The sequence below is a fragment of the Streptomyces sp. NPDC003023 genome (assembly GCF_042888225.1).
In the GTDB taxonomy this organism is placed as follows: Bacteria; Actinomycetota; Actinomycetes; order Streptomycetales; family Streptomycetaceae; genus Streptomyces.
In genome coordinates this window covers 234,101-290,541 of sequence record NZ_JBIAPL010000003.1, presented here as the reverse complement: position 1 = coordinate 290,541, position 56,441 = coordinate 234,101, and the positions used below count along the sequence as shown (strand labels likewise).

General features: G+C 71.7%; 53 protein-coding genes (2 of these 53 running past the window's edge). 29 read left to right on the top strand and 24 right to left on the bottom strand.

What is annotated here, in order from left to right; translation table 11 throughout:
- The 12 genes from ACFYV1_RS13135 to ACFYV1_RS13080 all read left to right on the top strand — a co-directional run.
- A protein-coding gene (locus tag ACFYV1_RS13135) for a DUF6716 putative glycosyltransferase (RefSeq protein ID WP_389395555.1) crosses the window boundary here: on the top strand, positions 1 to 1,234 show its 3' portion. 113 nt of this gene lie to the left of the window's left edge; the window shows 1,234 of its 1,347 coding nt (coding positions 114-1,347); its start codon lies beyond the left edge, outside the window; it ends in the stop codon at positions 1,232 to 1,234.
- A gap of 61 nt (positions 1,235 to 1,295) precedes the next feature.
- Entirely contained in the window at positions 1,296 to 2,576 is a 1,281-nt protein-coding gene (locus tag ACFYV1_RS13130) for a cytidylyltransferase domain-containing protein (RefSeq protein WP_389395554.1), read from the top strand.
- 12 nt (positions 2,577 to 2,588) lie between these two features.
- Positions 2,589 to 3,512 (top strand): N-acetylneuraminate synthase family protein, encoded by a 924-nt coding sequence (locus ACFYV1_RS13125; protein ID WP_389395553.1) that lies wholly within the window; start codon positions 2,589 to 2,591, stop codon positions 3,510 to 3,512.
- A 600-nt stretch (positions 3,513 to 4,112) separates the two neighbouring features.
- The gene (locus ACFYV1_RS13120) at positions 4,113 to 5,147 is read left to right on the top strand and encodes a hypothetical protein (protein ID WP_389395552.1); all 1,035 of its coding nucleotides are present in this window, start codon (positions 4,113 to 4,115) and stop codon (positions 5,145 to 5,147) included.
- A gap of 206 nt (positions 5,148 to 5,353) precedes the next feature.
- Entirely contained in the window at positions 5,354 to 6,589 is a 1,236-nt protein-coding gene (locus tag ACFYV1_RS13115; protein WP_389395878.1) for an amidohydrolase, read from the top strand.
- Between the two features lie 933 nt (positions 6,590 to 7,522).
- Positions 7,523 to 8,575 carry a BMP family protein gene (locus tag ACFYV1_RS13110; protein ID WP_389395551.1) on the top strand — a complete coding sequence of 351 codons (1,053 nt, stop codon included), beginning with the start codon at positions 7,523 to 7,525 and terminating at the stop codon, positions 8,573 to 8,575.
- Between the two features lie 237 nt (positions 8,576 to 8,812).
- Positions 8,813 to 10,342, top strand: a complete 1,530-nt coding sequence (locus ACFYV1_RS13105; RefSeq protein ID WP_389395877.1) for an ABC transporter ATP-binding protein — start codon at positions 8,813 to 8,815, stop codon at positions 10,340 to 10,342.
- Positions 10,339 to 11,448 carry an ABC transporter permease gene (locus ACFYV1_RS13100; RefSeq protein WP_389395550.1) on the top strand — a complete coding sequence of 370 codons (1,110 nt, stop codon included), beginning with the start codon at positions 10,339 to 10,341 and terminating at the stop codon, positions 11,446 to 11,448. Before ACFYV1_RS13105 ends, ACFYV1_RS13100 begins: the two co-directional genes overlap by 4 nt.
- Positions 11,445 to 12,713 (top strand): ABC transporter permease, encoded by a 1,269-nt coding sequence (locus ACFYV1_RS13095; protein ID WP_389395549.1) that lies wholly within the window; start codon positions 11,445 to 11,447, stop codon positions 12,711 to 12,713. Before ACFYV1_RS13100 ends, ACFYV1_RS13095 begins: the two co-directional genes overlap by 4 nt.
- Positions 12,710 to 13,108: a cytidine deaminase gene (locus ACFYV1_RS13090; RefSeq protein WP_389395548.1), complete on the top strand. Its 399-nt coding sequence runs from the start codon at positions 12,710 to 12,712 to the stop codon at positions 13,106 to 13,108. Before ACFYV1_RS13095 ends, ACFYV1_RS13090 begins: the two co-directional genes overlap by 4 nt.
- A gap of 94 nt (positions 13,109 to 13,202) precedes the next feature.
- Positions 13,203 to 14,480, top strand: a complete 1,278-nt coding sequence (locus ACFYV1_RS13085; protein WP_389395547.1) for a thymidine phosphorylase — start codon at positions 13,203 to 13,205, stop codon at positions 14,478 to 14,480.
- A 224-nt stretch (positions 14,481 to 14,704) separates the two neighbouring features.
- Positions 14,705 to 15,112 (top strand): STAS domain-containing protein, encoded by a 408-nt coding sequence (locus ACFYV1_RS13080; RefSeq protein ID WP_389395546.1) that lies wholly within the window; start codon positions 14,705 to 14,707, stop codon positions 15,110 to 15,112.
- Between the two features lie 56 nt (positions 15,113 to 15,168).
- Here the strand turns inward: ACFYV1_RS13080 and ACFYV1_RS13075 are convergent, their stop codons facing one another.
- The 4 genes from ACFYV1_RS13075 to ACFYV1_RS13060 all read right to left on the bottom strand — a co-directional run bounded on the left by ACFYV1_RS13075 (position 15,169) and on the right by ACFYV1_RS13060 (position 19,847).
- Positions 15,169 to 16,359 (bottom strand): acetyl-CoA carboxylase biotin carboxylase subunit family protein, encoded by a 1,191-nt coding sequence (locus ACFYV1_RS13075; protein WP_389395545.1) that lies wholly within the window; start codon positions 16,357 to 16,359, stop codon positions 15,169 to 15,171.
- 432 nt (positions 16,360 to 16,791) lie between these two features.
- Entirely contained in the window at positions 16,792 to 17,388 is a 597-nt protein-coding gene (locus ACFYV1_RS13070; protein ID WP_389395544.1) for a helix-turn-helix domain-containing protein, read from the bottom strand.
- Positions 17,389 to 17,433: 45 nt separating this feature from the next.
- Complete coding sequence (locus tag ACFYV1_RS13065) at positions 17,434 to 18,450, bottom strand: sigma-70 family RNA polymerase sigma factor (RefSeq protein WP_389395543.1); 1,017 nt, start codon at positions 18,448 to 18,450, stop codon at positions 17,434 to 17,436.
- Between the two features lie 125 nt (positions 18,451 to 18,575).
- Entirely contained in the window at positions 18,576 to 19,847 is a 1,272-nt protein-coding gene (locus tag ACFYV1_RS13060; RefSeq protein WP_389395542.1) for an MFS transporter, read from the bottom strand.
- Positions 19,848 to 19,909: 62 nt separating this feature from the next.
- Here ACFYV1_RS13060 and ACFYV1_RS13055 point away from each other — a divergent pair, with 62 nt between their 5' ends.
- Positions 19,910 to 20,863 (top strand): LysR family transcriptional regulator, encoded by a 954-nt coding sequence (locus ACFYV1_RS13055; protein ID WP_389395541.1) that lies wholly within the window; start codon positions 19,910 to 19,912, stop codon positions 20,861 to 20,863.
- Positions 20,864 to 21,472: 609 nt separating this feature from the next.
- On the opposite strand, the gene ACFYV1_RS13050 is transcribed toward ACFYV1_RS13055, so the two are convergent.
- Positions 21,473 to 22,288, bottom strand: a complete 816-nt coding sequence (locus ACFYV1_RS13050) for an alpha/beta fold hydrolase (protein WP_389395540.1) — start codon at positions 22,286 to 22,288, stop codon at positions 21,473 to 21,475.
- Positions 22,289 to 22,399: 111 nt separating this feature from the next.
- Between ACFYV1_RS13050 and ACFYV1_RS13045 the strand changes: the two genes are divergently transcribed.
- A complete protein-coding gene (locus tag ACFYV1_RS13045) occupies positions 22,400 to 23,314 on the top strand; it encodes a MerR family transcriptional regulator (protein ID WP_389395876.1) in 915 nt (304 codons plus the stop codon).
- Between the two features lie 10 nt (positions 23,315 to 23,324).
- Here ACFYV1_RS13045 and ACFYV1_RS13040 read toward each other — a convergent pair whose 3' ends face one another.
- Positions 23,325 to 24,005 carry an alpha/beta hydrolase gene (locus tag ACFYV1_RS13040; RefSeq protein ID WP_389395875.1) on the bottom strand — a complete coding sequence of 227 codons (681 nt, stop codon included), beginning with the start codon at positions 24,003 to 24,005 and terminating at the stop codon, positions 23,325 to 23,327.
- 304 nt (positions 24,006 to 24,309) lie between these two features.
- Here ACFYV1_RS13040 and ACFYV1_RS13035 point away from each other — a divergent pair, with 304 nt between their 5' ends.
- From ACFYV1_RS13035 to ACFYV1_RS13025, 3 genes are all read left to right on the top strand, one after another.
- Positions 24,310 to 25,446: an adenosine deaminase gene (locus ACFYV1_RS13035; protein WP_389395539.1), complete on the top strand. Its 1,137-nt coding sequence runs from the start codon at positions 24,310 to 24,312 to the stop codon at positions 25,444 to 25,446.
- Positions 25,447 to 25,588: 142 nt separating this feature from the next.
- Positions 25,589 to 26,002 (top strand): ATP-binding protein, encoded by a 414-nt coding sequence (locus tag ACFYV1_RS13030; protein ID WP_389395538.1) that lies wholly within the window; start codon positions 25,589 to 25,591, stop codon positions 26,000 to 26,002.
- A 108-nt stretch (positions 26,003 to 26,110) separates the two neighbouring features.
- Positions 26,111 to 26,857: a hypothetical protein gene (locus ACFYV1_RS13025; protein WP_389395537.1), complete on the top strand. Its 747-nt coding sequence runs from the start codon at positions 26,111 to 26,113 to the stop codon at positions 26,855 to 26,857.
- A gap of 18 nt (positions 26,858 to 26,875) precedes the next feature.
- Here ACFYV1_RS13025 and ACFYV1_RS13020 read toward each other — a convergent pair whose 3' ends face one another.
- The 5 genes from ACFYV1_RS13020 to afsQ1 form a co-directional block, all read right to left on the bottom strand.
- Complete coding sequence (locus tag ACFYV1_RS13020) at positions 26,876 to 27,100, bottom strand: PspC domain-containing protein (protein WP_389395874.1); 225 nt, start codon at positions 27,098 to 27,100, stop codon at positions 26,876 to 26,878.
- A gap of 99 nt (positions 27,101 to 27,199) precedes the next feature.
- Positions 27,200 to 27,787, bottom strand: a complete 588-nt coding sequence (locus tag ACFYV1_RS13015) for a VanZ family protein (RefSeq protein WP_389395536.1) — start codon at positions 27,785 to 27,787, stop codon at positions 27,200 to 27,202.
- Positions 27,788 to 27,832: 45 nt separating this feature from the next.
- Entirely contained in the window at positions 27,833 to 28,561 is a 729-nt protein-coding gene (locus ACFYV1_RS13010; RefSeq protein ID WP_389395535.1) for a hypothetical protein, read from the bottom strand.
- Positions 28,558 to 30,129, bottom strand: a complete 1,572-nt coding sequence (locus ACFYV1_RS13005) for an ATP-binding protein (protein WP_389395534.1) — start codon at positions 30,127 to 30,129, stop codon at positions 28,558 to 28,560. The genes ACFYV1_RS13010 and ACFYV1_RS13005 overlap by 4 nt, the downstream gene beginning before the upstream one ends.
- A 31-nt stretch (positions 30,130 to 30,160) precedes the next feature.
- Positions 30,161 to 30,838: a two-component system response regulator AfsQ1 gene (afsQ1, locus tag ACFYV1_RS13000; RefSeq protein ID WP_175257369.1), complete on the bottom strand. Its 678-nt coding sequence runs from the start codon at positions 30,836 to 30,838 to the stop codon at positions 30,161 to 30,163.
- Positions 30,839 to 31,019: 181 nt separating this feature from the next.
- On the opposite strand from afsQ1, the gene ACFYV1_RS12995 reads away from it, so the two are divergent.
- Positions 31,020 to 31,760, top strand: coding sequence for a SigE family RNA polymerase sigma factor (locus ACFYV1_RS12995; RefSeq protein WP_389395533.1), 741 nt, complete (start codon positions 31,020 to 31,022; stop codon positions 31,758 to 31,760).
- 881 nt (positions 31,761 to 32,641) lie between these two features.
- Here ACFYV1_RS12995 and ACFYV1_RS12990 read toward each other — a convergent pair.
- Positions 32,642 to 33,271, bottom strand: a complete 630-nt coding sequence (locus ACFYV1_RS12990) for a uridine kinase (protein ID WP_389395532.1) — start codon at positions 33,269 to 33,271, stop codon at positions 32,642 to 32,644.
- 117 nt (positions 33,272 to 33,388) lie between these two features.
- Between ACFYV1_RS12990 and ACFYV1_RS12985 the strand changes: the two genes are divergently transcribed.
- Entirely contained in the window at positions 33,389 to 33,775 is a 387-nt protein-coding gene (locus tag ACFYV1_RS12985) for a hypothetical protein (protein WP_389395531.1), read from the top strand.
- 59 nt (positions 33,776 to 33,834) lie between these two features.
- On the opposite strand, the gene ACFYV1_RS12980 is transcribed toward ACFYV1_RS12985, so the two are convergent.
- From ACFYV1_RS12980 to deoC, 3 genes are read right to left on the bottom strand one after another with little or no spacing between them, the layout of a single operon-like run.
- Positions 33,835 to 34,722 (bottom strand): aldehyde dehydrogenase family protein, encoded by an 888-nt coding sequence (locus ACFYV1_RS12980; protein WP_389395530.1) that lies wholly within the window; start codon positions 34,720 to 34,722, stop codon positions 33,835 to 33,837.
- Positions 34,715 to 36,151 (bottom strand): aldehyde dehydrogenase family protein, encoded by a 1,437-nt coding sequence (locus ACFYV1_RS12975; RefSeq protein WP_389395529.1) that lies wholly within the window; start codon positions 36,149 to 36,151, stop codon positions 34,715 to 34,717. Before ACFYV1_RS12975 ends, ACFYV1_RS12980 begins: the two co-directional genes overlap by 8 nt.
- A 5-nt stretch (positions 36,152 to 36,156) precedes the next feature.
- On the bottom strand, positions 36,157 to 37,134 hold the full coding sequence (gene deoC, locus ACFYV1_RS12970) for a deoxyribose-phosphate aldolase (RefSeq protein WP_389395873.1): 978 nt from the start codon (positions 37,132 to 37,134) through the stop codon (positions 36,157 to 36,159).
- A 125-nt stretch (positions 37,135 to 37,259) separates the two neighbouring features.
- On the opposite strand from deoC, the gene ACFYV1_RS12965 reads away from it, so the two are divergent.
- Positions 37,260 to 37,895, top strand: coding sequence for a PH domain-containing protein (locus tag ACFYV1_RS12965; RefSeq protein ID WP_389395528.1), 636 nt, complete (start codon positions 37,260 to 37,262; stop codon positions 37,893 to 37,895).
- A gap of 80 nt (positions 37,896 to 37,975) precedes the next feature.
- On the opposite strand, the gene ACFYV1_RS12960 is transcribed toward ACFYV1_RS12965, so the two are convergent.
- The gene (locus ACFYV1_RS12960) at positions 37,976 to 38,869 is read right to left on the bottom strand and encodes a DeoR/GlpR family DNA-binding transcription regulator (protein ID WP_389395872.1); all 894 of its coding nucleotides are present in this window, start codon (positions 38,867 to 38,869) and stop codon (positions 37,976 to 37,978) included.
- 221 nt (positions 38,870 to 39,090) lie between these two features.
- Positions 39,091 to 40,530 (bottom strand): NAD(P)H-quinone dehydrogenase, encoded by a 1,440-nt coding sequence (locus tag ACFYV1_RS12955; protein WP_389395527.1) that lies wholly within the window; start codon positions 40,528 to 40,530, stop codon positions 39,091 to 39,093.
- 246 nt (positions 40,531 to 40,776) lie between these two features.
- On the opposite strand from ACFYV1_RS12955, the gene ACFYV1_RS12950 reads away from it, so the two are divergent.
- From ACFYV1_RS12950 to ACFYV1_RS12940, 3 genes are all read left to right on the top strand, one after another.
- Entirely contained in the window at positions 40,777 to 41,214 is a 438-nt protein-coding gene (locus ACFYV1_RS12950) for a gamma-glutamylcyclotransferase (protein WP_389395526.1), read from the top strand.
- Between the two features lie 149 nt (positions 41,215 to 41,363).
- Positions 41,364 to 42,194, top strand: coding sequence for a purine-nucleoside phosphorylase (locus tag ACFYV1_RS12945; RefSeq protein WP_389395525.1), 831 nt, complete (start codon positions 41,364 to 41,366; stop codon positions 42,192 to 42,194).
- Between the two features lie 251 nt (positions 42,195 to 42,445).
- Positions 42,446 to 44,095 (top strand): phospho-sugar mutase, encoded by a 1,650-nt coding sequence (locus tag ACFYV1_RS12940; RefSeq protein ID WP_389395524.1) that lies wholly within the window; start codon positions 42,446 to 42,448, stop codon positions 44,093 to 44,095.
- A gap of 847 nt (positions 44,096 to 44,942) precedes the next feature.
- Here the strand turns inward: ACFYV1_RS12940 and ACFYV1_RS12935 are convergent.
- Entirely contained in the window at positions 44,943 to 45,509 is a 567-nt protein-coding gene (locus ACFYV1_RS12935) for a TetR/AcrR family transcriptional regulator (protein ID WP_389395523.1), read from the bottom strand.
- Between the two features lie 88 nt (positions 45,510 to 45,597).
- Complete coding sequence (locus ACFYV1_RS12930) at positions 45,598 to 47,349, bottom strand: acetyl/propionyl/methylcrotonyl-CoA carboxylase subunit alpha (RefSeq protein WP_389395522.1); 1,752 nt, start codon at positions 47,347 to 47,349, stop codon at positions 45,598 to 45,600.
- 357 nt (positions 47,350 to 47,706) lie between these two features.
- On the opposite strand from ACFYV1_RS12930, the gene ACFYV1_RS12925 reads away from it, so the two are divergent.
- Positions 47,707 to 48,177: a hypothetical protein gene (locus tag ACFYV1_RS12925; RefSeq protein WP_389395521.1), complete on the top strand. Its 471-nt coding sequence runs from the start codon at positions 47,707 to 47,709 to the stop codon at positions 48,175 to 48,177.
- A 15-nt stretch (positions 48,178 to 48,192) separates the two neighbouring features.
- On the opposite strand, the gene ACFYV1_RS12920 is transcribed toward ACFYV1_RS12925, so the two are convergent.
- The 3 genes from ACFYV1_RS12920 to ACFYV1_RS12910 form a co-directional block, all read right to left on the bottom strand.
- Positions 48,193 to 48,789, bottom strand: a complete 597-nt coding sequence (locus tag ACFYV1_RS12920) for a nucleoside triphosphate pyrophosphatase (RefSeq protein WP_389395520.1) — start codon at positions 48,787 to 48,789, stop codon at positions 48,193 to 48,195.
- Between the two features lie 80 nt (positions 48,790 to 48,869).
- A complete protein-coding gene (gene mmpB, locus ACFYV1_RS12915; protein ID WP_389395519.1) occupies positions 48,870 to 48,998 on the bottom strand; it encodes a morphogenic membrane protein MmpB in 129 nt (42 codons plus the stop codon).
- Positions 48,999 to 49,046: 48 nt separating this feature from the next.
- A complete protein-coding gene (locus ACFYV1_RS12910) occupies positions 49,047 to 49,670 on the bottom strand; it encodes a TetR/AcrR family transcriptional regulator (protein ID WP_389395518.1) in 624 nt (207 codons plus the stop codon).
- Positions 49,671 to 49,744: 74 nt separating this feature from the next.
- Between ACFYV1_RS12910 and ACFYV1_RS12905 the strand changes: the two genes are divergently transcribed.
- A complete protein-coding gene (locus ACFYV1_RS12905) occupies positions 49,745 to 50,920 on the top strand; it encodes an SGNH/GDSL hydrolase family protein (protein WP_389395517.1) in 1,176 nt (391 codons plus the stop codon).
- 51 nt (positions 50,921 to 50,971) lie between these two features.
- Here ACFYV1_RS12905 and ACFYV1_RS12900 read toward each other — a convergent pair whose 3' ends face one another.
- Both ACFYV1_RS12900 and ACFYV1_RS12895 read right to left on the bottom strand, forming a co-directional pair.
- Positions 50,972 to 51,178 carry an acyl-CoA carboxylase epsilon subunit gene (locus ACFYV1_RS12900; RefSeq protein WP_389395871.1) on the bottom strand — a complete coding sequence of 69 codons (207 nt, stop codon included), beginning with the start codon at positions 51,176 to 51,178 and terminating at the stop codon, positions 50,972 to 50,974.
- 34 nt (positions 51,179 to 51,212) lie between these two features.
- The gene (locus ACFYV1_RS12895) at positions 51,213 to 52,820 is read right to left on the bottom strand and encodes an acyl-CoA carboxylase subunit beta (RefSeq protein WP_389395516.1); all 1,608 of its coding nucleotides are present in this window, start codon (positions 52,818 to 52,820) and stop codon (positions 51,213 to 51,215) included.
- A 144-nt stretch (positions 52,821 to 52,964) separates the two neighbouring features.
- Here ACFYV1_RS12895 and ACFYV1_RS12890 point away from each other — a divergent pair, with 144 nt between their 5' ends.
- The 4 genes from ACFYV1_RS12890 to ACFYV1_RS12875 all read left to right on the top strand — a co-directional run.
- Entirely contained in the window at positions 52,965 to 53,822 is an 858-nt protein-coding gene (locus tag ACFYV1_RS12890) for a biotin--[acetyl-CoA-carboxylase] ligase (protein WP_389395515.1), read from the top strand.
- Between the two features lie 132 nt (positions 53,823 to 53,954).
- Positions 53,955 to 55,163, top strand: a complete 1,209-nt coding sequence (locus tag ACFYV1_RS12885; RefSeq protein ID WP_389395514.1) for an adenylate/guanylate cyclase domain-containing protein — start codon at positions 53,955 to 53,957, stop codon at positions 55,161 to 55,163.
- Between the two features lie 292 nt (positions 55,164 to 55,455).
- Positions 55,456 to 56,256, top strand: coding sequence for an enoyl-CoA hydratase/isomerase family protein (locus ACFYV1_RS12880; protein ID WP_389395513.1), 801 nt, complete (start codon positions 55,456 to 55,458; stop codon positions 56,254 to 56,256).
- A 169-nt stretch (positions 56,257 to 56,425) separates the two neighbouring features.
- Positions 56,426 to 56,441, top strand: partial view of a diguanylate cyclase domain-containing protein gene (locus tag ACFYV1_RS12875; RefSeq protein WP_389395512.1) — the start only. Its footprint extends 1,151 nt past the window's final position; the window shows 16 of its 1,167 coding nt (coding positions 1-16); the start codon lies at positions 56,426 to 56,428; its stop codon lies beyond the right edge, outside the window.

Sequence of the window (56,441 nt, the reverse complement as noted above, 5' to 3'; positions counted from 1 at the left end):
GCTGAGCGGCTTTCTGCTGCGCGGCCGGGCCACTCCCACGGCCCGCCAGCTCGCGGAAGTGGGTGTACGCGCCGACGACCTGCGCGAGGTGACGGCGAACGAGTTCCTGCGCGCGATGAAGGACGAGTCCTACGACGTCGTGGTGCTCGCCCTGGTGGGCGGTGGCGTCCAGGCGATGCTCCACGGCCTCGCGGCGCTGCACCAGGCCCGCCGGCCCGTCGTCGTCACCGGCTACGTCGGCGTCGTCTACGAGAAGCTCTCCGACGGACTGCTGCTGCGCCACGGCGCCGACATCGTCCTCGCCAACTCCCGCCACGACGCGGACCGTTTCCGCGCCGTGTACGAGGGAGTGGGGGCCGACGCCTCCGCCGTCACCGAGGCCGCGCTGCCCTTCCTCGGCGGCGCGCCGTACACGCCACAGGAGGGCCGCGACACCGTCGTCTTCGCCGTCCAGCCGTCCGTGCCGGAGTCCCGCGCCGACCGTACCTACCTGCTGCGCAGGCTCGTCGAGCACGCCCGGCTGCACCCGGAGCGCGAGGTGCTGCTGAAGCTCCGCTCCAAGCCGGGGGAGCACACCACCCACCTCGAAGAGGTCCCGTACCAGAAACTCGCCGAGCGGCTGCCCGGCGGACTGCCGCCCAACTTCCGTCTGGTGTACGGGCACATGGGCGAGGTTCTGGACCGCACCGACCTGCTGGTCACCGTCTCGTCCACCGCCGCGCTCGAATCCCTGCACCGACGCATCCCCACCGCCGTGCTCACCGACCTCGGGGTGCGCGAGTCGCTCGGCAACCACCACTTCCTCGGCTCGGGCCTGTTCGCCTCCTGGGACCAGCTCGACGGCGGTCACCGCCCCGTCCCGGACGCCGAGTGGCTGTCACGCCAGGGCGTCGCGGCCGGCGGTCCCGCCACGCCGCCGGGCACAGCGGGGGACTCGTACGAAGCCGCCTTCGACGAGGCCCGCAAGCGGGTCGCCGAACTGCTGCTCGTCCCCGCGCTGCCCGCGCCCGCGCCCTACTACACGCCGACCACCGCGCCCGGCTATCTGCCAGGCATCCTCGCCCGCCACCACCTCGCCCCGGACGGCACCCCGCTCGCCGGCGCCGCACCCGCGGCGGAGGTCACCGGCCTGCGGCGAGTGGTGCGGGACGCCGTCCGCGAGGTGGCGCGCGGCGCCTACCGCCACGGCGTGCAGCGCGTCGCGCCCGTGATCCGCCGGATGGGCCAGCTGTGACCCGCGGCGTCCACGTCTCAGAAGAACCCCGCCGGAGAAGTCGAAGCGTCTGGAGCCACCGATGACCGTTCTCGCCGTGATCCCCGCCCGTGGGGGATCCAAGGGCGTCCCGGCCAAGAACCTGGCCGCGGTGGGCGGTGTGCCGCTCGTGGCCCGGGCCGTGCGAGCCTGCCTCGACGCCCCGCTCGTCACCCACGTCGCCGTCTCCACCGACGACCCGCAGATCGCGGCCGTCGCACGCGGTGCCGGCGCCGAGGTCGTGCTGCGGCCCGCGGCCATCGCCGGGGACACCGCCACCAGCGAGGCGGCCGTCCTGCACGCCATGGACGCCCATGAGGCCGTGCACGGCGCACCCGTCGACGTGGTGCTGCTCGTCCAGTGCACCAGCCCCTTCATCGCCCGGGAGGACATCGAAGGCGTCGCCCGCGCCGTCGTCCTGGACGGTGCCGACAGCGCGGTGACCGTCGCCCCCTTCCACGGCTTCGTCTGGCGGGAGGCCGACGAGCCGGCGGAGGCGCGGGAGAACAGCGCCGAACGCGCCGCCGGCGGGGCCGTACTGGTCGACACCGCCACCCGGACGGCCACCGGAACCGGCTACGGCGTCAACCACGACTCGTCCTTCCGGCCCCGCCGCCAGGACCGCCCGCAGGACTTCCTCGAGACCGGCGCCGCGTACGCCATGTCCGCGCCCGGATTCCGTGAGGCCGGACACCGGTTCTTCGGCCGCACCGCGCTGGTGCGCACCGACCCGGCGCGCGTCCTCGAGGTCGACGACCCGCACGACCTGGCCCGGGCCCGCGCACTCGCCCCGCTGCTGGACACCGCCGCGGTGCCCGGCCGCGCCGATGTCGACGCCGTCGTCCTCGACTTCGACGGGACGCAGACCGACGACCGGGTGTTCATCGACGCGGACGGGCGCGAGATCGTCTCCGTCCACCGCGGCGACGGCCTCGGCGTCGCCCACCTGCGCAAGGCCGGCCTGGAACTGCTGATCCTCTCCACCGAGCAGAACCCGGTGGTCGCCGCCCGCGCCCGCAAGCTCAAGATCCCCGTCCTGCACGGCATCGACCGCAAGGACCTCGCACTCAAGCAGTGGTGCGAGGAGCGGGGCCTCGCACCCGAGCGGGTGCTCTACGTCGGAAACGACGTCAACGACCTCCCGTGCTTCCACTTCGTCGGCTGGCCCGTGGCCGTCGCGAGTGCGCACGACTCCGTTCGCGCCGCCGCCCGTGCCGTCACTGCCACACCCGGCGGCGAGGGGGCGATCCGTGAGATCGCCGCCTGGCTCCTCGGCCCGACGCTCACACCCCTCGAGTCCACCCCCATGTCCCCGAAGAAGTAAGGAACCACCCCCATGAGCACGTCCCGTCTCCGCGCCCTCGGCAACAAGACCGCCGGCCCCGGCCGCCCCGTCTACATCACCGGCGAGATCGGCATCAACCACAACGGTGACCTGGACAACGCCTTCGCCCTGATCGACGCCGCCGCCGAAGCCGGCTGCGACGCGGTCAAGTTCCAGAAGCGCACCCCGGAGATCTGCACCCCGCGCGACCAGTGGGACATCGAGCGCGACACCCCCTGGGGCCGGATGACCTACATCGACTACCGCCACCGCGTCGAGTTCGGCGAGGACGAGTACCGCCAGATCGACGAGCACTGCAAGAAGCGCGGTATCGACTGGTTCGCCTCCCCCTGGGACACCGAGGCCGTCGCCTTCCTCGAGAAGTTCGACGTCCCCGCCCACAAGGTGGCCTCCGCGTCGCTCACCGACGACGAGCTGCTGCGCGCCCTGCGCGCCACCGGCAAGACGGTCATCCTCTCCACCGGCATGTCCACGCCGAAGCAGATCCGTCACGCCGTCGAGGTCCTCGGCAGCGACAACATCCTGCTCTGCCACGCCACCTCGACGTACCCGGCCAAGGCCGAGGAGCTCAACCTGCGGGTCATCAACACCCTGATGGGCGAGTACCCGAACGTCCCGATCGGCTACTCCGGCCACGAGACCGGTCTGCAGACCACCCTCGCCGCCGTCGCCCTCGGCGCCACGTTCGTCGAGCGCCACATCACCCTCGACCGCGCCATGTGGGGCTCCGACCAGGCCGCCTCCGTCGAGCCGCAGGGCCTCACCCGCCTGGTGCGCGACATCCGCACCATCGAGGAGGCGCTCGGCGACGGCGTCAAGAAGGTCTACGACTCCGAGCTCGCCCCCATGAAGAAGCTCCGCCGTGTCGCGGGTGTCGTCGCCGAGGCGGGCGACCGTGAGCCGGCCGCGGTCTGACGACCGCAGGGGCGCGCTCCGCGCGCCTCGCGCCCGCGTCGGCGCGTCCAGGGGCACCGCTCCCGGACGGCTGCGCGCCGGTGTTCGACGGTGCCGGTTTCCGGCCCGCGGAAAGGACCCGGTCGCCGCGCGAACCGCGGTACGGGTCCTGCCCGGGTTCCTGGACGGATTCCTGGACGGGTTCCTGGACGGGGGCACACCTCCCGCGCCCGGCTGCCCGGGACGCGCCCCCTCCCACGGCCGGCCGGCCCGGGGAGGAGGGCGCGGCGGGGAAAGGCCGGCCACGGGTACGGCCGGCGGCCCTGCCCGCACCCGGTCCGCGGGCGGGCCGCGGTGCCGCGCCGTTCGACCCGTTCGCCCCACTGGGACGCGGCCGGAATCCGTACGCGGGGCGCGCGGCTCGGGAACACGCCCCGACCGTGACCCCGGCCCGGGGCCACGGGCCGCGGTGTGGCGCCGCCCGGCCCCCAGAACCCGTGTGACGCAGGAACGCTCCCCCACCGCGGCCCCGGGCCGCGGACCGCAAGGAACCAACGCCCTGCAGGGCGGCCAGCCACGGACCCGGCCACAGGCCGGCCCGGCATCAAGAGGTGACAACCAGTGAATCTCGCCTTCGTCGAGAGTCCGGTCCAGCTCCTGAACGTTCTCGAGTGGGCCCACGTCGCGCCGCTCGCGGCCGGGCCCGACAGTCTCACCGTGGTCGTGCTCTCACCCACGGACCCCATGTCGCGCGGCCAGCTGCGCCGGATGGCGGAGCTGGCCCGTGACGACGGCTTCACGGTCCGCTGGCAGGAGGCCCGCGGCGGGGCGGGCGCCCCGCTGCGCACGGTGCGCGAGCTCGGCCCGATACTGCGCCGGGCCGAGCGCATCGTCATAGGAGACCCGTTCTCCCGCTACGTACAGCTCCTGCTGACCCTGGTCGGCCGCAAGGACGTGACCGTCGTCGACGACGGGACGGCGACCATGGAGTTCGTCGCCCAGGTCGCCCGCGGGGAGCAACTGGTGCGCTGGCACCGTCGCGGCAGCCGTCGCGGGCCGCGCGAGCTGGTGCTCGCACCGGTGACGTTCCTGGCGCGGCGGCGGCTCACGCCGTCGCGGACCCGCTCGGTCGAGGTCTTCACCTCGATGCCCGTCGAACCGCCGCCGGGCATCACGGTCACGCCCAACGAGTTCGCCTGGACCCGTGCCCGGTTCGGCCCGCCGCGGATCACCCGTGGCGCGGACATGGTCGGCACCTCGCTCGTGGAGACCGGCGTCGTCGATGTCGGGCAGTACCTGGAGGCGGTGTCCGCGCTCGCGCGCACCCACGGTGCGACCCGCTACTTCGCACACCGCAAGGAGAACGCGGACAAGCTGCACCGGCTCGCCGTGGAGACCGGCCTGGAGGTGGTGCGCCCCGAGCTGCCGCTCGAGCTGATCGCCCGGCGCGGCCCGATCGGCGCAACGGTCCTGAGCTTCCCCTCGACCGTCGTCCACACCCTGCCGCTCGCTCTGGCCGGTACGGGAATCAAGGTGGCCGTCTGCGACATCGCACCCGAATGGCTCAAGGCGACGGCCTCGCCGCGCGCCCAGGGCTTCCTGGCCGGTGTCACGGGCACGGCCCGCGATGTGCAGCGGCTGCCGGCACCGGCTTGAAGAGGCGGCGAGAGGCGGCAGTGAGCGGACGACCACGGTCCGGAAGGGGAAGATCGACTCAAGTGCGAGTTGCGTGAGCTTACCCACTGCGAGGCACCGCCAATCGCCTTCCAATCAAAAATCTGTCCCCTGTGAGGCTGATCTTTTGTTGATCGCACGGTAGTTGGGGGCCCGGGGGGCATACCCTTCACTGGGTGAACCAGTTGATGTCCCGCGAGTCAGAAGAAGTCGAACGGCCCGGCGCAGTCGCACTGCCCGGCACGCTGTCCGAGACGCTGCGTGCCGAACTGATCGCGTTCCGGCGCGACTTGCACATGCACCCCGAGCTCGGCAACCAGGAGTTCCGTACCACCGCCGTGATCAAGGCGCGACTCGAGCAGGCCGGGCTCCAGCCCCGCGTCCTCGCCGCGGGCACCGGCCTGATCTGCGACATCGGTACGCCTGCGGCGGGTACCGTACGGCCCTTCTTCGCCATCCGCGCCGACATCGACGCGCTGCCCATCCCCGACACCAAGACCGGCGTCCCCTACCGCTCCACCGTGCCCGACCGCGCCCACGCCTGCGGCCACGACGTGCACACCACCGTGGCGCTCGGCGCCGGACTGGTGCTCGCCGAGCTCGACCGGCAGGGACTGCTGCCGCAGCCGGTACGGCTGATCTTCCAGCCCGCGGAGGAAGTGCTGCCGGGCGGTGCGGCCGACGCGATCGAATCCGGTGTCCTCGAAGGCGTCAACAAGATCATCGGGGTCCACTGCGACCCCAAGGTGGACGCGGGGATCATCGGGCTGCGGTCCGGGCCGATCACCTCCGCCTGCGACCGGCTCGAGGTCACCCTCGACGGACCCGGCGGCCACACCGCGCGTCCGCACCTGACCACGGACCTCGTCACGGCGGCCGCGAAGATCGTGACCGAGGTACCCGCGCTGCTGGCGCGCCGTGTCGACGCGCGGTCCGGCCTCGCCGTGACGTGGGGCCGCATCGAGTCGGGCCACGCCTGCAACGTCATCCCGCAGCGCGCCGAACTCTCCGGCACGGTGCGCTGCCTCGATCTGGCGGGCTGGCGCGAGGCCCCCGACCTGGTGCACGCGGCGATCGACGAGATCGCGACGCTGCACAGGGCCAAGTCCCAGATCAACTACGTGCGCGGCGTACCGCCGGTCGTCAACGACCCGGTCGTCACGGAACTGCTGCGCGACGCGCAGACGGCGCGGCGCGGTTCGTACGCGATCGAGGACACCGAGCAGAGCCTCGGCGGCGAGGACTTCTCCTGGTACCTGGAGCACGTGCCCGGCGCGATGGCGCGCCTCGGCGTGCGGGTGCCGGGCGACACGGTGCGGCGGGACTTGCACCGCGGGGACTTCGACGTCGACGAGGCGGCGATCACGGTGGGCGTGGAACTGTTCACCGCCGCGGCCCTGCTGGACGCGCGCCTGGCACTCTGACGGCGGGGCGCGCCCTTGGGGCGTGGTGGGGTGGGTTGGTGGTGCGGGGGTCGGTGGCTGCGGGGCGCGCCCGTGGGGCGCGGTGGGGTGGGTGGGTGGTGCGGGGGTCGGTGGCTGCGGAGGGGGGATCGCGGACTGCTTTCCCGAGCCTGCGTTTGCCTAGGCTTACGACGCTTTACGTCCGCTCACCCCCCTCCTCCGCCCCCGCCCCCCTCCCGCCGGTGGGCCCGTGCCAGTCCTGGTCGTTCCCAAGGCCCGTGCGGGGTATCGGGGAGGGGTCCCTCGTCGGCCCATCGGCTCCCGTACCCCCCGGCGGGAGCGAAACCGTCGCAGGGGTACGGGGGCACGCGCCCTCATCGGGCTACGAGCCAAGGGGGAGGCCGGCCGGGTACAGGGGACGTACTCAGCCCGCCCGCAGAGGCAGATCCGCTGCCGGAGGTATGGGGCAGGCGCCTTCACTGGCCCTCCGGCGGGGGCGAACAGGGGCCGGCCGGGGGAGGGGGACGCGCAGGGGGTGTGTTCGGGACGTAAGGCGTCGTGAGCCTAGGGGGAGGCAGGTTCGGGAAAGCAGTCCCGGACATGCCCCCGGAGCGGCACCCGGACGCCAAGCAACACGACCGGGCCCGGCCGGAGACGCGCAAAGACCGGGCAACGCCCGGAACCGCACCCGGACGCCAAGCCAACGGACCGGCCCCGCCCGGAGACGCGCAAAGATCGGGCCACGCCCGGAGCCTCCCCGACACGCCGGGGTGCCGTCGCGGGGCCGCGACGGGGCACCCCGGCGCGTAACCTGGCCGCCGCCCGCCCAAGGGCTTCGCGACGATCCGGTAACGACTGATGAACGGGTCTTTAACTGACATCTACGCGCGTTACGATCGCCGCGAACCCAGCGCCGGAAGTGGCGCTTTCGGTCAGGTTTAAAGGAGCCCCCCAGTGCGCCGGATCACCAGGATCGCCACCGTGGGCATCGCGTCCGCGGCTCTCGCACTGTCCGCCACCGCGTGTGGCGGCAAGTCGTCGTCCGAGTCGAGCGGCTCGGACGACAAGGGCGGCAAGGCCGCCATCGCGTACGACATCGGTGGCCGCGGCGACCAGTCGTTCAACGACGCCGCCTTCGCGGGCCTGGAGAAGGCCGAGAAGGAACTCGACATCAAGGGCAGCGAGGCCGAGCCCAGCGAGGGTGAGGGCGACCCGGACAAGATCCAGCGCCTGACCGCGCTGGCGCGGGCCGGCAACAACCCCGTGATCGGTGTCGGTTTCGCCTACGCGCCCGCCATCGCGGAGGTCGCCCCGAAGTTCCCGAAGACCACCTTCGGCCTCATCGACGACACGTCGAAGACCGGTGCGAACATCGCCAACCTGGTCTTCAACGAGGAGCAGGGCTCCTACCTGGCCGGCGTCGCCGCCGCAAAGGTGACGAAGTCGAACACCGTCGGCTTCATCGGCGGCGTCGAGACCCCGCTGATCAAGAAGTTCGAGGCGGGCTTCGTCCAGGGCGTCAAGGACACCAAGCAGGGCGTCAACGTCAAGGTCCAGTACCTGACGCAGCCGCCGGACTTCGGTGGCTTCTCGAAGCCGGACCTCGGCAAGGCCGCCGCGCAGGGTCAGCTCGACGCCGGCGCCGACGTGATCTACGCGGCCGCGGGCCTCGCGGGCTCCGGTTCGATCGAGGCGACCGCCAAGGCCGGCAAGTGGGCCATCGGCGTCGACTCCGACCAGTACAACCAGAAGGGTCTGGCCGCGTACAAGGACCAGATCCTCACCTCGGTCACCAAGAACGTCTCGGGTGCCGTGTTCAACCTGATCAAGTCGGTCAAGGACGGCAAGCCGCAGACCGGTGAGATCCGCTACGGCCTCCAGGACGACGGTGTCGCCCTGGCCGCGTCGAACCCGGCCTACACCAAGATGACCGACGTCGTCGCGGCGGTCGACAAGGCCAAGGCCGACATCATCGCCGGCAAGATCAAGGTCAAGACCGCTCCGTAATCGAGCGGCCGGTACCGCAGGTCCGCGGGCCTGGGCTCACGCCCCATGGCCCGCGGACCGGTTTCCTGCCCCGGGTTTTCGGTATTCGGGAGCGCTACGCGCGTAGAAGACGCTCAGGCGCGATAACTTCGCCCCGCCCCCTGCCCATCACAGCCCGCCCCTTCCGCCTGCCCTCCCTGCTCCTCCCGCCAAGGAGAGTGCGTCATCAACGCGTCCAGCCCTCCTGCCGCCGTAGAACTGCGCGGCATCACCAAGCGCTTCCCCGGCGTCGTCGCCAACCACGACATCGACATCACGATCCGTCAGGGCACCGTGCACGCCCTCGTCGGAGAGAACGGTGCCGGTAAGTCGACCCTGATGAAGATCCTCTACGGCATGCAGAAGCCGGACGAGGGCACCATCACCGTCGACGGCGACCAGGTCACCTTCTCGAGCCCCGCCGACGCCATCGCCCGTGGCATCGGCATGGTGCACCAGCACTTCATGCTCGCCGACAACCTCACCGTCCTGGAGAACGTCGTTCTCGGCGGCGAGAAGCTGTACGGCATCGGTGCCAGGGCCCGAAAGAGGATCAGGGAGATCTCCGACGCGTACGGACTGAACGTGCGCCCGGACGTGCTCGTCGAGCAGCTCGGCGTCGCCGACCGGCAGCGCGTCGAGATCCTCAAGGTCCTCTACCGGGGCGCCCGCACCCTGATCCTCGACGAGCCGACCGCGGTGCTCGTCCCGCAGGAGGTCGACGCGCTCTTCGCGAACCTGCGCGAGCTCAAGGCGGAGGGCCTGACGGTCATCTTCATCTCGCACAAGCTCGGCGAGGTGCTCTCCGTCGCCGACGAGATCACGGTCATCCGCCGCGGCACCACCGTGGGCACGGCCGACCCGAAGTCCACCACGACCAAGCAGCTCGCCGAGCTGATGGTCGGCAGCGAGCTGCCCTCGCCGGAGACCCGCGAGTCGACGGTGACGGACGTGCCGATGCTGAAGGTCGACGACCTCCGGCTCACCGTCACCGACCCCGACGGTGTGGTGCGTGAGGTCCTCGGCGGGATCGACTTCACGATCCACAAGGGCGAGGTGATGGGCATCGCCGGAGTCGAGGGCAACGGCCAGACCGAGCTCATCGAGGCCCTGATCGGGCTGCGGGACCCCGACGCCGGTCTCATCTCTCTCGACGGCGCCGACATCTCCCACGCGGCCACCCGCAAGCGCCGCGAGAGCGGCATCGGCTACATCCCCGAGGACCGGCACCGGCACGGCCTGCTGCTCGAGTCCCCGCTCTGGGAGAACCGCATCCTCGGGCACGTCACCGAGCGGCCCAACAGCAAGAAGGGGCTGCTCGACCTCAAGGCCGCCCGCCAGGACACCGAGCGGATCGTGCGCGAGTACGACGTGCGGACCCCCGGCATCGAGGTCACCGCCGCCTCCCTGTCCGGCGGCAACCAGCAGAAGCTGATCGTCGGCCGCGAGATGAGTCACGCGCCGAAGCTGCTGATCGCCGCCCACCCCACCCGTGGTGTGGACGTCGGCGCGCAGGCGCAGATCTGGGACCAGATCCGCGAGGCGCGCCGCGAGGGCCTGGCGGTCCTGCTGATCTCCGCCGACCTGGACGAGCTCATCGGGCTCTCCGACACCCTGCGCGTGATGTACCGCGGACGCCTCGTCGCGGACGCCGATCCCGCGACGATCACCCCGGAGGAGTTGGGCTCTGCCATGACCGGCGCCGCGTCCGGCCACCTCGAGCACGACGAGAACGGTGAGAGCCGATGAAGAAGTTCGACAAGGACCGGCTGATCCTGGGCCTGGCGGGCCCGGCGCTCGCCCTGCTCGTGGCCTTCCTGCTCACCTCGGTGGTGCTGCTCCTCTCGGACCGCAGCGCGGTGGAGCCCTACCGGCTGATGGTGGAGCAGGTCGAGTTCACGGACGTCCAGGTCCTGATCATCAACCAGACGGGCATCTACTACCTGGCAGCGCTCGCCGTCGCCATCGGTTTCCGGATGAACCTGTTCAACATCGGCGTCGACGGCCAGTACCGCCTCGCGGTCATGTTCGCCGCCGTCGTCGGTGCCGCGGTGGAGCTCCCGGGGCCGCTGCACATCCTGCTGATCGTGCTCGTCGCCATGGCGGTCGGCGCCTTCTGGGCCGGCATCGCGGGCATCCTCAAGACCACCCGCGGCGTCAGCGAGGTCGTCTCCACGATCATGCTCAACGCCATCGCGACCAGCCTGATCGCCTGGCTGATCCTGCCGGCGAACCTGGGCGTGCGGCCGGAGGGGTCCAACGACCTCACCACAGGGGAGATCGCCGAGTCCGGCTGGTTCCCCGGCCTGGAGATGGACGGCGGCACCATCTACGGCTTCACCTTCGTGGCCTTCGGGCTGGGCATCGTCTACTGGTTCGTGCTCAACCGGACCCGCTTCGGCTTCGACCTGCGCGCCACCGGCGCCAGCGAGTCAGCCGCCCAGGCGAGCGGCGTCGACGCCAAGAAGATGGTCCTCACCGCCATGCTCATCTCCGGTGCCATGGCAGGTCTGGCCGGTATGCCGATGCTGCTCGGCCAGACCCACACCTACAGCCTGAGTTTCCCGGTGGGCGTCGGCTTCACCGCCATCGGTATCGCCCTGCTGGGCAGGAACAACCCGATCGGCATCCTCTTCGCCTCGCTGCTCTTCGCGTTCCTGGACAAGACCGCGGAGGGCCTGAGCCTCGAGGGCTACCCGAAGGAGATCGCGGTGATCATGCAGGGCCTGATCGTGATCGCGGTCGTCGTGTCCTACGAACTCGTCCGGCAGTACGGGCTGCGCCGTCAGCAGCAGAAGGTCGGCGAGGAGCTTGCCGCGCAGGCCCGCAAGAAGAAGGAGGTGGCCGCGGCATGAGCGAGTCCACGAGCACGGTCTCGATGGCGAGCACCGCGCCCAAGAAGGGCGGCGGCCGCCGCAAGTTGTCGCTCCCCGTCATCCTGCTGATCATCGCGGGCGGACTCGCCCTGTTCTCGCTGGTGCGTGTGATCAGCGGCGCGAACGACCTGACCTCCGTCGGCCAGGTCTCCGGCGCCCTGCAGCTGGCGGTGCCGATCGGGCTGGCCGGTCTCGGCGGCCTGTGGGCGGAGCGGGCCGGTGTGATCAACATCGGTCTCGAGGGCATGATGATCCTCGGCACCTGGTTCGGCGCCTGGGCCGGCTACCAGTGGGGCCCCTGGACCGGCGTACTGCTCGGCATCGCCGGTGGCGCGCTCGGCGGTCTGCTGCACGCGGTGATGACCGTGACCTTCAAGGTCAACCACATCGTCTCCGGTGTCGCCATCACCATCCTGGCCACCGGTCTCACCCGCTATCTGTCGAACTTCACCTTCGCGGAGACCGAGGGCGGCTCGTCCAAGCAGTCGCCGCGCATCGACGCCATCGACCGCATCACGGTGCCGGGACTGTCGGACTGGCTGGGGGACGTGCAGGGCAAGCACTGGTTCTTCGTCTCCGACCTGGCCGGTGTGCTCGGCGGTCTGATCACCAACCTGTCGCTGCTCACCGTCGTCGCCCTGCTGCTGATCCCCGGCACCTGGTGGATCCTGTGGCGGACGTCGTTCGGCCTGCGGCTGCGCTCCTGCGGTGAGAACCCGATCGCCGCCGAATCCCTCGGCGTCAACGTCTACAAGTACAAGTACATCGCCGTCATCGTCTCCGGCGGACTGGCGGGTCTCGGTGGCGCGTTCCTCGCGATCATCACCGGCATCTACCAGGAGGGCCAGACCGGCGGCCGCGGTTACATCGGTCTCGCCGCGATGATCTTCGGCAACTGGATGCCGGGCGGCATGGCGCTGGGTGCGGGCCTGTTCGGCTTCACCGACAGCCTCAAGCTGCGCGGCGGCGCGGTGAACGTGCACGCGATGCTGCTTCTGCTGGCGATCCTCCTGCTGATCGTCGCGGTGTGGCAGCTGTACAGGAAGAAGTACCTGAAGGCCGTGGTCTCGGCCGCGTTCTCGGCGCTGCTGTTCACCTGGTACTCGCTGACGGACGAGCTGCCGAGCCAGTTCGTCGACGCCGCGCCGTACGTCGCCACGCTGCTCGTCCTGGCGGTGTCCGCGCAGCGGCTGCGCATGCCCAAGGCCAACGGCCGGCCGTACTTCAGAGGCCAGGGCAAGTGACGTCCGGGCAGGAATTCGACTGGGACGCCCTGCGGGTTCGGGCGCGTGAGGCGATGTCGCACGCGTACGCCCCGTACTCGGGCTACCCGGTCGGAGTCGCCGCACTCGTCGACGACGGCCGTACGGTCACCGGCTGCAACGTCGAGAACGCCTCGTACGGGCTCGGGCTGTGCGCCGAGTGCGGCCTCGTCTCGCAGCTTCAGGCCACCGGTGGCGGCCGGCTGACCCACTTCACCTGCGTGGACGGCCGGGGCGAGTCGCTGGTGCCGTGCGGCCGGTGCCGGCAGCTGTTGTACGAGTTCGGCGGCCCGGAACTGCTGCTGGACACGCCGGCCGGGATCCTGCCGCTGTCGGAGATGCTTCCGCAGGCGTTCGGTCCTGATCACCTCGCCTGAACCACCCGCGGCCCTTCCGCCCCGTGCGGAGGGGCCGTTCCCCTACCCTCTCTCTATGCGCGTAGAGCGCGGAAGATCAACCTGGAGGAATGCCATGGACGTCATCTCCGTCATCCGCACCAAGCGGGACCGCGGCGAGCTGAGCCCCGAGCAGATCGACTGGGTCATCGACGCCTACACCCGCGGTGAGGTCGCCGACGAGCAGATGTCCGCCCTGGCCATGGCCATCCTCCTCAACGGCATGAACCGCACCGAGATCGCCCGCTGGACCGCCGCGATGATCGCGTCCGGCGAGCGGATGAACTTCGACGGGCTCTCCCGCCCCACCGCCGACAAGCACTCCACCGGCGGCGTCGGCGACAAGATCACGCTGCCGCTCGCCCCGCTGGTCGCCGCCTGCGGCGCGGCCGTGCCGCAGCTGAGCGGCCGCGGCCTCGGCCACACCGGAGGCACGCTCGACAAGCTGGAGTCGATCCCCGGCTGGCGGGCGCTGCTCTCCAACGAGGAGATGCGCCACGTCCTCGACACCACCGGCGCCGTCATCTGCGCGGCCGGTGACGGCCTCGCACCCGCCGACAAGAAGCTCTACGCACTGCGCGACGTCACCGGCACGGTCGAGGCGATCCCGCTGATCGCCTCCTCGATCATGTCGAAGAAGATCGCCGAGGGCACCGGCTCGCTCGTCCTCGACGTCAAGGTCGGCACCGGCGCCTTCATGAAGAACATCGAGGACGCCCGCGAACTGGCGTCCACCATGGTCGCGCTGGGCAACGACAGCGCAGTGACGACCGTCGCGCTGCTCACCGACATGTCCACCCCGCTCGGCCTGACCGCGGGCAACGCGCTCGAGGTCCGCGAGTCCGTCGAGGTCCTCGCCGGCGGCGGCCCCGCCGATGTCGTCGAGCTGACCCTCGCGCTCGCCCGCGAGATGCTCGACGCGGCCGGCATCAAGGACGCCGACCCGGCGAAGGCCCTCGCGGACGGCTCGGCGATGGACGTGTGGCGCCGCATGATCGCCGCCCAGGGCGGTGACCCGGACGCCACCCTGCCCGTCGCCCGTGAGCAGCACGTCGTCACCGCCCCCGCCTCCGGAGTTCTGACCCGCCTCGACGCCTACGACATCGGCATCGCCGCCTGGCGCCTCGGCGCGGGCCGCGCACGCAAGGAGGACCCGGTCCAGGCGGGCGCCGGCGTGGAGCTCCACGCCAAGCCGGGCGACACCGTCACGGCGGGCCAGCCGCTGCTGACGCTGCACACGGACACACCGGAGAAGTTCGACTACGCGCTCCAGTCCCTGGGGGCCGCGTACGACATCGCCGAGTCCGGCGCGGACTTCACGGCGAACCCGATCGTGCTGGACCGCATCGCCTGACCGGGCACGGTCGCCGGGACCGGTGGGCACCACCGGTCCCGGCGACCGTGCGCCGCACCGCACCCCGAGCGCGTGCCGGCCGCGACCGACTGCCGCGGCCGGGTCGCGCCCGGCGCTCGACGGATGCGCCCGGCGGCCGACGACCCCGCCGGTACGACCGGACGCGATGAGTTCACGTGGCGGCGGCGGTCATCCTCCATGTGGACGCCATACAGCCTGCAGTCATGCGCATCGCCGGGAGGATCACCCCGGCCGATGTGCTGCGCCTCTGTGACGAACTGGACCGCATCCTCCGCGACGACGGGGCCGGCGACGGCGGGACTCAGGGCGAGGCCGACGGTTGCGCCGGGGGCAGTCCTCCGGACGAGGTCTTCTGCGACGTCGGCGGACTCACCCAGGTGAACCTGTCGGCCGTCGACGCCCTCGCACGGCTGCATCTGACGGCGAGGCGGCGGGGCAGCCGGCTCCGGCTGCGGAACGCCGAACCCGGGCTGCTCGCTCTCCTGGACCTGGTGGGCCTGCCGGAGCTCGCCGATGCGGCCCAGCAGCCTCCGCCGCTCCCTGCCCGGCCCTGCCGGAGCGCTGCCGTTACCGGGGAAGCGGCAGCCTTTCGGCGGGGAGGAGGAGGGTAGCCAGGACCATGTCGACCGCGTCAAGGACCGGGACGCGGTGGGCAAGGGGGTTCTCCTCAGGTCTGCTCACCGGGTACTTCTCGCAGGTTGTCGAGGAGCCACGCCTCGGCCTGGAGAAGGCGCTGCTCCACTTCGGCGGTGTCGGCGCCGCGCACGATGACGAAGCACAGGTGCGAGGCGCTGTGCTTGGTGACCGCGCCGAGCTCGAGCTGTTCGTTGACCACGTATTCCTGCACCCAGTCGAACGGCGGCGGTTCGGCCGGCGCCCGAACGGGGCGGCCCTGGGGCAGGATCGAGACCGACCCGTGCACCGCGGACGGCGGGGAAGCCGGAGGCGGGTCGACGGGCAGGCTGCACGACTGGCGCAGGACGGCGGTGTGCAGGTCGACGCCGTACGTCGCCCGGGTGAGCGCGGGAATCCGGTCCCCGCCGACGCGCGATGCGATCTCGCACAGCACCAAGTCGTCCTCCGGCGTGAGGAACACCTCCAGGTGGTACGCGCTGACCTCCGGGGTGTCGAAGGCGTCCAGCAGGCGGTCGAGGAACGCCTCGAGCCGGACGGCAAGCTCGTCCCGGGGGTGGAGCTGGAGAGAGCCGTTGTTCTGGCCGGAGAACACCCCGAGGCAGCTTCGCAGGTAGCGCGAGCACGCGACGAGCCGGTATCCGGGGGCCAGGACCGCGTCGACGTGGTACATGTGGCCCTCGACGAACTCCTCCACCATCAGGTCGTCGCGCCAGGGCCGACGGCTGAAGCCGACCAGGTCGTTCTCGTCCCGCAGTACCGAGATGTCGCGGGAGCCACCCTGTTTCACCGGCTTGACCACGACCGGGTAGCCCCACTCGGCCGTGATGCCCGTCAGATCCATGATCGTTTCCAAGCGGGTGAAACGGGGAGTTGGGACCGCGCGGCTCGCCACCTCCTTCATGGCCACCTTGTCGCGGAACGACTCGGCGCTCGTCGAAGACTGGCCCGGGATGCCCAGGTCCTCGCGGATACGGGCGGCCCGCTCGAGGTCGTACTCGTTGTCCGTGATGATGTGGCTGAGCGGCTTCTCGGCCGCCGCGCGGCGGATCATCAACTCCACGTACGGGACGGACTCGCAGTTCTCGACGTACTCGTACCGCCCCAGACCCTCGGTGTTCTTGAGCTCGTGGTGGCTGAACACCTGGAGCCGGCCGGCCACCTCCGGAAACATGGCGGGGTAGTCGAGGTGCGGACTGTAATTGATCACGGCGATGTCGGTCATGAGGTTCGGCCTCAGCATTCTGTCGGACGGATTCAGTGGAGACGGCGCTTGCCGGAAGAGGCCCGGTCGTGCCCGGCTCCCCGTGCTGCGCTGTCCTTGACGAATGAGCGGCAGCGCCCGGGCGGCCGCGGCTGATGACCGACCAGGGGGTCGGCCGGCGACGGGGCCGCCGATGCTTGGGAGGGCGGCCACCGGTGGCTCGAACGGCTCGCTGCCGAATGTGACGATCTCCAAGGGCTGGATGCCCACGAACTCGATGTGGTCGTTCAGTTCCCGCCAAGTGGACTGTGAGGCCTCCCGGGGTGTGCGATAAAAAGCACTCTAGAGCATAATATCGCTCAAGGTGGGGTGGGGGCGGGTGTCAGTTGTGTTCCGGGCGCGAAAAAGGCCCCCACGAACGGGCGTCCGCAGGGGTTGGGTCGAAGGTCTGGGTCAGTAGAGGCTGGAGAACAGAATGCCCACCAACTGGGCCGACTCGGCGGTGTCGTTGCGGAAGCTGTGGGGGCGGCCCGCCGACCACTGGACGCAGTCCCCGGTGCGGAGCGTGTGATCCACGCCGTCGTACCGGGCCACGAGGGTTCCCCTGGTCACCATGACGAGGTCGGAGCCCTCGTGCTGCAGTTCCTCGGCCAGCCCGCTGTGCGGCGCGAAGTCCCCCGTGACCACCTGGTAGCCGAGCTCCGGGGCACGCAGCACCCGGTAGGCGACACCGGGGGCACGGTCCAGCTCCTCCTGCTCCTCCCGTGGGAACACCGAGGGTGTCATCCGGCCCCGGGAGAACCCCAGGAACGAACCGACATCATGGTCGAAGACCTTGGCCAGGCGTCCCAGCCGTTCCAGCGCGATGTCCGTCTCGCCCCGCTCCAACGCGGCCAGGAAGGACACGGACAGCCCGCATTCCGCCGCGACTTGGCGCAACGACATCCCCTTGTGCGTACGGAGCCGGTGCAACACCTCGCCGGGCGGCGGGAAACCCAGCTCCGGATCCCGCGAGGGTCTGGCAGGCGTGGAGGGCTCCGGAGCAGTCATGCCCGCATCCTAAAGGCCGCCGCCACGCCAAGAGGTCCCCGCTCTCTAGGAGGCCCCCGCCTCCGCCGCCACCGGCTCGCCCGCCTTGTCCAGCCTCGTCGGCAGGTCGAACAGCGGGAACCAGCGCTTGGTGTCCAGGAAGAAGTCCATCCCGCCGACCTTGCCGCCGGTGAGCTCGAGGACGATGAGCGCCCACGGCTCGTACCCCTCGCCGTCCGCCGACGGGTGGTAGTGGGCGAAGGCCGGGGCACCGTTGGCCACCGTCGGGACCAGCCGCGAACCGCGGCAGACGTCCCCGACGCCGAGCATCCAGCCCACGATGTCGTCGTGACCACGCAGCCACAGGTCGTACGGCGGCATGGACATCGTCGCGTCCTCGTGGAGCAGGGCCGTCAGCGCCTTCATGTCGTAGCCCTCGAAGGCGGCGACATAGCGGTTGAGCAGGTCCTGCTGCTCCTCGTCCAGCGGGTCGGCCGCGTCCGACGTGGCGGGCTGCTGCTCGGCGAGAGTCGCCCGGGCGCGCTGCAGCGCGCTGTTGACCGACGCGACCGTCGTGCCCAGGAGCTCGGCGACCTCGCTCGCCTTCCAGGCCAGCACCTCGCGCAGGATCAGCACCGCCCGCTGCTTGGGCGGCAGATGCTGCAGCGCGGCGACGAACGCGAGCCGGATCGTCTCCCGCTCCACCGCCGTCTCCGCGGGGTCGACCACCGACGGCAGCACCCGTCCGTCGGGCACCGGCTCGAGCCAGGTGATCTCGGGCCGAGCGTTGAGCTGGGCCTGGGCGACCGGTGTCGGACCGGTCAGGTCCATCGGCCGGGCACGGCGATTGCCCGCGTTCAGCATGTCCAGGCACACGTTCGTCGCGATGCGGTACAGCCAGGAGCGCAGGGACGAGCGGCCCTCGAACTTGTCGAGGTTCCGCCAGGCTCGCACCATCGTGTCCTGGACCGCGTCCTCCGCCTCGAAGGACGATCCGAGCATCCGGTAGCAGTAGCCGGTCAGCTCTCTCCGGTGCTGCTCCAGCCGCGAGTCCGGTTCCTGCGTCGTCGCGAGGTCACTCATGCGGGTCCACCCCTGTCACCCATCGGTACCACCGCTTCGAAAGCTACCGCAGGCCACTGACACTCACCGCTGGACCGGGAAAACCGGGGTGGATCCGTCGACCGTTCGTCACAGGTCGACGCCTCTCAGTGCCGCACGCCCACCGGTACCAGCCGCGCCCGGCTCCGTGCCGCGTGCGTGCCGTACAGGGTGATCGACACGACTCCGAGGACCGCCAGCAGCCCCAGCAGCACCGTGCCGGCCCAGCCGCCCGCGTGGAAGGCGACCGCGCCGAGCGTGCCGCCCGCGCTGCTGCCCAGGTAGTAGGCCGACTGGTAGAGCGCCGACGCCTGCGCGCGGCCCGTCTTCGCCGTACGGCTCACCGAGGACGAGGCCACCGCGTGGCCCGCGAAGAAGCCGGCGGTGATCAGGACCAGTCCGAGCAGGACCGCCGCCAGAGTGTCCGCCAGCGAGAGCAGCAGACCGGCGGCGGTCGTCGTGACGGCCAGGTACAGCGCCCCGCGGCGCCCGAGCCGGGCGACCAGCTTGCCGGCCGCGGCGGACGAGACCGTACCGACGAGGTACACCAGGAAGATCGAGCCGATCACACCCTGGGGAAGGCTGAACGGCGCTTCCACCAGGCGGTAGCCGATCACGGTGTAGACCGCGCCGAAGACCGTCATGAACAGCGCGCCGATCGCGTACAGCCGCACCAGCAGCGGGTCGGCGAGGTGTCCGCGGACCGTCCTCGCCAGGGTGCGCGGGTCGAGCGTGCCCGGTGTGAAGTTCCGGGCCTTCGGCAGCAGTGCCCGGAAGACCAGTGCGCAGAGCAGTGCCATCACGCCGACCGCGGCGAGCGCCGCGCGCCAGTCGAACGCCTGGGCCACCCAGCCGGTCACGATCCGGCCGCTCATGCCGCCGATGCTGTTGCCTGCCACGAACAGGCCGATCGCGCCGACGAGCGCCTTGGGCCTGACCTCCTCCGCGAGGAACGCCATCGCCGACGCCGGCAGCCCGGCGAGCGCCGCGCCCTGCACGGCGCGCAGTGCCACCAGAGACTCGATGTTCGGCGCGAACGGCACCAGCAGGCCGATCACGACGGCGACCGCGAGGGACGCGTTCATCACGGTGGTCCGCCCGTAGCGCTCGGACAGCGCGCTCAGCGGCAGTACGCACAGGGCCAGCGCGCCCGTCGCCGCGGAGACCGTCCAGCTGGCGGTGCCGGCGGTCACGCCGAAGTCGGCGGACAGGGCGGGCAGCAGCGCCTGCGTCGAGTAGAGCAGAGCGAAGGTCGCCATTCCGGCGGCGAAGAGCGCGAAGCTCATGCGGCGGTAGCCGGCGGCGCCGGGGGAAAGGAGATCTGGGGACGACGGGGCGGCGCCCACGGTGATGGGCGCCTTGGTACTGGCAGGAGGCATACGTCGAAGGTAGGCCGCGGCTTTTCATGCGTCCAATGCATGAAACGGCAATAATCGTTCCCATGGTGCATGAACGCAGCTCAGGGGCCCGGCTGTCACACGGTGGTTACGAAGAAGACATCACGCTGGAGCTTGCCCCACGCCTCGCGTACTTCGCCGGCGTGGCCCGGCACGAGCATGTGACGCGCGCCGCGCAGGAGATGGGCGTCCCGCAGTCGACGCTGTCGCGGGCGATCGTCCGTCTCGAACAGGACCTGGGAGTGGCCCTGTTCGCCCGCAGGGGCCGTACGGTCTCCCTCACCCCGGCCGGCCGTACCTTCCTCGCCTCGGCGGAGCGCGCACTGGCCGAGGTGGAGAGGGCCGCAGAAGCCGTCCGCGCCGACACCGATCCCCGGTCCGGCAGGGTCGCGTTCGGCTTCCTGCACACCATGGGGTCGGAGACGGTGCCCGGCCTGATCCGTGCCTTCCGCGCGGACCACCCGCGCATCCGCTTCAGCCTTGTGCAGAACTACGGCGAGGCGATGATCGAACGGCTCCGGGCGGGCGAGCTGGACCTGTGCCTCACCTCGCCCGTCCCCGACGCGCCCGACCTGGTGGGCCGCCGCCTCGACGAACAGCGCCTGCGGCTCGTCGTCCCCGACGACCACCGGCTCGCCGGCCGCAAGCGCATCCGGCTCGCGGAGGCCGCCGACGAGGCCTTCGTGACCCTTGAACCGGGTTACGGCCTGCGGCGCATCACCGACGACCTGTGCGCGGAGGCAGGGTTCACCCCGCGGGTCGCCTTCGAGGGCGAGGAGGCGGAGACACTGCGGGGGCTGGTCGCGGCGGGCCTGGGAGTGGCCCTGCTGCCGCCGCCCGCGGTCGCCCGCCCCGGTGTCGTGGAGCTGACGGTGACGGCACCGAGGGCGGTCCGCGAGATCGGCGTGGCCTGGCTGGACGGGCACCCCGACACGCCTCCCGTCGCGGAGTTCAAGCGGTTCCTGCTCTCCCGGCGGGGGCAGTTGCTGCCAGGCTGACCTCCGCGGATGGCGTGCGGGGCCCGCCTCCTCCCCAGGAGGCCGGCCCACCGCCCGCGGCCCGCCCGTCCTCGCCTGGACCCGCTGTGCGCAGGCGCGGGTCCGCCCGTCCCCGCCGGGGTTCGCTGTGCGCAAGCGCAAGCGCGGGTCCGCCCGTCCCTCCCCGCTGCCCGTAGGCGCGGGTCCGCCCGTCCCCGCCAGGGTTCGCAGGCGCAGGCGCGGGACTGCCCGCCCCGCCCCGCCCCGCCCCGCTGCCCGCAGGCGCAGGTCCGCCCGCCCCCCGCCGGGATTCGCTGTGCGCAGGTGCGGGACTGCCCGTCCCCGCCCCGCTGCCCGTAGGCGCGGGACGGTCGCCCCCGCCGGGATCCCGCACGGAGAGCACGGGCGCGGCAGCCGCGCCACCGCGCCGGACAGTGGTCGATCGGTCGTCCCGGTGCCGGTCCGGCAGTGCCGGCATCCAGGCGCGGACGTTCCCTGTCAGGGCGCGCCCGCGGGCCGCACGCGGCCCGCCCCGGAGCACGCGGGCGCGGGCCACACACCGCGCCAGGGCACTGGGACGGGCGGGCCGAGGACGGCCCCTGGGGCGATCCGCTGCCCGGCCGACGGGCGCTACGAAACAGGTCGGGGGGCCGCCGCCGTCACCCTGCGGCCCTCGCCCACGGCCGCCTTCAGCAGCACCTCCGCCAACTCCTCGGGTGCCGAGAGCATCGGGTAGTGCCCGGTCTCCAACTCGAAGTACCCGGCACGCGGGTCCGCCAGCGGCTGGAAACGCGGGTTGCCCGATGCCACCATCGCCTCGACCATGGCGATGTTCGCGCCACCGCCCGCGGTGCAGAAGATCCCGGAGGTCGGCAGTTTCGCGACTGCCCCGGTCAGTCGCAGCGGCCGGGTGTAGGAGCCGAGCGGCTGCGGCGCGGCCAGCTGGTGGAGCCGGGCAAGCGCCTGCTCGGGAATGCCCACCGCGCTGCCCCACAGGTCCCACTCCTCGGCTGTCGGCGGGGGCACCCGCCAGCCGTCCTCGGCCTGTGCGAACTTGTCCAGCATCTTCTGGCGGACCACCGGGTCGGGCATCTCCTCGCGGATCTGGTCCAGCAGCGCGCGGCCGTTCTCCGGGAGCGGGGAGTCCAGATACACGATCCGGGAGATCCGGTCCGGGCGGCGGTCGGCCGCGCCCACCACCGGCTGGATGCCGTAGCAGTGGCCGACGATCACCAACTCCGGTGCGTCGACGTGGTCGATCAGCTGGACCAGATCCTCGATGTGCGTCTCGAGATCCGTTCCGGGGCCCGCCAGATGACGGCGGTCGCCCATTCCCGTGAGCGTCGCGGGGTGGGCCGTTGCGCCCGCTCCGCGAAGTCGGTCGACCACCTCCTGCCAGATCCAGCCACCGGTGTACGTGCCCGAGACCAGTACGAACGCCGTCATGAGTTCCTCCTCGCATACGTGGGCCGCACGACCGGCTCCGCAGGCCGTCCGTGCTCGCCGGTACCGTAGGAACTCCCTCTGAGGGAGGTTCAAGCCTTGTCCTTCGACGACATGTGGAGCATCGGGGAGCTCGCCGAGAAGGCGGGCGTCACGGTCAAGACGGTCCGCTTCTACTCGGACCGGGGCCTGCTGCCGGAGGCCGGCCGCAGCGGCGGCGGCCACCGCCGGTACGGCCCCGACGCACTCGACCGGCTCCGGCTGATCCGCTCGCTGCGCGCTCTCGACCTGCCGGTCCCCGAGGTCGGCCGCGTCCTCGACCGCGACGACGCGATGGAGGACGTCATCGCCGGGCGGCTGCGGGACGTCGGCTCACAACTGGCGGCCCTGCGCTGGAAGGAGGCCGCGCTCCGGCTCCTCCAGGACTGCGACGACGGGGAGCGCGCCGACCGGCTCCGCCTGATCGGCGCCGTTTCCGCCCCGCCCGGCACGGCCGCGCTGGCGCGGTTCTGGCGGCGCTGGCTGCCTCCGCGACTCCCCGCGCGGTTCGTCTCCGTCTTCCTCGAACTGGCGGTCCCGCAGCCCCCGGAGAACCCGACACCGGACCAGGTGCTGGCGTTCGCCCGCTTGCACGAGTTCGTCTCCGGCCCCTGCCCCGGCACCGCCCAGGGCCAGCCCGCCGTGCACCGACCCGAAGAGGGCTACCGGCCGACCGTGCTCTACGAGGGCCTCGCCGAGGCCTATGCGCTGGCGTCGGCGGAGATACGGGCCGGCGGGCAGCCGCGGCAGGGCGAGGCACTCGACTGCTTCGTCTCCGCCTACGCGACCTCACGCGGCACGCGGGACGCTCCCGACTTCCGCAGGCGGCTCGGCCGCCAACTCGCCGCGGACCCGCGCATCGACCGCTACTGGCAGCTCACCGCCGAGGTGCTGCGCCCGCCGTCGGGGGCGCCGGAGCCGACTCCCGGCACCGCCCACGACTGGCTCTGCGCCGCGCTGGACTCCCAGGCCGGCCTGTCCGCCGCCTGATGCGCCGTGATCAGTGCCGCATGCTGCGCCCGAAGCCGGCCGCCAGCGGCATCCGCAGCCCGAGCGGCGGCGGCGCCGCCATCGCGTCAGTGACCGGCCGGGCGTAGATCCTCGTGAAGAGGGAGCCGCGTACGAAGTCCACCGCGAGAGCCTGTACTTCGCCCTGGAACTGGCGCAGCGCATGACCGTCCGAGTGGACCTCGAACCGGCAGGTGTCGCGGTTGGCCTTCTTGGCGCGCTCGGCCAGCCGGTACGAGAGCTCGGGGTCCGTCCGCGCGTCATTGGTGCCGTGCACGATCAGCACCTGGCGGCCCACCAGTTGCCGCACCGGCTCCGGCTCTGCCGCCACGTCGTTCTCCGGCAGCCAAGGGGCCAGCGCCAGCACCGAGTTGACGGCGGAGTGCCCTGCGGCGTGCAGCGCGGCCCGGCCGCCCATGCCGTGGCCGGCCAGACACACGGCGACGTCGCCGTAGCGGCGTACGACCTCCTCCACCGCCCAGGCCGCGTCCGCGGCGAGCCGCGCGTCGGCCCCGTTCCAGCCGCGGCCGCGGTAGCGGACGCTGTGCACGACCAGTCCGTCGTCGCGTCCCGCCCTGGCCAGGGCGCGGCCCAGCGGCATTATCGCCGCGTGTGACAGCGCGGACGCCCTGCGTGCCGACTCGGGCTCGCCGTCGGGCAGCAGCAGTACCACTCCCGCCACCGCCGGATCCGTCCCGTCGTTGCGGGCGCCGGAGCGCCCCGGCAGACTGCCGAGTCTCGCCTGCGGCGGTATCCGTCCCCCTCGTGCCACCCGTGCAACTGTCGTCTCACCCTGGGCGCTCGCCCCTCCGGCCGCTTCGGCCGGGCGCCCCCACCACCGGGGCAGTGCATGGTGTGCCATGGCAGAACAGTCTCAGAAGCCCAGGTGTACGCCACCCGTACGCACGGTCACTGTTACGTATCGACAGGCGATCCGGAGGGGCGCGCTCTACGCGCGTAGGGGCTAGAGTGCGCAGATGACGAGCCAGACCCTCAATTCACCCACCCCGGACCAGATCCGCCGCGCCCCGAAGGTGCTGCTCCACGACCACCTCGACGGAGGTCTGCGGCCGGGCACGATCATCGAACTCGCCCGCGACGCCGGGTACGGGGAACTGCCGGAGACCGAGCCCGACAAGCTCGGCATCTGGTTCCGGGAGGCGGCCGACTCCGGCTCGCTGGAGCGCTACCTGGAGACCTTCGCGCACACCTGCGCCGTCATGCAGACCCGCGACGCGCTGTTCCGCGTGGCGGCCGAGTGCGCCGAGGACCTGGCGGAGGACGGAGTCGTCTACGCCGAGGTCCGCTATGCCCCCGAGCAGCACCTGGAGGGCGGCCTGAGCCTCGAGGAGGTCGTCGAGGCGGTCAACGCCGGTTTCCGGGAAGGCGAGCGGCGGGCCCGTGAGGGAGGTCACCGCATCAGGGTCGGCGCTCTGCTGACAGCGATGCGGCACGCCGCCCGCGCGCTGGAGATCGCCGAACTGGCCAACCGCTACCGCGACAACGGCGTGGTCGGCTTCGACATCGCGGGCGCGGAGGCCGGCTTCCCGCCCACCCGGCACCTCGACGCCTTCGAGTACCTCAAGCGCGAGAACAACCACTTCACCATCCACGCCGGTGAGGCGTTCGGGCTGCCGTCGATCTGGCAGGCGCTGCAGTGGTGCGGTGCCGACCGCCTCGGGCACGGCGTGCGGATCATCGACGACATCGAGGTGGCGGACGACGGTTCCGTGACGCTGGGCAGGCTCGCGGCGTATGTGCGGGACAAGCGCATCCCGCTGGAGATGTGCCCGACGTCCAACCTGCAGACGGGCGCGGCCGACTCCATCGCCGCGCACCCGATCGGGCTGCTGCGGAAGCTGCACTTCAGGGCCACCGTCAACACCGACAACCGGCTGATGAGCGGTACCAGCATGAGCCGTGAATTCGAGCTGCTGACCGAGGCTTTCGGATACACGCTCGACGACATGCAGTGGTTCACCGTCAATGCGATGAAGTCGGCATTCATCCCTTTCGATGAACGACTGGCGATGATCAACGACGTGATCAAGCCCGGTTACGCCGAACTCAAGTCCGAATGGCTGTTCAGGCAGACCGCCACGACCGGTAACTGAGCCCGCACCGCCATTTCTGCGGCATTTACACGAAGCGGCCGGAGCCGTCAATATCCGGCCGCTTCGCGGTGTTTGCGGCGCTGTGCGAGGGTGGCTAGCTTGCAGAGCCGCTCATGTTCCCGTCCCCAAGGATTCATTCCTGATGAAGCAGTCCGCTGCAAAGACCCTCGGTGTCGCCGCTCTCGGTGCCGCCTTCGCCGCTGCCGCCGCCGGCACGGCCTCCGCCGCTCCCTCGCTGCCCGACGCGACGGGTGCGCTCGGGAACGTCTCCCAGACGCTGCCGCTGAACGAGGTCACCGAAAAGCTTCCGGCAGGCGCGACCGACTCTCTGACCGGTGGTCAGAACGCCCTCACGGGCGGTGCCTCCGCGCTGCCCGCCGCCGCTCAGAACACCGTCGGCGAGATCGCCCCGGCCGGCGCGACCGAACCGGTCGCCGGCCTCCTCGGCGGTCTGCCGCTCGCCGGCGGCTCCCCCCTCGACGCCCTCGGCGGCGGTCTGCCGGTGGGCGGCGGACTTCCGGTCGGCGGTGGTCTGCTTCCCGGCCTCGGCGGCTGACGGCACCACCGGCCCGGAAGGCTGTCACCGGCCCCGAACGGCCACGCGCGTGGGGCGCACATCCGCACAGGATGTGCGCCCCGCCGTGCCTGTGCCAGGATCGCCGCCATGCGAGTGAAGATCGGCGGACTCCCCGTACTGAGCACCGTGTGCGCGCTGTTGCTGGCCACCGCCGGGTGCACGAGCGGCGGCGGGGAGACACCCGGCAGGGGCGGCGCCGTCAGTACGGGCGTCGGCACAGGCGGTGGCGCTCCCGGCGGCGACCCGTCCGTACCGCTCACCGCACCCCGGTTGGAGCGTGCGGCCCTCGCGAGCAAGGACCTCCCCGGCTTCCAGGTCTCGGCGGAGAAGAGCGCACTCGCTCCCACAGGGCAGCCCACGGCCGACAAGAGGGAGTGCCAGCCGCTCGCCGACGCCATGGGCGACAAGCCGGACCCGCGGGCCATGTACACCGTCGACCGCGGCCTCGGCTCGCTCGACGACCTCGGCCTCGCGATCTCCGTGTCCCTCGGCGCGTACGTCATGACCGACGCGGAGAAGCTGATGGACGGCCTCGAAGCGGCGCTCGCCGTGTGCGGCGGCGGGTTCGAGGCGACGCTGGACGACCGCAGCAGCACCTACAGCCAGGTCGGGGCGGAGCCGTTCACCGCACGCGGCGGCGACGGGACGGTCAGCTGGACGATCGTCGCCACCCACGAGGGGGCGGTGTCCCCCATGCACATCGTCGTCGTCCGCAAGGGTGCGACCGTCGCCCGCTTCATCGCGTTCGACCTCGGGGGCCGCAAGCCGCCGCGCGTACCGGAGGAAGTCGTCGGCAGGCAACTCGCGAAGGTCGCGCAGGAGCCGGCCGGCTGACCCCGCCCGGGCGGAGAGTCACCAGGCGTCGGCGGCCTTCTTCTCCGACGGCAGCACGATCCACAGCGCCAGGTAGAGCAGGAACTGCGGTCCGGGCAGCAGACAGGACGCCACGAAGATCACGCGCATCGTGGTGGCGGACATCCCGAAGCGCTGGGCCAGCGCCGCGCACACTCCGCCGATCATCCTCCCTTGCGCCTTCCGGCGCGGGAGGCGTTGCCGCCAGTCACTGTGGCGGGCCATTGCGACCATGGTGGGCTCCTTGGAGAGAGTCGTCCGGAAGCCTTTCCGCGTGCTCCCGATGTATCCATGGTCGCTTCGCGAAGGGGACGAAGCGTCGCTCTACGGGGCGATCCCGACCCTGGGAATCGTCGGGGTCGCCCCCTGAGACCCCTCCTCCCGGAGCACCGCCTCGCGTCGTACGTGATGCTCCGCATCGCGCAGGGCGGACCCGTCGCGCGTACGGAGCAGCCTGCGCCGCAGCCGGGCCCGGCCCGCGGGCACGACCGCCAGGTGGGCGAGTGCCACACCGGCGGTGTTCAGCATCAGCGAGTCGATGTCGACGACCTGACCGGGCACCCCGGTCTGCAGCAGCTCGATCCCGAGCGACATCAGGGAGCCGGCCGCCACCGTACGCGCCAGGGAGGCCCAGGGCGACACGACGAGCCGGCCACTCGCCATCGGCAGCAGAACCCCGAGCGGCGCCAGCAGGAGCAGGCCGCCGCCGATGTGCCGCGCGGCCTCGACGGGTCCGAGCTCCAGGGCGGCCTTGATCCCGGCGAAGGGTTCCAGGTTCGCCGCCGTCACCCACATCACGTCAAGTGGTCGCAGCGTCAGCCAAGCGACGAGCAGCAGATGGGCGAGGAGGAGGACGACCCCCGCCACGCGGAAGCGGATGGCGGCACTGCCGCCCGAACCTTGACGCTGCACGCCCCCCAAGACGCACACCCGGCACGAATCGGTTCCGCCCTCTTCCTACGGGGCGGTCGATCCCGGCGACGGCAGCGGCGCGCGCGTGGGCAGCGCACCGGAGGGCCGCTCCTTGGTCTCCGCGGAGCACACGTACGCGTGCGGCGCGTAGTCCCCGGGACCGCCGAGCAGCACCGCGCCGCCCGCCTGCGCGGCCCTGCTCTCCGCGAGGGTGCACACGATCTGGGCGAGAGCCGTCGACGGCAGATCCTCGGGCTGGCGGCTCAGCCGCAGGGTGCCCGCCGGGTCGTCGGCCCGTGCGCCGCTCACCAGCAGCGGCCCGCGGACGTACGTGTCGAAGCCCGCCTCCTGCTCGGATGCCGACGGCTCACGCAGCAGCTCGTCGAGGAGCGCCTGCGCGAATTCGGGCGGGCTGTTCGCCGCCTTGCTCTCGGAGATCCTCGCCGTACGGTCCAGGGACTCCAGCTGCGAGGCGCACAGCAGATAGACACGGACCGGCACACCCTGCTGCTGGGCCTGCGGCGTGATGCTCTCGCCCGTCACCTCGCACGGCACCCGCGAGGGCGCGGCCCCGGCGTCGACGGGCACCTGCGTGGTCCTGATGCCGCAGCCGGCGAGCGCGACGGCCGCGGCGAACGCGGCCGCCACCCTGAGGCGGCGCCGGCCACGGGGCCCGCCGGTGCCGCGCGCAGACGCGGTCACCACACGGTCGGCGTCCGAACACCGCTCGCCGACCGCGACGCCGACTCCGCCGCCGTCCTGAACCGCTCTCACAGCGCCTCTTCCTCTCCCCGTCCGCCGTTTCCGGCGTCCGCGTCGCCCGTACCGACCGCCTCGCTGTCCGTGAGCGAGGACCCGTCACGGGGCAGGCGCAGCACGAAGACCGCGCCGTCGCCGTCGGGGGAGTTCGCCGCGGTGATGTCGCCGCCGTGGATGTGTGCGTTCTCCATGGCGATCGACAGACCGAGCCCGCTGCCCTCGGACCGCGGCCGTGAGGCGCTCGCCTTGTAGAAGCGGTCGAACACGTGCGGCAGGACCTCTTCCGGGATACCCGGCCCGTGGTCCCGCACCTCGATCACCAACTGGTCGTCGACGGGCCGCACCGACACCCGGACAGGGGAGCCGCCGTGCTTGAGCGCGTTGCCGATCAGATTGGCCAGGATCACGTCGAGACGGCGCGGATCGAGCCGCGCCATGATGCCGCGCTCCGCGTCCAGCTCCACCGCGTCCAGCCAGGCACGGGCGTCGATGCAGGCGGTGACCTGGTCGGCGACGTCCACGTTGTCCATCACGAGCCGCGCGGTGCCCGCGTCGAAGCGGGTGACCTCCATCAGGTTCTCCACCAGGTCGTACAGCCGCCGGGTCTCGCTGACGACCAGGTTCACCGCCGGCGCGATCATCGGATCGAGGCTGTCCGCCTCGTCCTCCAGCACCTCGGTGACGGCGGTCAGGGCGGTCAGCGGGGTACGCAGCTCGTGCGACATGTCGGCCACGAAACGGCGGCTGGACTCGTCCCGCGCACTCATGTCCGCGACCTTCTTCTCCAGCGCCGCCGCGGTCTTGTTGAACGTCCTCGACAACTCGGCCAGTTCGTCCGTACCCGAGACCCGCAGCCGGGTGTCGAGCTTGCCCTCCCCGAGCTGCCTGGCCGCCTCGCCCAGCCGGTGCACGGGCCGCAGCACGGTCGTCGCGGCGGCCTGCGCGAGCAGCGCCGAGCCCACCAGCGCGAGCAGCGTCGCGATCGCCAGCGACCAGGCGAGCGAGTTGAGGTCCTGACGTTCCTGGTCGAGGGACTTGAACATGTAGCCGGTCGGCCCGCCGCCCACGATCCGCGTACCGCCGACCAGGTACGGCTTGCCGCCGCGCTCGGTCCGCTGCCAGTAGAGGTGGTACGGCACCGCGTTGGCCGGGTTGATCTCCTGCCGGTCGTTCACCGCGTCCTGAAGAGCCTGCGGAACGTCCTTCTTGGTGAACACGTCCCGGTCGGAGACACCGACGATCGGCTTGCCCTCGGCCCGTTCACCGATCAGCAGCACGCTGTAACCGTCGCCGCCCGCCGCCATCTGCTCGGCCGTGCGCTGCAACTCGTCCTGCGTGGGCCGCAGCGGCAGCGTCGCGGCACGGCTCTGCATGTCCTGCCGGAAGTCGTCGAGCGCCGCGTCCTGCGTACGCGTCAGCACCGCCTCGCGATTGAGCCAGTACGCGATGCCGGAAGCGGACACGGCAGCCGTGAGCGCGACGAGCGCGAAGACCACCACGAGCCGCAGCCGCAGACTGGTCAGACGGATCCCCGTGAGGATGCCGCGCCTTGGCCCGCCGCCTCCGTTCGTACCACCGCTCACCGAACGGTCCCGCCCCGAAAACACACGTCCGTCACTGCGGTACGTCCAGCCGGTAGCCGACGCCACGCACCGTACGGATCAGGGTCGGTGAGGACGGCACGTCCTCCACCTTCGCCCGCAGCCGCTGCACACACGCGTCCACCAGGCGCGAGTCGCCGAGATAGTCGTGCTCCCACACCAGCCGCAGCAGCTGCTGACGCGACAGGGCCTGTCCGGGACGGCGGCTCAGCTCCAGCAGAAGACGCAGCTCGGTCGGCGTGAGCTGCAGATCCTCGCCGTTCTTGGTGACCGTCATCGCGGAACGGTCGATCACCAGAGAGCCGAACGTCGCCGAATCGGTGGACTCCCGCTCCCCACGGCGCAGTACGGCACGGATACGGGCGTCCAGCACCCGCCCCTGGACCGGCTTCACGACATAGTCGTCGGCCCCCGACTCCAGCCCCACGACGACGTCGATGTCGTCACTGCGGGCGGTCAGCAGGATGATCGGCAGCTGGTCGGTGCGCCGGATACGGCGGCACACCTCGAAACCGTCGATCCCGGGCAGCATCACATCCAGCACGATCAGGTCCGGCCGCTGCTCACGCAGCAGTTTCAGACCGTCCTCGCCCGTCGCCGCGGTGGCCACTCGGTGGCCCTGGCGTGACAGCGAGAGCTCGAGGGCCGTGCGGATGGCGTCGTCGTCCTCGATCAGCAACAGGAAAGGCACGGGGCCATTCTGGCCCATGTGACGCCCCAGTTCGACTCCCCGGGGCCTCACCGTCCTTCACCCACACGACACCTCCCCTTGTGACGCGTCTGTGACAGTCGGCGGACAACGCCATGAAACAGGCCCGGCAGAGTTCTTCTCACACGGAACGAAGCAGACTCCACTCGACGGGGGGCGCGAGATGAACGCACTGCACAGCACCACCTCAGGCGCAGTTGTGACGCGTCTCCACGACATCAACGTCGTGCGGAGCACCGAGAAGTCCGGCGCCGTGAACGGGCGGGGGTGCGTTCGCGGCGCCGGGCGTCAGCACAAGCCGTCGTACATGACGGTCGTTGACGCGACCACGGGGGAAAACAGCGCCGCGTACGGGGAGGCAACGGGAGAGCGGACATCCTGCTCGGAGGCCGAGTTCACGGCCTACGTCCAGGAACGCCGCGCCTCCCTGTACGCGACCGCCTACCACCTCACCGGTGACCGTTACGAGGCCGAGGACCTGCTGCAGAGCGCACTGTTCTCGACGTACCGGGCCTGGGACCGGATCAGCGACAAGGCCGCCGTCGGCGGCTACCTGCGCCGCACGATGACCAACTTGCACATCAGCGCCTGGCGCCGGCGCAAGCTCAACGAGTACCCCACGGAGGAGCTGCCGGAGACGGCCGGCGACACCGACGCGATGCGGGGCACCGAGCTGCGCGCCGTCCTGTGGCAGGCGCTCGTCAGGCTCCCCGAACTCCAGCGGACGATGCTGGTCCTTCGTTACTACGAGGGCCGCACCGACCCGGAGATCGCGGAGATCCTGGACATCAGTGTCGGCACGGTCAAGTCGAGCATCTGGCGGTCGCTCCGCCGGCTGCGTGAGGACGAGGTCCTCAGCTTCGGCCGTGACGAGGAGGAGTCCTTCGGCGAGCTGGTGGCCTGAAGGCAACGGGGGAAACACGGGGGCCGCCGTTTCGGGGGAGACGGCGGAGGATCCACGGGGGACACGGGGATCCACGGGGGTACGGAGTGGGGCCGGACAGGCCGGGGGGATCTGTCCGGCCCTCTCCCATGCGGTGCGCGCCCGTGGGGCGCGGTTGTTCCGGCGTGTGGGTGGTGCGGGGGTCGGTGGCTGCGGTGCGCGCCGGTGGGCGCGGTTGTTCCGGCGTGTGGGTGGGTGCGGGGGTCGGTGGCTGCGGAGGGGGGATCGCGGACTGCTTTCCCGAGCCTGCCTCTCCCTAGGCTTACGACGCTCTACGTCCGCTCACCCCCCTCCTCCGCCCCCGCCCCCCTCCCGCCGGTGGGCCCGTGCCAGTCCAGGTCGTTCCCACGGCCCGTGCCGGGTATCGGGGAGGGGCCCCTCGCCGGCCCACCGGCTCCCGTCCCGCCCGCGTGAGCGAACCCGTCGCCGCTGGGTGCGGGGTGACGCGCCCTCATCGGGCGACGGGTGCCGCCCGGGCACAGGGATGGCCCGCCAGTCCTGACAGGCTGACAGTCCCGTTACCGGGGGCCGGCCCACCCGCAGGGGCAGATCCGCTGCCGGGGGGTATGGGGCATGCGCCTGCACCGGCGCTCCGGCGGGGGCGAGGGGCGCGGGCAGGGGGGAGGGGGACGCGCAGGGGGCGTGTTCGGGACGTAAGGCGTCGTGAGCCTAGGGGGAGGCAGGTTCGGGAAAGCAGTCCCGGACATGCCCCCGGAGCGGCACCCGGACACCAAGCAACACGGACCGGGCAACGCCCGAGACCCGACCGGGCCACGCCCGGAAGACGCCAAGCAACACGACCGGGCCCGGCCGGAGACGCGTAAAGACCGGGCTTCGCCCGGCTACGCCGCAGACGGGGTTCGGCAGCGCCCCGCCGCCGCGGCCGCGAGGCGGCCCAGCGCCTCCGCCTTGCCGCACGGATGCGCCCCCAGCCCGGTCTGGCGCGCCACGATGCCGCGCTCCGCGCGCATCAGGCGCCAGCCCCGGCGTACCAGGAACGGAACCGACTTGCGCCCCTCGCGCAGATCGCGGGCGAGCCGGCGCCGGAACGTCGTGGAGGGCCGGCCGCGCAGGCACAGCGCGTCGGCCAGGACGCCCAGTTCCTCGCAGCGGCGCACGATGTCGGCCGCGAAGATGCCTTCCGCGACGAACAGCGGTGTGCGCGCGATGTCGAGCGTCTCGGTCCCGGTGCGGGAACTCGTGGCGAGGTCGTACACCGGCACCGCGGTGCGGCCGCTGCGGCACAGTTCCGCTATCGCGGAGACCGCGGCGTCGGCGTCCCAGGAGGACGGCGAGTCCCAGTCGATGTCGGCGCTGCCCGTCACCAGTGGAAGCGTCGGGTCGTTGCCCTCTTTGTAGAAGTCGTCCAGGCGCAGGACCGGCAGGCCGGTACGGGCGGCGAGAGAGGACTTTCCGGATCCTGAGGGGCCCGCGAGCAGCACGACGCGGGTCGGGATGGGTTGGGAACTCACGGGAGACAAGTGTGACGCATGGAGCCGCGCCGGGAACCCATCGGACCCCGGTTGGTACGAGCGTCACAGTCCCTGCTACTCCAGGTACGCGCACGACTACTGATTGGCTGGGAAATCATGGCTCGTCACGCAGCTTCGAAGAACCCGCGCCGCGCACTGCTGCGCGCCGGACTGACCGTCGCGGCAGCGGGTGCCGCGCTCGGTGCGGGCGGGGCGGCGGCCCACGCGGCACCGGCCCCGGTGGTGGACGGTGCCACGGCCGCACCGCTGGGGGCGGCGACCGGCCTCCTCACCAACTCGGTGAGCGGGGTGAGCGAGCTCAAGAGTCTGCAGCTCCATCCGCTGGCCAACACCGGCGTGGACCCGCTCGACAACGCCGTCGGCACCCAGGTGGCCGACTTCAAGCCGGTGAGCACGGCGTTCGCGACGGACAACATCACCAAGGGGCAGGCGATCGAGGACCTGCCGGTGGCCGGCCCGGTCGCCGCCTCGCTGCTGCCGTAGCGCGCATGAGGAAGCCCCTGCCTCCGGACGGAGAGGCAGGGGCTTCCGGCCTGTGGGCGTCAGTACGCCGAGCCGGAGGCGCCGAGCGAACCGGTCGGGTGCCAGACCGTCTTGGTCTCGAGGAACGCCGTCAGACGGTGCGTGCCGGGGTCGGCCGAGAAATCCACAGCCTGTGGACGAAGAACCCGCTTGAGGTTGTCCGCGGCCGCGATCTCGAGTTCCTTCGCCAGGACCTCGTCCGCGCCGGTCAGGTCGATGCCGTTGACGTCCTGGTGCGCGGCGAGGGGTGCCGCGATCTCCGCCGTACGGCCGCAGAGCACGTTCACCACGCCGCCCGGCAGGTCGGAGGTGGCGAGGACCTCGCCCAGGGAGAGCGCCGGCAGCGGCGCCTTCTCGGAGGCGATCACGATGGCGGTGTTGCCGGCCGCGATGACCGGGGCCACGACGGAGACCAGGCCGAGGAGCGACGACTCCTGCGGCGCGACGACCGTCACGACGCCCGTCGGCTCGGGGGTGGACAGGTTGAAGAACGGACCCGCCACCGGGTTCGCTCCGCCCACGATCTGGGCGATCTTGTCCGTCCAGCCCGCGTACCAGACCCAGCGGTCGATCGCCGCGTGGACGACGTCGGCCGCCTTGGACTTGGACAGGCCCTCGGACTGCGCGACCTCGCGGACGAACTGGTCCTTGCGGCCCTCCAGCATCTCGGCGATGCGGTAGAGGATCTGCCCGCGGTTGTACGCGGTCGCGCCCGACCAGCCGCCGAACGCCTTGCGCGCGGCGACGACCGCGTCACGTGCGTCCTTGCGGGACGAGAGCGGGGCGTTGGCCAGCCACTTGCCCTTGGAGTCCGTCACCTCGTACACCCGGCCGCTCTCGGAGCGGGGGAACTTGCCCCCGACGTACAGCTTGTAGGTCTTGAAGACGCTGAGACGTGCATCAGACATCGAGGTAGGCCTCCAGACCGTGGCGGCCGCCCTCGCGGCCGAAGCCCGACTCCTTGTAGCCGCCGAACGGCGAGGTCGGGTCGAACTTGTTGAAGGTGTTGGCCCACACCACACCCGCGCGGAGCTTGTTCGCCACCGCCAGGATGCGGGAGCCCTTTTCCGTCCAGATGCCGGCGGACAGGCCGTACTGACTGTTGTTCGCCTTGGCGACGGCTTCGTCCGGCGTGCGGAACGTCAGCACGGACAGCACCGGTCCGAAGATCTCGTCGCGGGCGACGGTGTGCGCCTGGGTGACGCCTGTGAACAGCGTCGGTGCGAACCAGTAGCCCGACGTCGGCAGCTCGCACGCGGGCGACCAGCGCTCCGCGCCCTCCGCCTCGCCCGCCTCCACCAGCGTGGTGATGCGGGACAGCTGCTCCTCGGAGTTGATCGCTCCGATGTCGGTGTTCTTGTCCAGCGGGTCGCCGAGGCGCAGCGTGGACAGCCGGCGCTTCAGGGAGTCCAGCAACTCGTCCTGGACGGACTCCTGGACGAGGAGGCGCGAACCCGCGCAGCAGACCTGCCCCTGGTTGAAGAAGATGCCGTTGACGATGCCCTCGACGGCCTGGTCGATGGGCGCGTCGTCGAAGACGATGTTGGCGCCCTTGCCGCCGAGCTCCAGGGTGACCTTCTTCTTCGTGCCGGCGATCTCGCGGGCGATGGCCTTGCCGACCGCGGTCGAGCCGGTGAAGGCGACCTTGTTCACGTCCGGGTGGGCGACGAGCGCGGCACCGGTGTCCCCGTAGCCGGGGAGGATGTTGACCACACCGTTCGGCAGACCGGCCTGCCGGCAGATGTCCGCGAAGAACAGGGCGGACAGCGGGGTCGTCTCAGCGGGCTTGAGGACGACCGTGTTGCCGGTGGCCAGCGCCGGGGCGATCTTCCAGGCCAGCATGAGGAGCGGGAAGTTCCACGGGATGACCTGGCCGGCGACGCCCAGCGGACGAGGGTTCGCCCCGTACCCGGCGTGGTCGAGCTTGTCGGCCCAGCCCGCGTAGTAGAAGAAGTGCGCGGCGACCAGGGGGAGGTCCGCGTCGCGGGTCTCCTTGATCGGCTTTCCGTTGTCCAGCGTCTCCAGGACGGCCAGCTCACGGCTGCGCTCCTGGATGATCCGCGCGATGCGGAACAGGTACTTGGCGCGCTCGGAACCGGGCAGTGCCGACCACTTCTCGAACGCCTTGCGGGCGGCCTTCACCGCACGGTCCACGTCCTCCGCGCCGGCCCGGGCGACCTCGGCGAGGACCTCCTCGCTGGACGGCGAGACGGTCTTGAAGACCTTGCCGTCGGCGGCTTCGGTGAACTCGCCGTCGATGAACAGCCCGTACGAGGGGGCGATGTCGACGATCGACCGCGACTCGGGGGCGGGTGCGTATTCGAATACGGAAGCCATGATGATCAGTCCACCGTCACGTAGTCGGGGCCGGAGTAGCGGCCGGTCGCCAGCTTCTGCCGCTGCATCAGCAGGTCGTTGAGCAGGCTCGACGCGCCGAAGCGGAACCAGTGGTTGTCCAGCCAGTCCTCGCCCGCGGTCTCGTTCACCAGGACCAGGAACTTGATCGCGTCCTTGGCTGTGCGGATACCGCCGGCGGGCTTCACGCCCACCTGTACCCCAGTCTGCTCCCGGAAGTCGCGGACGGCTTCGAGCATGAGCAGGGTGTTCGCCGGAGTGGCGTTCACCGCGACCTTTCCGGTCGACGTCTTGATGAAGTCGGCGCCGGCGATCATGCCGAGCCAGGAGGCGCGGCGGATGTTGTCGTACGTGGACAGCTCGCCGGTCTCGAAGATCACCTTGAGCCGGGCGGTGCCGCAGGCTTCCTTGACGGCCAGGATCTCCTCGTACACCTTCATGTACTTGCCGGCCAGGAAGGCGCCGCGGTCGATCACCATGTCGATCTCGTCCGCCCCGGCGGCGACCGCGTCACGGACGTCGGCGATCTTCACCTCGAGGGCGGCGCGGCCGGCCGGGAAGGCCGTGGCGACGGACGCGACCTTGACGGCGGAGCCCTTCAGGGCCTCCTTGGCGGTCGCCACCATGTCGGGGTAGACGCAGACCGCGGCGGTCGTCGGGGTGCTGCGGTCGGTCGGGTCGGGGTTGACGGCCTTGGCGGAGAGCGCCCGGACCTTGCCCGGGGTGTCCGCGCCTTCCAGCGTCGTCAGGTCGATCATGGAGATGGCCAGATCGATGGCGAACGCCTTGGCCGTGGTCTTGATGGAGCGCGTACCGAGGGACGCGGCGCGTCCTTCCAGGCCGACTGCGTCGACGCCGGGGAGCCCGTGCAGGAAGCGGCGCAGAGTGCTGTCGGACGCGGTCACGTCGGCGATGGGGTTCCCGCCCACGCCGGAGGCTGTGGGGGAGGGTGCGGTGGTGGGCATGGTCACCAGATGAGCATATCTACGCGCGTAGCGACCTGTACAGCCCCCCCGGTCGGCCCTCGTCCCCCGCGGCCCGGCCCTGCCTGGGAACCGGCCCGGAAATCCGGTGAGGCACAATCGGCGGCATGACGTCACGCCCGCAGCCCGATCCGCCCGTCAACGGTGAGAGGGTCTTCCGCTCGCCCGCCGGAATGGCGGGAGGCGCGGTGCTCCTCGCACTCATCGCCTGGATCGTGGTCGACGCGGTCGTCCGGGGCGAGGGCCGCACACCGTGGCTCGCCCTCGCGGGCGCGCTGGTGGCGGCACCGGCCGTCGTCGCGTTCACCTTCCGGCCGGCGGTCTTCGCCGACGACGACCGCATCCGGATCAGGAACCCGTTCCGCACGATCGTCCTGCCATGGGGGACGGTCGCCGACGTCCGCGCCTCCTATTCGAGCGAGCTCTTCACCCTGAGTGGCGCGAAGTACCAGCTGTGGGCCATCCCCGTCTCGCTGCGCAAGCGCAAGAGCGCCGCACGCAGGCAGGCCAGGGCCGCGCACGACGACCCGCACGGCACGACCTCTGTACACGCCGACGTCACCGACTCGCAAGCACGCGTGGCACCGGCCGACCAGACCATCGCCGACCTGCGGGAGCTGGCCGAACGTCGCTCCAGTGCCCCGGAGGCCCAGGGCGAGCCGCAGATCCGCTGGGCGTACGAACTGCTGGCACCGGCGGCCGCAGGAGCGGTTCTCCTGGCGGTCCTCCTGGCCACGGCCTGACCCCTCCGGGACGCTCCCGGCGGGGCCGCGGGCACCCGGATCCGGCCGGGCACCGACAGGGCGTGACGCCCAGGGGACGGTCAGCGGCGGCGGAGGTCCGCCACGCGGGCCGGGCGGTCCGGGAGCGGATCAGGGGCCAGCGAACCGCCCGGCGCGCTGCGCAGGCCCGCACGGGTGCGCCGTTGCCCGGGCAGCGGCACCTCGTGCCGCGGCGCTCCCGTAGCCGCACCCGCGCCCGCCACCGCGATCTGCACGCCCTGGTCGGCCAGCGCCTGCAGTTCCGTCGCGGCCCGCTCGTCGTGCGCCGGCGGCTCGTCCGTCACCAGCCGTGTGATCACGTCCGTGGGGACCGTCTGGAACATGGTGTCCGTGCCGAGCTTGGTGTGGTCGGCGAGGACGACGACCTCCCCGGCCGCCTGGACCAGCGCCCGGTCGACGCTCGCGGAGAGCATGTTGGACGTGGACAGGCCGCGCTCGGCCGTGAGGCCGCTCCCGGAGAGGAACGCGCGGGAGACCCGCAGCCCCTGGAGGGACTGCTCGGCCCCGCTTCCGACCAGCGCGTAGTTGGAACCGCGCAACGTACCGCCCGTCATGACGACTTCGACCCGGTTGGCGTGGGCCAGGGCCTGGGCGACCAGCAGGGAATTGGTGACCACGGTCAGACCGGGGACGCGCGCGAGCCGGCGGGCCAGCTCCTGCGTCGTCGTACCGGCGCCGACCACGATGGCCTCGCCCTCCTCGACGAGGGCCGCCGCGAGATCGGCGATGGCCGTCTTCTCGGCGGTCGCGGACAGGGATTTCTGCGGGAAGCCGGATTCGCGGGTGAAACCGCCCGGCAGTACCGCACCGCCGTGGCGGCGGTCGAGGAGTCCTTCTGCCTCGAGTGCCCGCACGTCACGCCGTACGGTCACTTCTGAGGTCTGGACTACGCGGGCGAGCTCACGGAGCGACACGGCACCGTTGGCACGCACCATTTCGAGGATCAACTGACGACGTTCTGCAGCGAACACGAAACTGACAGTAACCCCACCGCCCGTCAGTTTTCAGCTCTATGCGCCGGATAACGCAAATTGTGCGACCGGGAGGCCGCCGAGTGGTATAGGCGGCCCCGAAGTTGATCGTTCGCCGCGTGGAGTGCCCGGGGTTCGCCGGGTTTCGCCCCTCGAGCGGACGCCCGCGGTCCGAACGCGTACGGTCAGCCCTCGCCCGCCGTCTTCCGGGTGTGCAACTGGCGTGCCACCTCGGCGATCGACCCGGACAGAGACGGGTACACGGTGAAGGCGTTTGCGATCTGTTCGACCGTCAGGTTGTTGTCCACCGCGATCGAGATCGGGTGGATCAGTTCGGAAGCGCGCGGCGAGACGACCACTCCGCCGACCACGATCCCGGTGCCCGGACGACAGAAGATCTTGACGAAACCGTCCCTGATGCCCTGCATCTTGGCGCGGGGGTTGCGCAGCAGGGGCAGCTTGACGACGCGGGCGTCGATCTTGCCGGCGTCGACGTCCGCCTGGCTGTAACCGACCGTCGCGATCTCGGGGTCGGTGAAGACGTTGGAGGAGACGGTCTTCAGGTTCAGCGGGGCGACGGCGTCACCGAGGAAGTGGTACATCGCGATCCGGCCCTGCATGGCCGCGACCGACGCGAGCGCGAAGATGCCGGTGACGTCGCCGGCCGCGTACACGCCGGGCGCCGACGTACGGGACACCCTGTCCGTCCAGATGTGACCGGAGTCCTTGAGGCGGACGCCCGCCTCTTCCAGGCCCATGCCCGCGGTGTTGGGGATCGCGCCGACGGCCATCAGGCAGTGCGTGCCGGAGATGACGCGGCCGTCGGAGAGGGTGACCTCGACACGGTCGCCGACGCGCTTGGCGGACTCGGCGCGGGAGCGGGCCATGACGTTCATGCCGCGGCGGCGGAAGACGTCCTCGAGGACCGCGGCGGCGTCCGGGTCCTCGCCGGGCAGCACGCGATCGCGCGAGGACACGAGGGTGACCCGCGAGCCGAGCGCCTGGTACGCGCCGGCGAACTCGGCGCCCGTGACACCGGAGCCGACCACGATGAGCTCCTCGGGAAGCTCGTCCAGGTCGTACACCTGCGTCCAGTTGAGGATGCGCTCGCCGTCGGGCTTGGCGTCCGGGATCTCGCGGGGGCGGCCGCCGGTCGCGATCAGGACGGCGTCGGCGGTGAGCGTCTCCTCCGTGCCGTCGCCCGCGCGCACGACCACCTTGCGGGAGCCGTCCATCGCCTGCTGCCCGTCCAGCCGGCCGCGGCCGCGCATGACGCGGGCGCCGGCCCGGGTGACGGAGGCGGTGATGTCGTGGGACTGGGCGAGGGCGAGGCGCTTGACACGCCGGTTGACCTTGCCCAGGTCGACACCCACGACGCGGGCCGCCTGCTCGATGTGCGGGGTGTCGTCCGCCACGATGATGCCGAGCTCCTCGTAGGAGGAGTCGAAGGTCGTCATGACCTCGGCGGTGGCGATCAGGGTCTTCGACGGCACGCAGTCGGTCAGCACCGACGCCCCGCCCAGACCGTCGCAGTCGACGACGGTCACCTCCGCGCCGAGCTGGGCGGCCACCAGGGCCGCCTCGTATCCGCCGGGTCCGCCGCCGATGATCACGATCCGGGTCACGAAAAAGTCCGCCTCGCATTGTCGATCCCGGCCCGCCTGCCCGCTCTGCCGGGGGTCCGGGGGTGCCCCCGGTGGAATGCAGTACGTACTTCATTGTCCCGCATCGTTCAGGTGTTCTCCCGCCGGGGGCCGCATACGGGGCGGCGAGCGTCCGGACCACGGCAGTTGGCATGTCCAGTTCGTAGTCGCCGGTGGCGGCCTCGCGGTTCGGGCGGCCCGCCGCCGCCCTCCCGTACCCTCGACCCCATGTCGCTCTACGCCGCCTACGCCGGCAACCTCGACGCGCGGCTGATGTCCCGCCGCGCCCCGCACTCGCCGCTGCGTGTGACCGGCTGGCTCAACGGCTGGCGGTTGACCTTCGGCGGCGAGCAGATGGGCTGGGAAGGCGCGCTGGCCACGATCGTGGAGGCCCCGCGCTCGCAGGTCTTCGTCGCGCTGTACGACATCGCTCCGATGGACGAGGACTCCATGGACCGCTGGGAGGGCGTCGGTCTCGACATATACCGGCGCATGCGGGTGCGGGTCGACACGCTGGACGGCGAGGAGCCGGCCTGGGTGTACGTGCTGAACGCGTACGAGGGCGGCCTGCCGTCCGCGCGTTACCTGGGCGAACTCGCGGACGCGGCGGAGTCGGCGGGTGCGCCGCACGACTATGTGATGGAGCTCCGCAAGCGGCCCTGCTGACGGCGCCGCCGCGCCGCCCGGCCGTTGGCCCCTGGCCGGGGCCTCCTTGTCTCCGAGCCGCTCTTCGTCGGAAACGACAAGACAACGATCCGAAGACCGTCGGCTGCGTCATCTACGCGCGTAGGACTTGAGGGGTTACCCTCATCCGCGTGAACGCATCTGTGAATCCGGACCTCGTCGGCGCACTCGCCGACCCCCACGCCGCGGCCGACGCCGCCGCCGCGCGCCTGCGCGAGCTGACCGGCACCGAGACCCACGACGTCGCACTCGTGATGGGCTCCGGCTGGGCCCCGGCCGTCGACGCGCTCGGTGCCCCCGAGGCCGAGTTCCCCGTCACCGACCTGCCCGGCTTCCCGCCCCCGGCGGTCGAGGGCCACGGCGGCAGGATCCGCTCGTACCGCATCGGTGAGAAGCGGGCGCTGGTCTTCCTCGGCCGTACGCACTTCTACGAGGGCCGCGGCGTCTCCGCCGTGGCGCACGGTGTGCGCACCGCGGTCGCCGCGGGCTGCAAGACCGTCGTCCTGACCAACGGCTGCGGCGGCCTGCGCGAGGGCATGCGCCCCGGACAGCCGGTACTGATCAGCGACCACATCAACCTGACGGCGGCGTCGCCGATCATCGGCGCGAACTTCGTCGACCTGACCGACCTCTACTCGCCGCGGCTGCGGGCGCTGTGCAAGGAGGTGGACGCGACCCTCGAGGAAGGCGTCTACGTCCAGTTCCCCGGCCCCCACTACGAGACCCCGGCCGAGATCAACATGGTCCGCGTCCTCGGCGGCGACCTCGTCGGCATGTCCACCGTCCTCGAGGCGATCGCGGCGCGCGAGGCGGGTGCCGAGGTACTGGGCATCTCCCTGGTCACCAACCTGGCGGCGGGGCTGTCGGGCGAGCCGCTGAACCACGAGGAAGTGCTGCAGGCGGGGCGCGACTCCGCGGCGCGGATGGGTGACCTGCTGACCCGGGTGCTCGACCGCATCTGAGACAGCGGGGCCCGTCCCCCTACCGCCACGTTCCGGAACCGGGTGCCGTCCCGGCACCGCACGGTGGCCACGCGCCCCGGCCGTGCCCGCGGTGGCCACGCCCCCGGTCGTGCCCGCGGTGGTCACGCGCCCCGGCCGTGCCCGCGGTGGCCACGCCCCCGCGGCGGGACACCCGCACCGTGGCGAATTGCGGCGCGCGCCCGCGCCGAGCGCGCACACTCGACGCAGCAGAGACGAGAGGCGGACCAACCGTGCAGCAGGACCTCATCGCGCGGGCCAGGGCATGGCTCGCGGAGGACCCCGACAGCGAGACCCGCGACGAGCTGGCCGAGCTCATCGACGCACAGGACCTCGACGAGCTCGCCGACCGGTTCGGCGGAACACTCCAGTTCGGCACCGCCGGACTCCGCGGCGAACTCGGCGCCGGCCCGATGCGGATGAACCGGGCCGTCGTGATCCGGGCCGCCGCCGGACTCGCGGCGTACCTGCTGGGCAAGGGGCACACCGGCGGACTCGTCGTCGTCGGCTACGACGCCCGTTACAAGTCCGCGGACTTCGCCCGCGACACCGCCGCCGTCATGGTGGCCGCCGGTCTGCGGGCCGCCGTGCTCCCGCGCCCGCTGCCCACCCCCGTACTCGCCTTCGCCATAAGGCAGTTGGGTGCCGTCGCGGGCGTCGAGGTGACCGCGAGCCACAACCCGCCGCGCGACAACGGCTACAAGGTCTACCTGGGCGACGGCTCACAGATCGTGTCGCCCGTGGACACGGAGATCGCCGCCGGGATCGACGCGATCCGCGGCCTCGACGACGTTCCGCGCGCCGACGAGGGCTGGGAGACGCTCGGGGACGAGGTCCTGGACGCGTACCTGGCGCGCACCGACGCCGTCCTGACCGCGGGTTCCCCGCGCACCGCCCGCGTCGTCTACACGGCCATGCACGGCGTCGGCAAGGACGTCCTGACCGCCGCGTTCCACCGGGCGGGCTTCCCCGCCCCCGCCCTGGTCGCCGAACAGGCGGACCCGGACCCGGCCTTCCCGACGGTGGCGTTCCCCAACCCGGAGGAGCCCGGCGCGATGGACCTCGCGTTCGAGGCGGCCCGAGCCGTGGCCCCCGACGTCGTCATCGCCAACGACCCCGACGCGGACCGCTGCGCCGTCGCCGTACCGGACGACACCGTGGACGGCGGATGGCGGATGCTCCGCGGCGACGAGGTCGGCGCGCTGCTCGCCCAGCACCTCGTCCACAAGGGCGCCACAGGGGTCTTCGCCGAGTCGATCGTGTCCTCCTCCCTGCTCGGCAGGATCGCCGACGCGGCGGGACTGCGGTACGAGGAGACCCTGACCGGCTTCAAGTGGATCGCCCGCGTCGAGGGACTGCGGTACGGCTACGAGGAGGCGCTCGGCTACTGCGTCGACCCCGAAGGCGTCCGCGACAAGGACGGCATCACGGCGGCGCTGCTCGTCGCCGAGCTGGTCTCCGAGCTGAAGGAGCGGGACCGTACGCTCGGCGACCTCCTCGACGACCTCGCCGTCGCGCACGGTCTGCACGCGACCGACCAGCTGTCGGTGCGGGTCGACGACCTCACCGTCATCGCGAACGCGATGCGCGCGCTGCGCGAGCAGCCGCCGACGGAGCTGGCCGGGCTGCGGGTCGCCGGCGCGGAGGATCTGACCCTGGGGACGGACAGGCTGCCGCCGACCGACGGTCTGCGCTACTACCTCGCGGGCGAGTTCGACGCCCGCGTCATCGTCCGCCCGAGCGGTACGGAACCGAAGCTGAAGTGCTACCTGGAGGTGGTGGTCCCCGTCGCCGACGCGAGCGGCCTGGGTGCCGCACGGGAGCGGGCGGCGGAGGTTCTGGCCGGTATCAAGCGCGACCTGGCGGCTGCGGCGGGCCTCTGATCCGGCGGGGCGCGCCCTTGGGGCGCGGTTGTTCCGGCGTGTGGGTGGTGCGGGGGTCGGTGGCTGCGGAGGGGGGATCGCGGACTGCTTTCCCGAGCCTGCGTTTGCCTAGGCTTACGACGCTTTACGTCCGCTCACCCCCCTCCTCCGCCCCCGCCCCCCTCCCGCCGGTGGGCCCCGTTCGGCCCCTGGTCATCCCCAAGGCCCGTGCGGGGTATCGGGGAGGGGCTCCTCGCCGGCCCTTCGGCTCCCGTCCCGAGCGAGGTAGCGAATTCGCCGGTGGGGATACGGGCGTAGGCGCCCTCACCGAGCCACGGACGGGGGCGCAGAGGGCCGCCCGGGCGCAACAGGCTGACAATCCCGTCATCGGGGGCCGGCCCACCCGCAGGGGCAGATCCGCTGCCGGGGGGTATGGGGCATGCGCCTGCACCGGCCCTCCGGCGGGCGCGAACAGGGGCTGGGGGAGGGGGACGCGCAGGGGGCGTGTTCGGGACGTAAGGCGTCGTGAGCCTAGGCAGGCGCAGGTTCGGGAAAGCAGTCCCGGACATGCCCCCGGAGCGGCACCCGGACACCACACGACACGGACCAGGCCAAGCCGGAGACACGAAAAGACCGGGCCACGCCCGGAACCGCACCCGGACACCAAGCAACACGGACCAGGCCAAGCCGGAGACGCGCAAAGACCGGGCCACGCCCGGAACCGCACCCGGACACCAAGCAACACGGACCAGGCCAAGCCGGAGACGCGCAAAGACCGGGCCACGCCCGGAACCGCACCCGGACGCCAAGCGAACGGACCGGGCCCCGGCCGGAGACGCGTAAAGACCGGGCCACGCCCGGAAGAGCGTCAGCGGGCCTGGAGTCCCCGTAGGGTGAGAATCAGCAGGCGGTCCGCCAACTCGGGGTCGTCCGGGTCCTGTTCCGCCGCGAGGGCGATCGCGTTCGTCAGCTGCATCAGGTCGCCGATCGAGACGTCCGTACGGACCGACCCTCCGTCCTGGGCCCGCGACAGTAGGCGTTCGCCGGCGTCGCGCAGCGGGACGCTGCACGCCGACAGGGCCGAGTTCTCGTCGTGGGACGCGGACATCAGCGCGCGCGCCAGACCGCGGTACTCGCCCGCATGAGTGATGAGGGCCCGCAGCCACTCCACCAGCGCCGCGCACGGTTCCTGTGCGCCCGCCAGTTCGCGTGAGCGCTCCAGCAGGGCGGCGAGGGCCTCCTGGAAGACCGCGCTCATCATCGCGTGGCGGTTGGGGAAGTGGCGGTACAGCGTGCCGATGCCCACGCCGGAGCGGCGTGCGATCTCTTCGAGTGACGCGTCGGTGCCGCGTTCCGCGAACGTGGCCCGTGCCTCGGTCAGCAGTCGTTCGTAGTTGCGGCGAGCGTCGGCGCGCTTGGGCCTGGTGTGGGTCACGTGGTCAAGGATGCCGGATTCCGCGGACGAGCCGAGCAGCGGAAAGGCCCCCGGCAGGGTGCCGGGGGCCTTGCGCGGGGTGTGGACGTCAGTCCTTGATCTCGCAGATCGTCGCGCCGGAGGTGAGCGACGCGCCGACCTCCGCCGCGAGGCCCTTGATGGTGCCGGAGCGGTGCGCGTTCAGCGGCTGCTCCATCTTCATGGCCTCGAGGACGACGACGAGGTCGCCTTCCTTGACCTCCTGGCCCTCCTCGACGGCGACCTTGACGATGGTGCCCTGCATCGGGGAGGCGAGGGTGTCACCGGAGGCGGCCGAGGACGACTTCTTCGCCGCCCGGCGCTTCGGCTTGGCTCCCGCGGCGAGGCCGGTGCGTGCCAGGGTCATGCCGAGTGAGGACGGCAGGGAGACCTCGAGGCGCTTGCCGCCGACCTCGACGACGATGGTCTCTCGGCCGGTCTCGTCCTCCTCCGCGTCCGCGGGGACGGCGAAGGGCTTGATCTCGTTGACGAACTCGGTCTCGATCCAGCGCGTGTGGACTCGGAACGGGTCGGCCGTGAACGCCGGGTCGGCGACGACCGCGCGGTGGAAGGGGATGGCGGTGGCCATGCCTTCGACGTTGAACTCCGCGAGCGCACGCGCCGCGCGCTGCAGCGCCTGCTCGCGCGTCGCGCCGGTGACGATCAGCTTGGCGAGGAGGGAGTCCCACGCCGGGCCGATGACGCTGCCGGACTCGACGCCGGCGTCGAGGCGCACGCCGGGGCCGGTGGGCGGGGCGAAGGTGGTGACGGTGCCCGGGGCGGGGAGGAAGCCCCGGCCCGGGTCCTCGCCGTTGATGCGGAACTCGAACGAGTGGCCGCGCACGGCGGGGTCGTCGTAGCCGAGCTCCTCGCCGTCGGCGATGCGGAACATCTCGCGGACCAGGTCGATGCCGGTGACCTCTTCGGTGACCGGGTGCTCGACCTGGAGGCGGGTGTTGACCTCCAGGAAGGAGATCGTGCCGTCGACGCCGACGAGGAACTCGACCGTGCCGGCGCCGACGTAGCCGGCCTCCTTGAGGATGGCCTTCGACGCGCGGTACAGCTCGGCGTTCTGAGCCTGTGACAGGAACGGGGCCGGGGCCTCCTCCACCAGCTTCTGGTGGCGGCGCTGCAGGGAGCAGTCGCGGGTGGAGACGACGACCACGTTGCCGTGCGAGTCGGCCAGGCACTGGGTCTCGACGTGGCGGGGCTTGTCGAGGTAGCGCTCGACGAAGCACTCGCCGCGGCCGAAGGCGGCGACGGCCTCGCGGACGGCGGAGTCGTAGAGCTCCGGCACCTCTTCGAGGGTGCGGGCGACCTTCAGGCCGCGTCCGCCACCGCCGAAGGCGGCCTTGATGGCGATCGGCAGCCCGTGCTCCTGCGCGAACGCCACCACCTCGTCGGCACCGGACACCGGGTCCGGGGTGCCGGCGACCAGCGGCGCGCCGGCGCGCTGGGCGATGTGACGGGCGGCGACCTTGTCACCGAGATCACGGATCGCCTGCGGCGGCGGGCCGATCCAGGTCAGACCGGCGTCGATCACCGCCTGGGCGAACTCGGCGTTCTCTGACAGGAAACCGTATCCGGGGTGGACGGCGTCCGCTCCGGAATCGGCCGCGGCCTGAAGCACCTTGGCCATGTCCAGGTAACTGGCGGCCGGGGTGTCACCGCCCAGGGCGAACGCTTCGTCGGCCGCGCGGACATGCAATGCGTCCCGGTCCGGATCGGCGTAGACGGCTACGCTCGCGATCCCGGCGTCCCGGCAGGCACGGGCAACGCGGACAGCGATTTCGCCACGGTTGGCGATGAGCACCTTGCGCACGATGGCTCCCTCCTTGAAACAAGCTGAGTTTAGGGACTGCCGACACGGCCTTTCGACCCGTCCCCAATGGTGAGCTTGCCCACACGGAGCGTGATTCGAGGCTCGCTCGATCGCGAAATCCCTTGTCGCACCACGGTACGACGGGTTCCTCCCACGCACAGTAGCTCTCCGGTGTGGTCAAGGTCTCTGTCTGTCAGGCCAGCGGCTGAACGGGTTTCTTTGTGGAGTCCCTACGAATGGCCCAATGATTCTTTGCCCATGTGGCCGAGCGCGCCGCACCCCTTGTCCCAGCGTTTACCGGTCAGTAGCCTCGCGGCTGTCGTACGTACTTCCGGTACACAAGGGGTTGGGGGCGTCGTGGTGCGCAGACCGGTGGCCGTCGTGGCCGGGATTGTCCTGCTGGCGGAGGCCGTCGGCATCGTCGTGCTCAACGGGATCATGGCCACTTTCGTCGGTGCCCAGCGGATGTCGCTGGACGGCCTGGACCCGGACGTGATGGTGAAGGCGACCTGGGGGCTGGGGATAGGGACCGGGCTTCTGCTCACGCTCTGCGGTGTGCTGCTGCTCGTGGTGGCGATACGGGACCGGGCGCCCGGCCGCCTCACCCGCGCCCTGCTCATCGGCCTTGCCGTGGTGCACGGTGTGCTCGGCGCGCTGACGGTGGGTCTGGTGGGCTGGGACGCCTTCTTGTTGCTGATGGCGGTGCTCGGCCTGCTGGTGGCGTCGCTGGTCGTGTACGGCGAGGAGCGGCCTGCGGTGGACGAGCCGCGTGACGGCGGGGACGGGCCGGCCGCGCCGCCGGTCGGCGGGGCGGCGTCGCCCGCCTGACGTGAGCCGGCCGGCTCAGGCGGCCCAGAGGTCGGTGATCGAGAAGTCCAGCTCGGCGAGGAGCCTGCGGAGCAGGGGCAGTGACAGTCCGATGACGTTGCCCGCGTCGCCGTCGATGCCGTCGATGAACGGTGCGGAACGGCCGTCCAGGGTGAACGCGCCCGCGACGTGGAGGGGTTCGCCGCTCGCGACGTACGCGGCGATCTCCGCGTCCGTCGGCTCGCCGAACCGCACGGTCGTCGAGGCGGTCGCGGACGCACGGCGGCCGGTCGCCGTGTCGATCACGCAGTGCCCGGTCTGCAGGACGCCCGCCCGGCCGCGCATCGCCTTCCAGCGGGCGGTCGCCTCCTCGGCGTCGGCGGGCTTGCCGAGGGCCTGGCCGTCGAGTTCCAGCACCGAGTCGCACCCGATCAGCAGCGCCCCGGCGGCTTCCGGCCGTGCGGCCACGGCCGCTGCCTTCGCCTCGGCGAGCACGAGCGCCAGCTCGGCCGGGGTGGGCGCGGTGAGGGCGTCCTCGTCGACGCCGCTGACGATCACGTCGGGTGCGAGGCCGGCCTGCCGCAGCAGGTTCAGCCGGGCGGGAGAGGCGGAGGCGAGTACGAGGCGGGTCATGGCGTCATCGTAGGCCCGCGTGCGCGGGCGCCCGCGCGGGGCCTTGCCCCCTCCGCTCCCGGACGCCGGGCCGTGTCAGGTCACCGCAGGCCCGCCGCGAACATCGCCACGATCATTGCCAGCGCCAGCAGCAGCCCCGCGCGCCGCAGCATCGTCTGCATGTCGCGGAGTTCCTTGGGCGGTTCGTTCTCCGGGTCGGACCACAGCATGCCTTCGATGGTGCGGGCGCGGACCGCCCGGCGCCTGAGTACGCGTACTCAAACCACGAACGCACCCGCCCTCGCCGCGGCCAGCGCCGCCGAGGCCGCGCGCTCCGCCGTGTCGGACGTCAACGGCTCGCGGCTGACGGTGAAGCGGTAGTACAGCGGGGCGGAGACGGCCCGTACGACCTCCAGCGGGTCCGTCCCGGCCGGGAGCTCGCCGCGGGCGAGGCCCCGTCCGGCCACCGGCGCCCATTCCGAGAGGCGCGTCGCGTAGAAGCCGCGCAGCGCGTCAGCGCACTCCTCGTCGCAGGCCGCCGCGGCGATCACGGCGCGGAAGACGGGCCCCATGCGGGGATCGGTGAGGGTGTCCAGGACGAGGCGCGCGTTGGCGCGCAGGTCTCCCTCGAGTGATCCGGTGTCGGACGCGGGGACCGACTGTTCCGCCATGTCGCGCAGCAGGTCCGTGACGAGGCCGACCGCCGAGCCCCAGCGGCGGTAGACGGTGGTCTTGCCGACGCCCGCGGCAGCCGCGATCCGGTCCGGGTTCAGGGCGTGGAACCCGCTGTCGGCGAGGGCGTCCCGGGTGGCTTCGAGTACGGCGGCGCGGACCTTCGCGGTGCGGCCGCCGGGGCGGACGGAGCCGGGCTGTGCGGCTTTCAAACGGGTCTCCAGTTCCATTAGCGCGGTCGCCTCTGTTAGCGTTCCATCATCTTAACGGAACGCATCGCCCATTAGTGGTGAAGGGGTCAGCCATGCCCACGACCAGCACCAGCAGTACGGACAAGCAGCGGACCGGCACCTGGACCGCAGCCTGGACCGCCGCTCCCCAGATGCCCAGCACCGGCTTCACGCCGAACTGGTCCCAGGAGGGCTTCTCGAACCAGACGGTCCGCCAGATCGTCCGTGTCACCGCGGGCGGCGACCGCCTCCGCGTCCGTCTCTCCAACGCCTACGGCACCTCCCCGCTGCACCTCACCGGCGCCACCGTCGCCCGCTCCGCCCGGGGCGCGTCCGTCACGGAGGGCTCCGTACGGCACCTCGAGTTCGGCGGACGGCTCTCCGCGTCGGTCCCGGCCCGCGCGGAACTGCGCAGCGACCCGGTCCGGTTCGCCGTCGGCCCGCTCGAATCGGTGGCCGTCACCCTCCACTTCGCCGGTACGACCGGCCCCGCGACCTTCCACGCGCAGGCGTGGGCCGACACCTACCGCGCCGAGGGGGACCACCGGGCCGACCCGTCGGCCTCGGCCTTCACCGGCGTCACCCAGTCCTGGTACCACCTCGCGGGGGTGGAGGTCGACGCGGGCCGCACCGACGGAATCGTCCTGCTCGGCGACTCGATCACCGACGGGTTCGGCTCGACGCCGGGCGCGAACCGCCGCTGGTCCGACGCGCTCGCCGAACTGACCGGCCGACCCGTTCTCAACGCCGGGATCGGCGGCAACCTGCTCCTCAACGACTCCGCCTGGTACGGCGAGAGAGCCACCGCCCGGTTCCACCGTGACGTCCTCGAACTGCCCGGCGTCTCCACCGTCGTCGTCCTCGAAGGCCTCAACGACATCGGCTTCAGCGAGGCTCCCGAGGAGCCCACCTACAAGCCGGCGCCCGTCGTGACCGCCGCGCAGGTCGTCGGCGGGTACCGGCAGCTGATACGGCAGGGACACTCCCGGGGGCTGCGGATCGTCGGCGCGACCCTGCTGCCTCTGGGCGGCTCCGACCACTGGGGCACCCACTCGGCCCGGGTCGGCAAGGAGATCAACGAGTGGATCCGCGCCTCCGGCGAGTTCGACGCCGTCGTCGGCCTCGACCGAGCCCTGGCGGACCCGGCGGACCCCGACCGTCTGCATCCGGCGCTCGACCACGGCGACCGGCTGCACCCCAACGACAAGGGCTACCAGGTCATGGCCGAGGCGCTGGCGGCCGTGCTCTGAGCAGCGCGAAGGCCGGGCCCCGCCATCAGGGGCCCGGCCCTTCCGCCGTGCTCAGACCGGCCAGTAGCTGCGAGCCCACGCCCGCGGCCCCGGCAGGGGCCTGCTGCTGCGCGCGATACGCGCCGGGTCCGACCAGCCCTCGGGCGGCCGGGGGCCCGAGGCCGTCGCCCCTGAGAGCGCCGCGGCGCGGGCCTGGACCACCGCGAGAGCGGCGGCCAACTCCTCGGGGGTCGGGTTTCCTCGTACGACCCTGATCATCGTCACGTCCCTTCCTCGTGCCTGCCTGTGCGCCCTACAGGGGGATGTTGCCGTGCTTCTTCGGAGGCAGGGTCTCCCGCTTGGTGCGCAGCTGGCGCAGGCCCTTCACGATCTGTGCCCGTGTCTCGGAGGGCATGATCACGGCGTCGATGTAGCCGCGTTCTGCCGCCGTGTACGGGTTGAGGAGGGCGTCCTCGTACTCCTGGATGAGCCGGGCGCGGGTCGCCTCCTGGTCCTGTGGTGCCTCGGCCGCGATGGTGCGGCGGTGCAGGATGTTCACCGCGCCCTGCGCGCCCATGACCGCGATCTGCGCGGTGGGCCACGCCAGGTTGAGGTCGGCGCCCAGGTGCTTGGAGCCCATGACGTCGTACGCGCCGCCGAACGCCTTGCGGGTGATGACGGTGATCAGCGGGACCGTGGCCTCCGCGTAGGCGTAGATCAGCTTGGCGCCGCGGCGGATGATGCCGCCGTACTCCTGGTCCACGCCGGGCAGGAAGCCCGGGACGTCGACGAAGGTCAGTACGGGGACGTTGAACGCGTCGCAGGTGCGCACGAAACGCGCGGCCTTCTCGGAGGCGTTGATGTCCAGGCAGCCGGCGAACTGCATCGGCTGGTTGGCGACGATGCCGACCGGGAAGCCCTCGACGCGGCCGAAGCCGGTCACGATGTTCGGGGCGAACAGCGCCTGCGTCTCGAGGAACTCGCCCTCGTCGAGGACGTGCTCGATGACGGTGCGGATGTCGTACGGCTGGTTCGCCGAGTCCGGGATCAGCGTGTCCAGCTCGCGGTCCTCGTCGCTGACCGCCGTGTCCGCCTCCTCCGGGAAGGACGGCGGCTCCGAGAGGTTGTTGGACGGCAGGTACGACAGCAGCGACTTGACGTACTCGATCGCGTCCTTCTCGTCGCCCGACATGTGGTGCGCGACACCGGAGGTCGTGTTGTGAGTACGGGCGCCGCCCAGCTCCTCGAAGCCGACGTCCTCACCGGTGACCGTCTTGATGACGTCCGGGCCCGTGATGAACATGTGCGAGGTCTGGTCGACCATCACCGTGAAGTCGGTGATCGCGGGGGAGTACACCGCGCCACCCGCGCACGGGCCGACGACCAGCGAGATCTGCGGGATGACGCCGGAGGCATGGGTGTTGCGGCGGAAGATCTCGCCGTACATGCCCAGCGCGCTGACGCCCTCCTGGATACGGGCGCCGCCGGAGTCGTTGATGCCGATGACCGGGCAGCCGGTCTTCAGCGCGAAGTCCATCACCTTGATGATCTTCTGTCCGAACACCTCGCCGAGGGCGCCGCCGAAGACGGTGAAGTCCTGCGAGAAGACGGCGACCGGGCGGCCGTCGACCGTGCCGTAGCCGGTGACGACACCGTCGCCGTACGGCCGGGTCTTCTCCAGGCCGAAGTTGGTGGAGCGGTGCCGTGCGAACTCGTCCAGCTCGACGAACGAGTCCTCGTCCAGGAGCAGGTCGATCCGCTCGCGAGCCGTCAACTTGCCTTTCGCATGCTGCTTTTCCACCGCGCGAGCGGAGCCGGCGTGCGTCGCCTCGTCGATACGGCGCTGTAGATCCGCGATCTTGCCCGCGGTGGTGTGACTGCTGGAACCCTGTGAGAGGGCGTTTACTTCCGGCTCGGACATCGGGATGCGGCTCCCTGGCTGCTCACGGGGACGGCTTACGGGGACTGTCACGGGGACGTGGACGATCGGTTGCTACTGACTCGTAGCGTATCGGCGCGGATACGGTTCGGCAGTGCGGCGTTGGCCACACCTAACCTGGGTTGCATGACGCCTCCCCATGCCCCCGAGAGCCGCTGGTCCGACCTCGACCGACCCCCTCTGAACGTCCCGGCACTGCGCCGCGGCATCCTCGTGTCCGAGGGGCTGTGGACCTCTCTCGACGTGGTGGCGGCCATCGGTTCCACCAACTCCGATCTGGCGGCACGGGCGCCGTCCCTGCCGGAGGGCGCGGTGCTGGTCGCCGAGGAGCAGACCGCGGGGCGCGGCCGGCTGGACCGCACCTGGAGCGCCCCCGCGCGTTCCGGTCTCTTCTTCTCCGTACTCCTGCGGCCGGGCGCCGACGTGCCCGTCACCCGCTGGGGCTGGCTGCCGTTGCTCGCCGGAGTCGCGGCCGCGACCGGGCTCGCGCGGGCCGCGGGCGTGGACATGTCCCTCAAATGGCCCAACGACCTGCTGGTCACTGTCGACGGTGAGGAACGCAAGACCGGCGGCATCCTCGCGGAGCGCTCGGGGAGCGACGCGGTCGTGCTCGGCATCGGCGTCAACGTGTCGCTGCGCGCCGACGAGCTGCCCGTCCCCGGAGCGGGATCGCTCGGCCTGGCGAACGCGGTGTCCACGGACCGTGACCCGCTGCTGCGGGCCGTGCTGCGCTCCCTCGAGCAGTGGTACACCGACTGGCGCGGGGCGGCCGGGGACCCGGCCGCCTGCGGGCTCCAGGCGGCGTACGCGGCGGGCTGCGCCACCCTGGGCCGCCAGGTGCGCGCCGAGCTGCCCGGCGGCACGGTCGTGACCGGCGAGGCGGTCGCCCTGGACGGCGACGGCAGGCTGGTGCTGGCCACGGAGGACGGGGAGCGACGGCCCGTGAGCGCCGGTGACATCGTGCACCTGCGGCCCGCGGGCTGACGGAGCCGGGGCGGCCGGGCGTGAACTGCCTCGGCCGCCGGGACGTGAGCTGGGGCACACCTGCCGTATCGTTGAGGCGATCGCGCGACAGATCGGCAGGGCATTGCGCAGGGAACGGGCAGGAGGCGGCTGGTGACCGTCGACGACACCACTTCCGGCGCGGGCGCGCAGCCGCCGTCGGACGGCTCTTCCGGATCCTCCGGCGCGTCCGCCTCCTCATCGGGGTCATCGGGCTCCTCCGGGTCGGTGCATCCGACGCCGCACCACGAGGTCGACCACACGGCGGAGCCCTCGGACGACCCGCTCGCCATTCGGCTGGAACACCTGATCCTCGGTGCCGAGCGCCGCTACACCGCCTTCCAGGCGGCCCGCACGGCCGGCGTCTCCATGGAGCTGGCCGCCCGCTTCTGGCGGGCCATGGGCTTCGCCGACATCGGGCAGGCCAAGGCCCTCACGGAGGCGGACGTGCTCGCCCTGCGGCGGCTCGCCGGTCTCGTCGAGGCCGGCCTGCTCAGCGAACCGATGGCGGTCCAGGTCGCCCGCTCCACGGGCCAGACCACGGCACGGCTCGCCGACTGGCAGATCGACTCCTTCCTGGAAGGGCTGACCGAGCCGCCGGAGCCGGGCATGACCCGCACCGAGGTCACCTATCCGCTGGTCGAGCTGTTGCTGCCGGAGCTCGAGGAGTTCCTCGTCTACGTCTGGCGGCGGCAGCTCGCCGCCGCGACCGGCCGGGTCGTGCAGGCCGCGGACGACGAGGAAATGGTCGACCGCCGCCTCGCCGTCGGTTTCGCGGACCTCGTCGGCTTCACGCGGCTGACCCGCCGCCTGGAGGAGGAGGAACTGGGCGAGCTCGTCGAGTCCTTCGAGACGACATGCGCGGACCTGGTCGCCGCCCACAGCGGCCGTCTGATCAAGACCCTCGGCGACGAGGTCCTGTACGCGGCGGACGACGCCGGCACAGCGGCGGAGATTGCGCTGCGGCTCATCGAGACGATGACCGACGACGAGTCGATGCCGGCCCTGCGGGTGGGCATCGCGTTCGGGACGGTCACCACGCGGATGGGCGACGTCTTCGGCACGACGGTGAACCTGGCGAGCCGGCTCACGTCGATAGCGCCCAAGGACGCGCTGCTGGTGGACGGGGCCTTCGCGGAGGAACTGATCAGGACGGGGGACGCGCCGGCGTCCGAGGCCGAGGCGGCGGAGGAGGCGGCCAAGGCGGAGAAGGAGGGCCGCGAGGTCCCCACGTACCGCTTCGCGCTGCAGCCGATGTGGCAGCGGCCGGTGCGAGGGCTCGGCGTCGTGGAGCCGTGGCTGCTGACGCGTCGCCCCTCCTGACGCTCCGGACCGCGCCTGCGCAGCGCGAAACAGACCGGCGGGCGTGTGGGCCGACGCACGGAGCGCGGTACCCCGACCGCACGACGGAACGGGGCCCGGGGCATGCCCGCCGCGCCGCGGAGCCGCATAGCGGTACGGCGGGAAGGGGGTCGGGGAGGGGGCGGTGAGGGGGCGGTGAGGGGAACCGCCCCGCGCGGCGGACCGGACCGCGACGGCCACCACCCGCCCCCCTCACCCGCCCGAGCACCCCGCATATGATCCGGTGAACCATCGTTAACCGGGAGGGTGTCCCATGTCGGAGTCCGAGCAGCGGTTCGGGGAGTTCGTCGTCATCCGCAGGCATGCGCACGGCCACGTCGCCGAGCTCGTCCTGGACCGCCCGAAGGCCATGAACGCCGTCTCCACCGAGATGGCGCGCTCCATCGGGGCCGCCTGTGACGCGATCGCCGCGGACCGGGAGGTGCGGGTGACCGTGGTCAGCTCCAGCAGCGAGCGCGCGTTCTGCGTCGGCGCCGACCTGAAGGAGCGCAACTCCTTCTCCGACGCCGAGTTGGTGCGGCAGCGGCCGACCGCCCGGGGCGCGTACACCGGTGTGCTGGAGCTGCCCATGCCGACCGTCGCCGCCGTGCACGGCTTCGCGCTGGGCGGGGGATTCGAGCTGGCGCTGTCCTGCGACGTGATCGTCGCCGACGCGAGCGCGGTCGTGGGCCTGCCCGAGGTGTCCGTCGGTGTCATTCCCGGCGGCGGCGGTACGCAGCTGCTGCCGCGCCGGGTCGGTGCCGCCCGTGCCGCGGAGCTGGTCTTCACGGCGCGTCGCGTGGAGGCCGGTGAGGCAAGGGAGTTGGGGCTCGTCGACGTACTCGCGGAGGACGCCCGCACCGAGGCGCTGGCCCTCGCCGGGCGTATGGCCGTGAACTCGCCCGTCGGGCTGCGCAACGCGAAGAAGGCCATGCGGCTCGGGCAGGGGCTCGATCTGCGGGCCGGTCTCGAGGTCGAGGACGCCGCGTGGCGGGCCACCGCGTTCTCCGGGGACCGGGCGGAGGGCGTGGCCGCGTTCAACGAGAAGCGGAAGCCGCAGTGGCCCGGCGAGTGATATGGCCGCGGGCGGGGTGGGGCACGCGCGGCGCACAGGGCACGCCTCGCACGTGACGCACAGGGCACGCCTCGCACGCGGCGCACAGGGCCCGTGCCGCGCGCCGCGTGTCTGCGACCCGGGTGACCACAACTGATCAAATCAGTCGAAACCTACATAAGCTGGGTGGATGGCTGTGGATGGGC

Bases quoted from the DNA above. Each gene is read 5' to 3' on its own strand.
- ACFYV1_RS12905 (WP_389395517.1), top strand. From the start codon at position 49,745: ATGCCCACGACCAGCACCAGCAGTACGGACAAGCAGCGGACCGGCACC.
- ACFYV1_RS12910 (WP_389395518.1), bottom strand. From the start codon at position 49,670: ATGGAACTGGAGACCCGTTTGAAAGCCGCACAGCCCGGCTCCGTCCGC.
- ACFYV1_RS13035 (WP_389395539.1), top strand. From the start codon at position 24,310: ATGACGAGCCAGACCCTCAATTCACCCACCCCGGACCAGATCCGCCGC.
- ACFYV1_RS13080 (WP_389395546.1), top strand. From the start codon at position 14,705: ATGCGCATCGCCGGGAGGATCACCCCGGCCGATGTGCTGCGCCTCTGT.
- ACFYV1_RS12880 (WP_389395513.1), top strand. From the start codon at position 55,456: ATGTCGGAGTCCGAGCAGCGGTTCGGGGAGTTCGTCGTCATCCGCAGG.
- ACFYV1_RS12895 (WP_389395516.1), bottom strand. From the start codon at position 52,820: ATGTCCGAGCCGGAAGTAAACGCCCTCTCACAGGGTTCCAGCAGTCAC.
- ACFYV1_RS12920 (WP_389395520.1), bottom strand. From the start codon at position 48,789: ATGACCCGCCTCGTACTCGCCTCCGCCTCTCCCGCCCGGCTGAACCTG.
- ACFYV1_RS13130 (WP_389395554.1), top strand. From the start codon at position 1,296: ATGACCGTTCTCGCCGTGATCCCCGCCCGTGGGGGATCCAAGGGCGTC.
- ACFYV1_RS12890 (WP_389395515.1), top strand. From the start codon at position 52,965: ATGACGCCTCCCCATGCCCCCGAGAGCCGCTGGTCCGACCTCGACCGA.
- ACFYV1_RS13085 (WP_389395547.1), top strand. From the start codon at position 13,203: ATGGACGTCATCTCCGTCATCCGCACCAAGCGGGACCGCGGCGAGCTG.
- ACFYV1_RS12995 (WP_389395533.1), top strand. From the start codon at position 31,020: ATGAACGCACTGCACAGCACCACCTCAGGCGCAGTTGTGACGCGTCTC.
- ACFYV1_RS13045 (WP_389395876.1), top strand. From the start codon at position 22,400: ATGTGGAGCATCGGGGAGCTCGCCGAGAAGGCGGGCGTCACGGTCAAG.
- ACFYV1_RS12975 (WP_389395529.1), bottom strand. From the start codon at position 36,151: ATGGCTTCCGTATTCGAATACGCACCCGCCCCCGAGTCGCGGTCGATC.
- mmpB (WP_389395519.1), bottom strand. From the start codon at position 48,998: ATGCTGTGGTCCGACCCGGAGAACGAACCGCCCAAGGAACTCCGCGAC.
- ACFYV1_RS13020 (WP_389395874.1), bottom strand. From the start codon at position 27,100: ATGGCCCGCCACAGTGACTGGCGGCAACGCCTCCCGCGCCGGAAGGCG.
- ACFYV1_RS12950 (WP_389395526.1), top strand. From the start codon at position 40,777: ATGTCGCTCTACGCCGCCTACGCCGGCAACCTCGACGCGCGGCTGATG.
- ACFYV1_RS13060 (WP_389395542.1), bottom strand. From the start codon at position 19,847: ATGCCTCCTGCCAGTACCAAGGCGCCCATCACCGTGGGCGCCGCCCCG.
- ACFYV1_RS13075 (WP_389395545.1), bottom strand. From the start codon at position 16,359: ATGACCGACATCGCCGTGATCAATTACAGTCCGCACCTCGACTACCCC.
- ACFYV1_RS13070 (WP_389395544.1), bottom strand. From the start codon at position 17,388: ATGACTGCTCCGGAGCCCTCCACGCCTGCCAGACCCTCGCGGGATCCG.
- ACFYV1_RS12965 (WP_389395528.1), top strand. From the start codon at position 37,260: ATGACGTCACGCCCGCAGCCCGATCCGCCCGTCAACGGTGAGAGGGTC.
- ACFYV1_RS12985 (WP_389395531.1), top strand. From the start codon at position 33,389: ATGGCTCGTCACGCAGCTTCGAAGAACCCGCGCCGCGCACTGCTGCGC.
- ACFYV1_RS13100 (WP_389395550.1), top strand. From the start codon at position 10,339: ATGAAGAAGTTCGACAAGGACCGGCTGATCCTGGGCCTGGCGGGCCCG.
- ACFYV1_RS13055 (WP_389395541.1), top strand. From the start codon at position 19,910: ATGGTGCATGAACGCAGCTCAGGGGCCCGGCTGTCACACGGTGGTTAC.
- ACFYV1_RS13065 (WP_389395543.1), bottom strand. From the start codon at position 18,450: ATGAGTGACCTCGCGACGACGCAGGAACCGGACTCGCGGCTGGAGCAG.
- ACFYV1_RS13115 (WP_389395878.1), top strand. From the start codon at position 5,354: ATGTCCCGCGAGTCAGAAGAAGTCGAACGGCCCGGCGCAGTCGCACTG.
- ACFYV1_RS12980 (WP_389395530.1), bottom strand. From the start codon at position 34,722: ATGTCTGATGCACGTCTCAGCGTCTTCAAGACCTACAAGCTGTACGTC.
- ACFYV1_RS13095 (WP_389395549.1), top strand. From the start codon at position 11,445: ATGAGCGAGTCCACGAGCACGGTCTCGATGGCGAGCACCGCGCCCAAG.
- ACFYV1_RS12960 (WP_389395872.1), bottom strand. From the start codon at position 38,869: ATGGTGCGTGCCAACGGTGCCGTGTCGCTCCGTGAGCTCGCCCGCGTA.
- ACFYV1_RS13030 (WP_389395538.1), top strand. From the start codon at position 25,589: ATGAAGCAGTCCGCTGCAAAGACCCTCGGTGTCGCCGCTCTCGGTGCC.
- deoC (WP_389395873.1), bottom strand. From the start codon at position 37,134: ATGCCCACCACCGCACCCTCCCCCACAGCCTCCGGCGTGGGCGGGAAC.
- ACFYV1_RS13125 (WP_389395553.1), top strand. From the start codon at position 2,589: ATGAGCACGTCCCGTCTCCGCGCCCTCGGCAACAAGACCGCCGGCCCC.
- ACFYV1_RS13025 (WP_389395537.1), top strand. From the start codon at position 26,111: ATGCGAGTGAAGATCGGCGGACTCCCCGTACTGAGCACCGTGTGCGCG.
- ACFYV1_RS13050 (WP_389395540.1), bottom strand. From the start codon at position 22,288: ATGACGGCGTTCGTACTGGTCTCGGGCACGTACACCGGTGGCTGGATC.
- ACFYV1_RS12900 (WP_389395871.1), bottom strand. From the start codon at position 51,178: ATGATCAGGGTCGTACGAGGAAACCCGACCCCCGAGGAGTTGGCCGCC.